57 protein-coding genes (2 of these 57 cut by a window edge) are annotated in these 57,419 nt (G+C 40.3%); 28 read left to right on the forward strand and 29 right to left on the reverse strand.

Annotation, left to right across the window (positions count from 1 at the left end):
• Positions 1–676 carry the 3' portion of a DUF3667 domain-containing protein gene (locus ACPUEN_RS10680; RefSeq protein WP_425635874.1) on the forward strand. 56 nt of this gene lie to the left of the window's left edge, so 676 of the gene's 732 nt are visible here — the last part of the coding sequence; its start codon lies off the left edge, out of view; its stop codon occupies positions 674–676.
• 67 nt (positions 677–743) lie between these two features.
• Here the strand turns inward: ACPUEN_RS10680 and ACPUEN_RS10685 are convergent, their stop codons facing one another.
• Positions 744–1,193: a KTSC domain-containing protein gene (locus ACPUEN_RS10685; protein ID WP_425635875.1), complete on the reverse strand. Its 450-nt coding sequence runs from the start codon at positions 1,191–1,193 to the stop codon at positions 744–746.
• A 204-nt stretch (positions 1,194–1,397) separates the two neighbouring features.
• Between ACPUEN_RS10685 and ACPUEN_RS10690 the strand changes: the two genes are divergently transcribed.
• The 3 genes from ACPUEN_RS10690 to ACPUEN_RS10700 all read left to right on the forward strand — a co-directional run bounded on the left by ACPUEN_RS10690 (position 1,398) and on the right by ACPUEN_RS10700 (position 4,776).
• On the forward strand, positions 1,398–2,312 hold the full coding sequence (locus tag ACPUEN_RS10690) for a toll/interleukin-1 receptor domain-containing protein (RefSeq protein ID WP_425635876.1): 915 nt from the start codon (positions 1,398–1,400) through the stop codon (positions 2,310–2,312).
• A gap of 182 nt (positions 2,313–2,494) precedes the next feature.
• Complete coding sequence (locus ACPUEN_RS10695; protein WP_425635877.1) at positions 2,495–3,427, forward strand: ornithine cyclodeaminase family protein; 933 nt, start codon at positions 2,495–2,497, stop codon at positions 3,425–3,427.
• A 167-nt stretch (positions 3,428–3,594) separates the two neighbouring features.
• Positions 3,595–4,776, forward strand: a complete 1,182-nt coding sequence (locus tag ACPUEN_RS10700) for a hypothetical protein (RefSeq protein WP_425635878.1) — start codon at positions 3,595–3,597, stop codon at positions 4,774–4,776.
• 82 nt (positions 4,777–4,858) lie between these two features.
• Here ACPUEN_RS10700 and ACPUEN_RS10705 read toward each other — a convergent pair whose 3' ends face one another.
• Both ACPUEN_RS10705 and ACPUEN_RS10710 read right to left on the reverse strand, forming a co-directional pair.
• Positions 4,859–5,596 carry a phytanoyl-CoA dioxygenase family protein gene (locus ACPUEN_RS10705; RefSeq protein WP_425635879.1) on the reverse strand — a complete coding sequence of 246 codons (738 nt, stop codon included), beginning with the start codon at positions 5,594–5,596 and terminating at the stop codon, positions 4,859–4,861.
• 115 nt (positions 5,597–5,711) lie between these two features.
• Positions 5,712–7,544 (reverse strand): rhamnogalacturonan lyase, encoded by a 1,833-nt coding sequence (locus ACPUEN_RS10710; RefSeq protein WP_425635880.1) that lies wholly within the window; start codon positions 7,542–7,544, stop codon positions 5,712–5,714.
• Positions 7,545–7,924: 380 nt separating this feature from the next.
• Between ACPUEN_RS10710 and ACPUEN_RS10715 the strand changes: the two genes are divergently transcribed.
• From ACPUEN_RS10715 to ACPUEN_RS10740, 6 genes are all read left to right on the forward strand, one after another.
• On the forward strand, positions 7,925–9,598 hold the full coding sequence (locus ACPUEN_RS10715) for an N-acyl-D-amino-acid deacylase family protein (protein ID WP_425635881.1): 1,674 nt from the start codon (positions 7,925–7,927) through the stop codon (positions 9,596–9,598).
• Positions 9,599–9,753: 155 nt separating this feature from the next.
• On the forward strand, positions 9,754–10,644 hold the full coding sequence (locus tag ACPUEN_RS10720; RefSeq protein WP_425635882.1) for an alpha/beta hydrolase: 891 nt from the start codon (positions 9,754–9,756) through the stop codon (positions 10,642–10,644).
• A 194-nt stretch (positions 10,645–10,838) separates the two neighbouring features.
• Positions 10,839–11,330, forward strand: a complete 492-nt coding sequence (locus ACPUEN_RS10725) for an RNA polymerase sigma factor (RefSeq protein WP_111610808.1) — start codon at positions 10,839–10,841, stop codon at positions 11,328–11,330.
• Positions 11,314–11,970, forward strand: coding sequence for a hypothetical protein (locus ACPUEN_RS10730; RefSeq protein WP_425635883.1), 657 nt, complete (start codon positions 11,314–11,316; stop codon positions 11,968–11,970). The genes ACPUEN_RS10725 and ACPUEN_RS10730 overlap by 17 nt, the downstream gene beginning before the upstream one ends.
• Positions 11,971–12,069: 99 nt before the next feature.
• Positions 12,070–12,522, forward strand: coding sequence for a hypothetical protein (locus ACPUEN_RS10735; RefSeq protein WP_425635884.1), 453 nt, complete (start codon positions 12,070–12,072; stop codon positions 12,520–12,522).
• Positions 12,523–12,772: 250 nt separating this feature from the next.
• Positions 12,773–13,081: a hypothetical protein gene (locus ACPUEN_RS10740; protein WP_111610805.1), complete on the forward strand. Its 309-nt coding sequence runs from the start codon at positions 12,773–12,775 to the stop codon at positions 13,079–13,081.
• A gap of 11 nt (positions 13,082–13,092) precedes the next feature.
• On the opposite strand, the gene ACPUEN_RS10745 is transcribed toward ACPUEN_RS10740, so the two are convergent.
• The 3 genes from ACPUEN_RS10745 to ACPUEN_RS10755 all read right to left on the reverse strand — a co-directional run bounded on the left by ACPUEN_RS10745 (position 13,093) and on the right by ACPUEN_RS10755 (position 15,066).
• Positions 13,093–13,320, reverse strand: coding sequence for a hypothetical protein (locus ACPUEN_RS10745; protein ID WP_425635885.1), 228 nt, complete (start codon positions 13,318–13,320; stop codon positions 13,093–13,095).
• Between the two features lie 72 nt (positions 13,321–13,392).
• The gene (locus ACPUEN_RS10750) at positions 13,393–13,722 is read right to left on the reverse strand and encodes a hypothetical protein (RefSeq protein ID WP_111610803.1); all 330 of its coding nucleotides are present in this window, start codon (positions 13,720–13,722) and stop codon (positions 13,393–13,395) included.
• 339 nt (positions 13,723–14,061) lie between these two features.
• A complete protein-coding gene (locus tag ACPUEN_RS10755) occupies positions 14,062–15,066 on the reverse strand; it encodes a hypothetical protein (RefSeq protein ID WP_425635886.1) in 1,005 nt (334 codons plus the stop codon).
• 121 nt (positions 15,067–15,187) lie between these two features.
• Between ACPUEN_RS10755 and ACPUEN_RS10760 the strand changes: the two genes are divergently transcribed.
• The 3 genes from ACPUEN_RS10760 (at position 15,188) to ACPUEN_RS10770 (ending at position 18,913) form a co-directional block, all read left to right on the forward strand.
• Positions 15,188–17,182 (forward strand): tetratricopeptide repeat-containing sensor histidine kinase, encoded by a 1,995-nt coding sequence (locus ACPUEN_RS10760; protein WP_425635887.1) that lies wholly within the window; start codon positions 15,188–15,190, stop codon positions 17,180–17,182.
• A gap of 88 nt (positions 17,183–17,270) precedes the next feature.
• Complete coding sequence (locus tag ACPUEN_RS10765) at positions 17,271–17,897, forward strand: response regulator (RefSeq protein WP_425635888.1); 627 nt, start codon at positions 17,271–17,273, stop codon at positions 17,895–17,897.
• Positions 17,898–17,944: 47 nt separating this feature from the next.
• Positions 17,945–18,913, forward strand: a complete 969-nt coding sequence (locus ACPUEN_RS10770) for a DUF1593 domain-containing protein (RefSeq protein ID WP_425635889.1) — start codon at positions 17,945–17,947, stop codon at positions 18,911–18,913.
• An 8-nt stretch (positions 18,914–18,921) separates the two neighbouring features.
• On the opposite strand, the gene ACPUEN_RS10775 is transcribed toward ACPUEN_RS10770, so the two are convergent.
• The gene (locus ACPUEN_RS10775; protein WP_425635890.1) at positions 18,922–20,100 is read right to left on the reverse strand and encodes a dicarboxylate/amino acid:cation symporter; all 1,179 of its coding nucleotides are present in this window, start codon (positions 20,098–20,100) and stop codon (positions 18,922–18,924) included.
• A 243-nt stretch (positions 20,101–20,343) separates the two neighbouring features.
• Here ACPUEN_RS10775 and ACPUEN_RS10780 point away from each other — a divergent pair, with 243 nt between their 5' ends.
• Positions 20,344–21,642, forward strand: coding sequence for an acetylxylan esterase (locus ACPUEN_RS10780; RefSeq protein ID WP_425635891.1), 1,299 nt, complete (start codon positions 20,344–20,346; stop codon positions 21,640–21,642).
• 7 nt (positions 21,643–21,649) lie between these two features.
• Here the strand turns inward: ACPUEN_RS10780 and ACPUEN_RS10785 are convergent, their stop codons facing one another.
• The gene (locus ACPUEN_RS10785; protein WP_425635892.1) at positions 21,650–22,204 is read right to left on the reverse strand and encodes a DUF2911 domain-containing protein; all 555 of its coding nucleotides are present in this window, start codon (positions 22,202–22,204) and stop codon (positions 21,650–21,652) included.
• Positions 22,205–22,375: 171 nt separating this feature from the next.
• Positions 22,376–23,095: a class I SAM-dependent methyltransferase gene (locus ACPUEN_RS10790; protein WP_425635893.1), complete on the reverse strand. Its 720-nt coding sequence runs from the start codon at positions 23,093–23,095 to the stop codon at positions 22,376–22,378.
• A 340-nt stretch (positions 23,096–23,435) separates the two neighbouring features.
• Between ACPUEN_RS10790 and ACPUEN_RS10795 the strand changes: the two genes are divergently transcribed.
• Positions 23,436–24,116: a Tat (twin-arginine translocation) pathway signal sequence containing protein gene (locus ACPUEN_RS10795; protein WP_425635894.1), complete on the forward strand. Its 681-nt coding sequence runs from the start codon at positions 23,436–23,438 to the stop codon at positions 24,114–24,116.
• Between the two features lie 327 nt (positions 24,117–24,443).
• Positions 24,444–25,376, forward strand: a complete 933-nt coding sequence (locus ACPUEN_RS10800; RefSeq protein WP_425635895.1) for a carbon-nitrogen hydrolase family protein — start codon at positions 24,444–24,446, stop codon at positions 25,374–25,376.
• 100 nt (positions 25,377–25,476) lie between these two features.
• Here the strand turns inward: ACPUEN_RS10800 and pgi are convergent, their stop codons facing one another.
• Positions 25,477–27,123, reverse strand: a complete 1,647-nt coding sequence (gene pgi / locus ACPUEN_RS10805; RefSeq protein WP_425635896.1) for a glucose-6-phosphate isomerase — start codon at positions 27,121–27,123, stop codon at positions 25,477–25,479.
• Between the two features lie 156 nt (positions 27,124–27,279).
• Between pgi and ACPUEN_RS10810 the strand changes: the two genes are divergently transcribed.
• Positions 27,280–28,050 (forward strand): energy transducer TonB, encoded by a 771-nt coding sequence (locus ACPUEN_RS10810; protein WP_425635897.1) that lies wholly within the window; start codon positions 27,280–27,282, stop codon positions 28,048–28,050.
• 118 nt (positions 28,051–28,168) lie between these two features.
• On the opposite strand, the gene acnA is transcribed toward ACPUEN_RS10810, so the two are convergent.
• A complete protein-coding gene (gene acnA, locus ACPUEN_RS10815; protein WP_425635898.1) occupies positions 28,169–30,946 on the reverse strand; it encodes an aconitate hydratase AcnA in 2,778 nt (925 codons plus the stop codon).
• Positions 30,947–31,100: 154 nt separating this feature from the next.
• Between acnA and ACPUEN_RS10820 the strand changes: the two genes are divergently transcribed.
• Positions 31,101–32,156 carry an endonuclease/exonuclease/phosphatase family protein gene (locus ACPUEN_RS10820; RefSeq protein ID WP_425635899.1) on the forward strand — a complete coding sequence of 352 codons (1,056 nt, stop codon included), beginning with the start codon at positions 31,101–31,103 and terminating at the stop codon, positions 32,154–32,156.
• 20 nt (positions 32,157–32,176) lie between these two features.
• Here ACPUEN_RS10820 and ACPUEN_RS10825 read toward each other — a convergent pair whose 3' ends face one another.
• From ACPUEN_RS10825 to ACPUEN_RS10840, 4 genes are read right to left on the reverse strand one after another with little or no spacing between them, the layout of a single operon-like run.
• Complete coding sequence (locus ACPUEN_RS10825; RefSeq protein WP_425635900.1) at positions 32,177–33,154, reverse strand: MlaD family protein; 978 nt, start codon at positions 33,152–33,154, stop codon at positions 32,177–32,179.
• On the reverse strand, positions 33,151–33,903 hold the full coding sequence (locus tag ACPUEN_RS10830; protein WP_425635901.1) for an ABC transporter ATP-binding protein: 753 nt from the start codon (positions 33,901–33,903) through the stop codon (positions 33,151–33,153). Before ACPUEN_RS10830 ends, ACPUEN_RS10825 begins: the two co-directional genes overlap by 4 nt.
• Positions 33,904–33,906: 3 nt before the next feature.
• Positions 33,907–34,704 carry an MlaE family ABC transporter permease gene (locus ACPUEN_RS10835; protein ID WP_111610788.1) on the reverse strand — a complete coding sequence of 266 codons (798 nt, stop codon included), beginning with the start codon at positions 34,702–34,704 and terminating at the stop codon, positions 33,907–33,909.
• A 60-nt stretch (positions 34,705–34,764) separates the two neighbouring features.
• Positions 34,765–35,136, reverse strand: a complete 372-nt coding sequence (locus tag ACPUEN_RS10840; RefSeq protein WP_111610787.1) for a response regulator — start codon at positions 35,134–35,136, stop codon at positions 34,765–34,767.
• Between the two features lie 883 nt (positions 35,137–36,019).
• On the opposite strand from ACPUEN_RS10840, the gene ACPUEN_RS10845 reads away from it, so the two are divergent.
• Complete coding sequence (locus ACPUEN_RS10845; protein WP_425635902.1) at positions 36,020–36,475, forward strand: YciI family protein; 456 nt, start codon at positions 36,020–36,022, stop codon at positions 36,473–36,475.
• Here ACPUEN_RS10845 and ACPUEN_RS10850 read toward each other — a convergent pair.
• Complete coding sequence (locus ACPUEN_RS10850) at positions 36,472–37,386, reverse strand: glutaminase (protein WP_425635903.1); 915 nt, start codon at positions 37,384–37,386, stop codon at positions 36,472–36,474. The two genes, ACPUEN_RS10845 and ACPUEN_RS10850, sit on opposite strands and share 4 nt — an antisense overlap.
• Positions 37,387–37,700: 314 nt before the next feature.
• On the opposite strand from ACPUEN_RS10850, the gene ACPUEN_RS10855 reads away from it, so the two are divergent.
• The 6 genes from ACPUEN_RS10855 to typA all read left to right on the forward strand — a co-directional run bounded on the left by ACPUEN_RS10855 (position 37,701) and on the right by typA (position 42,735).
• The gene (locus ACPUEN_RS10855) at positions 37,701–38,048 is read left to right on the forward strand and encodes a PadR family transcriptional regulator (RefSeq protein ID WP_425635904.1); all 348 of its coding nucleotides are present in this window, start codon (positions 37,701–37,703) and stop codon (positions 38,046–38,048) included.
• 19 nt (positions 38,049–38,067) lie between these two features.
• Positions 38,068–38,748, forward strand: coding sequence for a hypothetical protein (locus ACPUEN_RS10860; RefSeq protein ID WP_425635905.1), 681 nt, complete (start codon positions 38,068–38,070; stop codon positions 38,746–38,748).
• On the forward strand, positions 38,745–39,404 hold the full coding sequence (locus ACPUEN_RS10865) for a hypothetical protein (protein WP_425635906.1): 660 nt from the start codon (positions 38,745–38,747) through the stop codon (positions 39,402–39,404). The genes ACPUEN_RS10860 and ACPUEN_RS10865 overlap by 4 nt, the downstream gene beginning before the upstream one ends.
• Positions 39,405–39,465: 61 nt before the next feature.
• Positions 39,466–40,083 carry a hypothetical protein gene (locus ACPUEN_RS10870; RefSeq protein WP_425635907.1) on the forward strand — a complete coding sequence of 206 codons (618 nt, stop codon included), beginning with the start codon at positions 39,466–39,468 and terminating at the stop codon, positions 40,081–40,083.
• Positions 40,080–40,778, forward strand: a complete 699-nt coding sequence (locus ACPUEN_RS10875; protein ID WP_425635908.1) for a hypothetical protein — start codon at positions 40,080–40,082, stop codon at positions 40,776–40,778. The genes ACPUEN_RS10870 and ACPUEN_RS10875 overlap by 4 nt, the downstream gene beginning before the upstream one ends.
• A gap of 151 nt (positions 40,779–40,929) precedes the next feature.
• Positions 40,930–42,735 (forward strand): translational GTPase TypA, encoded by a 1,806-nt coding sequence (gene typA, locus ACPUEN_RS10880; RefSeq protein WP_425635909.1) that lies wholly within the window; start codon positions 40,930–40,932, stop codon positions 42,733–42,735.
• Positions 42,736–42,877: 142 nt separating this feature from the next.
• On the opposite strand, the gene ACPUEN_RS10885 is transcribed toward typA, so the two are convergent.
• Positions 42,878–43,585 (reverse strand): SIMPL domain-containing protein, encoded by a 708-nt coding sequence (locus ACPUEN_RS10885; protein ID WP_425635910.1) that lies wholly within the window; start codon positions 43,583–43,585, stop codon positions 42,878–42,880.
• Positions 43,586–43,605: 20 nt separating this feature from the next.
• Positions 43,606–44,592 carry an aldo/keto reductase gene (locus tag ACPUEN_RS10890; RefSeq protein ID WP_425635911.1) on the reverse strand — a complete coding sequence of 329 codons (987 nt, stop codon included), beginning with the start codon at positions 44,590–44,592 and terminating at the stop codon, positions 43,606–43,608.
• A 166-nt stretch (positions 44,593–44,758) separates the two neighbouring features.
• On the opposite strand from ACPUEN_RS10890, the gene ACPUEN_RS10895 reads away from it, so the two are divergent.
• A complete protein-coding gene (locus tag ACPUEN_RS10895; RefSeq protein WP_425635912.1) occupies positions 44,759–45,151 on the forward strand; it encodes a Dabb family protein in 393 nt (130 codons plus the stop codon).
• Between the two features lie 60 nt (positions 45,152–45,211).
• Positions 45,212–46,531, forward strand: a complete 1,320-nt coding sequence (locus ACPUEN_RS10900) for a S41 family peptidase (RefSeq protein ID WP_425635913.1) — start codon at positions 45,212–45,214, stop codon at positions 46,529–46,531.
• 76 nt (positions 46,532–46,607) lie between these two features.
• Here ACPUEN_RS10900 and hisIE read toward each other — a convergent pair whose 3' ends face one another.
• The 6 genes from hisIE to ACPUEN_RS10930 all read right to left on the reverse strand — a co-directional run bounded on the left by hisIE (position 46,608) and on the right by ACPUEN_RS10930 (position 51,000).
• Complete coding sequence (hisIE, locus tag ACPUEN_RS10905) at positions 46,608–47,207, reverse strand: bifunctional phosphoribosyl-AMP cyclohydrolase/phosphoribosyl-ATP diphosphatase HisIE (protein WP_425640185.1); 600 nt, start codon at positions 47,205–47,207, stop codon at positions 46,608–46,610.
• A gap of 109 nt (positions 47,208–47,316) precedes the next feature.
• Complete coding sequence (hisF, locus tag ACPUEN_RS10910; protein ID WP_425635915.1) at positions 47,317–48,072, reverse strand: imidazole glycerol phosphate synthase subunit HisF; 756 nt, start codon at positions 48,070–48,072, stop codon at positions 47,317–47,319.
• 200 nt (positions 48,073–48,272) lie between these two features.
• Positions 48,273–48,989, reverse strand: coding sequence for a 1-(5-phosphoribosyl)-5-[(5-phosphoribosylamino)methylideneamino]imidazole-4-carboxamide isomerase (gene hisA, locus ACPUEN_RS10915; protein WP_425635917.1), 717 nt, complete (start codon positions 48,987–48,989; stop codon positions 48,273–48,275).
• Between the two features lie 146 nt (positions 48,990–49,135).
• Positions 49,136–49,732, reverse strand: coding sequence for an imidazole glycerol phosphate synthase subunit HisH (hisH, locus tag ACPUEN_RS10920; RefSeq protein WP_425635918.1), 597 nt, complete (start codon positions 49,730–49,732; stop codon positions 49,136–49,138).
• A 70-nt stretch (positions 49,733–49,802) separates the two neighbouring features.
• Positions 49,803–50,141, reverse strand: coding sequence for a hypothetical protein (locus ACPUEN_RS10925; protein ID WP_425635919.1), 339 nt, complete (start codon positions 50,139–50,141; stop codon positions 49,803–49,805).
• A gap of 73 nt (positions 50,142–50,214) precedes the next feature.
• Positions 50,215–51,000, reverse strand: a complete 786-nt coding sequence (locus ACPUEN_RS10930) for a phenylalanine 4-monooxygenase (RefSeq protein WP_425635920.1) — start codon at positions 50,998–51,000, stop codon at positions 50,215–50,217.
• Between the two features lie 438 nt (positions 51,001–51,438).
• Here ACPUEN_RS10930 and ACPUEN_RS10935 point away from each other — a divergent pair, with 438 nt between their 5' ends.
• The gene (locus tag ACPUEN_RS10935; protein WP_425635921.1) at positions 51,439–52,167 is read left to right on the forward strand and encodes a lysophospholipid acyltransferase family protein; all 729 of its coding nucleotides are present in this window, start codon (positions 51,439–51,441) and stop codon (positions 52,165–52,167) included.
• Here ACPUEN_RS10935 and ACPUEN_RS10940 read toward each other — a convergent pair.
• From ACPUEN_RS10940 to ACPUEN_RS10960, 5 genes are all read right to left on the reverse strand, one after another.
• Positions 52,154–52,810, reverse strand: a complete 657-nt coding sequence (locus ACPUEN_RS10940; RefSeq protein WP_425635922.1) for a hypothetical protein — start codon at positions 52,808–52,810, stop codon at positions 52,154–52,156. The two genes, ACPUEN_RS10935 and ACPUEN_RS10940, sit on opposite strands and share 14 nt — an antisense overlap.
• 9 nt (positions 52,811–52,819) lie before the next feature.
• Positions 52,820–54,187, reverse strand: a complete 1,368-nt coding sequence (locus ACPUEN_RS10945; RefSeq protein WP_425635923.1) for a pyridoxal-phosphate dependent enzyme — start codon at positions 54,185–54,187, stop codon at positions 52,820–52,822.
• 162 nt (positions 54,188–54,349) lie between these two features.
• On the reverse strand, positions 54,350–55,990 hold the full coding sequence (locus ACPUEN_RS10950) for a putative ABC exporter domain-containing protein (protein WP_425635924.1): 1,641 nt from the start codon (positions 55,988–55,990) through the stop codon (positions 54,350–54,352).
• Positions 55,983–56,699 carry an ABC transporter ATP-binding protein gene (locus ACPUEN_RS10955; RefSeq protein ID WP_425635925.1) on the reverse strand — a complete coding sequence of 239 codons (717 nt, stop codon included), beginning with the start codon at positions 56,697–56,699 and terminating at the stop codon, positions 55,983–55,985. The genes ACPUEN_RS10950 and ACPUEN_RS10955 overlap by 8 nt, the downstream gene beginning before the upstream one ends.
• Before the next feature lie 63 nt (positions 56,700–56,762).
• Positions 56,763–57,419: the 3' portion of an aspartate carbamoyltransferase catalytic subunit gene (locus ACPUEN_RS10960; protein WP_111610764.1), read on the reverse strand. Its footprint extends 270 nt past the window's final position; 657 of the gene's 927 nt are visible here — the last part of the coding sequence; the start codon falls outside the window, past its right edge; its stop codon occupies positions 56,763–56,765.

Here is a 57,419-nt window from a genome sequence, read left to right on the forward strand (position 1 = left end):
CAGCTATTGTTTTAACTGCGGTTCTCCAGTAACGCTAAAAAGGATCGATAGAAAATATGTTTTCAATGAGATCGGAAGTGTCCTTAACTTTGACAAGGGTATTTTATATACTATAAAAGAACTGCTTCTCAGGCCTGGAAAAACCGTACAGGAATTTATTGTTGAAGATCGAAATCGGATCGTAAAACCCATCGTTTTCATAATAGTCTGTTCTCTGATCTACACTCTTTCCCAACAGCTGTTTGAATTTGAGGATGGCTACGTTAATTATTCCACAGGAGACACCACTACCACCTCCTTGATTTTCGAGTGGGTTTCTGGCAACTATGGCTACGCCAATATCCTGATGGCACTATTTATAGGCTTTTGGATAAAGGTTTTCTTTAGAAAATACAGCTACAACTTTTTCGAAATACTCATCCTACTATGCTTCACCATGGGAATGGGAATGCTGTTTTTCGCAGTTTTTGGAGCTATCGAAAGTCTGATAAATGTGAAAATATTGGATAAAGGAGCCTTATTGAGTTTCTTTTACATTTCCTGGGCGATAGGGCAATTCTTTAATAAAAAGAAGTTATTCAACTATGTAAAAGCGTTTTTAGCCTACCTAATTGGGTTTGTCACATTCACACTAATCGTAATTCTCATCGGGTTCTTGATTGATTATTTGAAGTAAAAACCAACAATCCTTCGACTTCGCTCAGGGTGACAAACACAGTAATTTCAACTGACAACTCCTAAACCTACTCCTGCTCCGAGCTCTTCTTAGACTTTCTGTAGGTATAATTCGGATAGATAGCACGCTTGGCAAAGCGGTTGATTTTGTCGCTATTGATCATTTTTTGAAAAACTTGTGGCGTCACACCAAAGTATTCGTAGGTATTTCCATCCACAAACGTGATTTCCAATACCATACCCTTGTGATGATAATCAGCAATTCCGGCAACATTGATCATCTCTGTGTAAGCTTCTTGGTTAGCTGTATGGGTCTCTGGAGCAATACTCACCAAAAAATGATACCCATCAATAATCCTTCTACTTTGTAGCTCCGCCTCCACTTTCATCGCATCGCCATCTTGGAATTTGTCGGGATGCCACTCCTTCACCAAGTTGCGGTAAGTCTTCTTAAGAGTTGCCAAATCGATTTCTTTTTCTACTCCAAAGAGCTTCTTGTATTCGTTGATGCGTTTCATTCGTGTTTTTTCTTTGCGGCCGCAAAAGTAGGTTTTTATTTGACGGTAATTGCTACTTAGTCTTGCCTTTATATAGCAACTCCATTTTTACTACGCTAAACTTTGAATCGCACAACCCTAAAAAACTCAAACCTTAAATTCCTATATTTATTCAAATGCTCGCAAAGGCGAATAACAGATTATCAGACTTTTAACTAACAGACCATGAAAGATTTTTTCATAAGCTATACTGCCAATGATGTGCAATGGGCTACTTGGATCAGCAAAATCCTGGAAGAGGCTGGTTACACGACGGTTTTACAGGCAAAGGATTTTCGACCTGGTTCTAATTTCGGTTTTGAAATGCTCCATGCTGCGGAGTCTGATAAAATTATCGCTATTTTCTCACAGGATTATTTTGCTTCAATTTATACCATGCCTGAATGGGCAGCAGCTTTTCAAGCCGATCCAACAGGAGCAAAACGGATGATCATCCCGTTCAAGGTAAAACCATGTACTCCACCGAAAATGCTGAAATCACTTGTTTATGCAGATTTGGTAGGAAAGGATCAGGAAACTGCCAAGCAGTTGATCTTGGATGCTGTGGCCAAAGAAACCCCCTTTGATTTGAGTAAAGCCGAGTTTCCAGGAGCTGAAGCTAGTGCAAAGGAAACCCCTGCTCCCATTTCAAATAAAGCAGCCGCTGAAAGTTTGCTGGAAGTACTGGATACAGCTTGGACTACATTTCAGGCGCAGGTAAAACTTCGGAACAAACTGGCCCAAAAAGTCAAAGACCGAATTCCAGATACCAAGCGCCTACAATACGAGGAATTCTTTCATGAATATTTTGATCAGATGACGGCAAACGAACTGATCCTTCATCGTACGATTCGCGCCTATACGGCTAATGTTTTGGCAGAATACAACCAATCAGCCTTGGATCTACTCAAGCAAAACCGAGCGCTTCTTTCTGATATCCCTAGACTCAAAGAACTGAAAGCCCACTTAGAATTATGGCTGGCCAAGTTCAAAGGCATCTTTGAAAGCACTCCTTCCAGCTGCTTGGTCTACGTGGGCGTTGAAGAGAAAAAAGGCTTTCCTGTGGGGATAGAAGGAGAATTGAGAGAGTATTTAAGGTGAGATTTTGAGGCAGGAAACCTACTCCATCTCAATTTATTCAGAACGATCTTAGAACTGGGTATATCTGCGGTATAATGCTAGAAAGTTTACACTTGAATTCATTTTTGCTAAAAATGCAAATTGAAGGATGTTTTTGAAGAATTTCTCGAACTTCACCCCTTTGACCAATTCAAGAAATAGATATGCTACTTATACCTGACGAGAAAATCACTGAACTTCTAGATTACGAAAAACTGATAGAGGCACTTCGGGATATTTTCCAGTCAGATTATACTATGCCAGTACGGCATCACCATTTTTACCATACTCCAGAAGGAATTGAGAACACCTTGATTCTTATGCCTGTTTGGAACTCCGAATACCTGGGCATGAAACAAGTCACCGTCGTACCTGCGAATGCCACCCAAAATATGCCTTCCATTTTTGCTCAATACATTTTGAGTGATTCCAAAACAGGTAAACCTCTGGCTATAATGAATGCCACTGAACTCACAGCCAGAAGAACGGCATGTACTTCCGCGCTTGCTTCCGCTTATTTATCAAGAGAAGATGCAGAAAATCTATTAATTGTGGGGGGAGGATCTGTGGCAAAACACTTAGTTCAGGCGCATAGAACCATCAGGAACTTAAAAAATGTAAATGTCTGGATGAGAAATCCAGCCAAAATGGGAGAATTCGTAGCTGACCTGAAGTCCCAAGGGATTTTGGCAGAAGGAGTAACAAACTTAGAAGAAGCCTCTCGCAGGGCTGATATAATTTCTTGTGCCACTCTTTCAAAAACTGCCATTATAAAAGGCGAATGGATAAAACAAGGAACTCACTTGGACTTGATAGGATCACATAAACCAACCACCCGTGAAACTGATGATGATTCCATTCGCAAGAGTTCCATTTTCGTGGATTCACGAGCAGGCGCACTCCATGAAACCGGTGAACTTGCATTGCCTATCGCAGATGGGATTATCACCGAATCAGATATCAAAGCTGATATTGTAGAATTAGTGAAAGGCAATCACGAAGGAAGAAGCTCTCGAGAAGAGATCACACTTTTCAAGTCTGCTGGTTTGGCAATCGAAGATCTCGCCGCAGCGCTATTGGTTTTCAAAAGCTTCTAAGAATTACTTTTCAGAGGTCTGATTTTCAATGGAAACCCATCTTCCAGCGGCTTTTCAACCCTAGATTTTGGCCTAAGACTCAAGGCTTCTAAATTGGCTTAGAATTCGCTAGGAGAAATTTGCTAAAATCTATAGCTAGCCTTATCTATTCCATTCTTGAGAAAAACATGAAAACGCCTTTATTTCTCTTCCTATTTCTGGTTACAGCTGCCTATTCGCAAGCTCAGACGGAAATAACTGAACAAATCAAAACGGATCGTGACAATCAACTGAAGGAGCTCAATGAAAAGCTGAAAAAAAACGAGGAGATTGTCAACGGACTCACTGAAAAGCTCGCAGCTACTGACAACAAAACAGCTTCGGATAAGGAAAAAATTGAGGATATGGAAAAACTCCAAATCGCCCTTGATTCACGTTTGAAAATCTTGGAGGAAGCTCCTAAAACAAAGATAAATCTTAACGGACAGCTTGCTTTCACAGAATTGCTGAGCATCCAACGGGACATTCAGCCCCTTGAGTTATTTCTCTCCTCTCAGTCCTTTTTTGATCAGTTGGGAAGCATTGGCAAAATCCAACAATACAAGTCCTTTACGACTTGGAAAACTGACTTTGATAAATGGTATGAGAAAGATGGTAAGTCAGATGCGATGTCTGGATTACTCCAAAATTCTCTTTCCTTGATTTCTACTGCATCTTCAGCAGTTCCGCTTTATGGCACCATGGTAAATACTGCCATTTCTGGTGTTACCAGCCTGATTGGAACACTAGGAAAAAAAGAAAAGGATCTATATGACAAGACTCCTGAGATGCTTAGAATACTGACTATCTCTAGTCAATTTGAACAGCAAAAATCAATCATAGATCACGAATGGAATCTGATTAATCAAGAACTAGAGCAACTTCAGATGGAAAATGCGCTTTTGCTAAATGAGCAAATGAGCTACTTCGCTATTGATAAACAGCGTTTTGAAAGCAGGTATTTAAAAGCCACACTTGATTCTGAACGAGAGCAGTTCAAGAATGAATGCCGAAAATCAATTTCTGATAAAATCATGTACTTGGATAAATCTCCTGACACTAGAGGTAAATGGCTCGGTCAGGTAGAAACTTACATGTATAAGGTCCAATCTTTACGACTTAGATTTGGGCAGCTCACCACTAGAATGCTGGCTAATATTGATCAATACGACACTCTTTTGAAGAATTACTCGGACACTACCAAGTTCCCAGTAGAATTTACATCTAAAATAATGGCGATGAATAGTCCCCTAAATAACCTCAGAAATAAATTCTACTCCAGCTTCAATCCTGCCAAATACGTAGAAGACTCTGCTGTGATGTATATATAGCGGCAATAGTTTGTCACCTGTTTATGGTTGAGCAATTGACTTAAAAATGACTGGGTTTACTTCCCATAAATCTCACTCATCCTTAAACATCCAAAGTCCACCTTCCCTTTTCACCAATCCTCTTCAGAGTATCCTCAGTGATGTATTTCTTTTGGTCGATCTGCTGAGGCTGCTCTCTGCTACAGAAATAGCTGTGAATGCTCCTTCGTACGTTTTCAGTTTCATTCATGGTGCCTCCATGCCAGACATGCGAGTTGAAGATAAAAACTGAGCCTGCTGGCGCTATAATCCGGATTTCATCGGGATGTTTGTCAAGAGGATCTGCCATCACCTCATCAGGAAGAGAACTTAACTTGTGGGACTTTGGAACGATCCGCGTAGAACCATTGTGCTCGGTAAAGTCGTCAAATAGCCAAATGCTATTACAGACTTTGTACGCTCCATTGACAACCGTGTTTTTCCAATCTACATGAAGTTTCTGAAGCCCCATACCAGGTTTTGCAGCCCGATAATTAAGTGAGGATAACTTGTATTGCTGTCCTAAAACTGCCTCTATACCAGCCAGCACTCGAGGATGCGTATAAAAAATATCGAAGACAGGCCCCTTATTAACCAAATCGGCTAAGCGGTCCGCTCCTTCTTCTTTTGGGTGCCTGATATATTTGGACTCAGCTAATTCCGCTCCAGCATTTTCTCCCTCGGTCTGCATTAAATCTGCTATTCTATCATTGACTTGTTTGACCTCTTCGTCGGTCAGAAGCTGACCCAAATTAAGGTAGCCATAAGTTTCCAAAAATTCGATTTCCTGTGCCGTGAGCATAGCTGGATATTTTTTTTCTAAACTAAGAATTGGCAATCAAATCATTCCATTTTGATTGAAAAATAATGTCAGAATTGTGACAATCTTCCTTCAGTATCGATCCCTCAACAACAGCTTATCTCGTTACATTTTTCATTCCAGTCCCAAGGTAAAAACTTGGGTGAGGAGGCTGGTTGTAGCCCACATTTTGCCAAGCAATACTTAAACGATATTGAGAATCTTGCATGAGCGTAGGCATTCTAAAAGTTGTTGGAATGGTGGTTGAATAAATGCGAAGTTCAGAATTGTCTTCACTTCGTAAAATCAGTTCTTCGCGCCAGTCACCTAGAATATCACCGGATAAAGCTGGGGTAGCCTTTGTGCCATTATTTGAAGTTGCTCCTTCAGCTTCGAAAATCAGACCTTTCCCATATTTGGTAATTCTATTTCGGTCCAAGATTTCGCGAGACAAATCACCGTCCCACCATATCAGGAAGTTTTTCTCCCTAGGGGCTTCACCAATTACATTCCCTTTGATATCATATAAATTGGGGTCTCCCGACCACCACATCTGTGCTCCAACTCGGGAGGAATCAATATTGGCAGCTACTCCTCTACCCACATCTATATCCGGGGCTGCTTCAAAAAGGGCGTCACCATGTCGAGCATTGAAAAGTACCACTCCAGGTCCCTTGGTCCCATCTTCTATTTCATGAATTCCAAAAACCTCCAAATCAGGTGTGGAAGGATCCAAATCACTAACATGAAGGGCATCGCCGTGCCTGAACCCAGTCGTGTACAAACCTTCTCCGGTATCATCCACGACCATAGCTCCATACACTATTTCATCTTTCCCATCAAAATCTACATCACCTACAGAGAGTCCATGGTTACCCATGCCTGAATACGGATTCTCCCCATCTTTTGAGTCAAATACCCAACGGGCTTGAAGTTGATCATTTCTGAAATCAAAGGCAGCTAACACTGTCCGACCATAATATCCTCTTCCCATGACCAAGCTTGGGTGAATACCGTCCAAATAGGCAATACATGCCGTGAAGCGATCCGCTCGATTACCGGTATTGTCATTTCCACCATTCCCACCTATACCTCCCCAGCCAGCTAAATTCCCTCTACCTGGAATATAATCTATGGTGTGTAAGACTTTGCCTGTGCTTCCTTCGAAAACGCTTAGGTATTCCGGTCCGCTCAATATTTTTCCAAAAGTGGCGGACTTTTCATCCAAATCCCTAAAGTCTTTTGAAGGATCTCCGATTACGCTCCCGAACGCATCGGTGGTGCCATCGGCAGTTTTGCAGGCAAATTCTGCTTTACCATCTCCATCCAAGTCAAAAACCATAAACTGAGTGTAGTGAGCTCCTTCTCGGATGTTCTTACCCAAGTTAATTTCCCAAAGAAACGTACCATCTAATTTATATGCTTGAAAAATAGGTGGATCTGTGATTCCCTTTTGGGAATTATCACGACTCCGCCCGACCTGATGCACTATAATTTCATACTCACCGTCACCATCCAAATCGCCCACCGAAAGATCATTTGGCACATACCCTTCAGGATTCTTCATAGGAATAGAAAAGTAGGGTTTGGCCGGCGCTAAGGCAGCAATTGTAAAACTTCCTTTTTCAATAGAATCCTGCTTACCTTTCACTGACTTCACATACCAAGTATGCTCTTGATTTGGATCAAAGGACTCATCCTGAAACCAAGTCACTTTCTCGATAGGCGCTTCATTGATTTTCAAAACTTCGCCTTTGCCATTTTTTCGATAAAGGTTAAAGGCAATATCATCAGGGTCGTCATTAAACAATCTCCAACTAACAAACACTTTTTTTTCCGCTGTTTTTATGGCTACCAAACCACGATCTAGCTTTTCCATTTGGCGTTGAGCACTCAGGAAGGTTGGGATTATGGATAAAATCAGGACGAAAATAAAGAGTCTATTTCTCATGAGATTTGCATTAAAGGAAGACTTTCAGATGTACGATTTATACCCAAAATCAATGTTATCTCCCTAAACAAATCTATTAAAGAAAGTGAAAGGACCTCAACCGTTTAAAAAAAGCAATCCCATTCCTTTTATCCGAACCCAACTTAAGGGTATCGCATTTCGGATAAAATACCTCAAGAGGTTTAGACATTGATTCTTCCCTGATCGATAACTTCATTGGTTTGAAAACCCCAATTTTGAAAAGCGAGTAGAATACAATCCTTGAAAACATAGTAACTTCAGAAAATAAAAAAGTTAAAATCCCATTATTAATTCGTGCCGCATAACAATGAAGCCCAATATGGATCTTACTATACCTTTCTAAAAATAAAATCAACTCCATGAAAGCACTCCTTTTTTTTCTCACAATTACCAGTGTGTTTTTCAGCTGTTCAAATCCCGAATCCTACGATATCCTAATCAAAAATGGTCAAATCATCGATGGATCTGGAAACCCTGGCTATGTTGGAGATATAGGCATTCGGGCAGATACAATTGCTGCCATCGGTAATCTTCAAGATGCTATTGGCACATCAGAAATAGATGCGACCGGTTTGGTGGTAGCTCCAGGCTTTATCAATATGTTGAGCTGGGCAACGGAGTCCCTAATCGAAGATGGAAAGTCCCAAAGTGATATCCGGCAAGGCGTGACTTTGGAAGTATTTGGTGAAGGCTGGTCCATGGGCCCACTCACTGATGAGATGAAAGTGGATGAGGAAAAATCGCAGGGAGACATTAAATTCCCAATCAGCTGGACGACTCTCGGTGAATACCTTGATTTTCTTGTGGATAAAGGAGTCTCCACCAATGTGGCTTCCTTCATTGGCGCCACCACCGTTAGAATCCATGAGCTAGGATACGAAGACCGAGCTCCAACAGCGGAAGAATTGGAGTCTATGAAATCCCTGGTTAAGCAGGCTATGGAAGAAGGTGCATTGGGCGTAGGATCTTCCTTAATCTATGCTCCCGCCTTTTACGCCAGTACGGAAGAACTCATAGAACTCTGTAAAGTAGCTGCAGCTTATGATGGCATGTATATTTCACATATGAGAAGTGAAGGAGGAAGGCTATTAGAAAGCTTGGACGAACTGATCCGAATTGCTGATGAAGCAAAAATTCGGGCAGAAGTTTATCATTTGAAGGAAAGTGGACAAGCTAATTGGGGAAAATACGATGCGGTGGTTGCCAAAATAGATTCGGCAAGAGCGGCCGGATTAGAGATTACGACAGACATGTATAACTACGTAGCCGGAGCTACGGGTTTAGATGCTGCGATGCCTCCATGGGTACAAGAAGGTGGATATAACAAATGGGCTGAGCGCTTGCAGGATCCTGTAATTCGTAAACAAGTACTTCAGGAGATGAAGACTCCTACCGATGAGTGGGAAAGTCTGATGCAAGCGGTCGAAGGTCCAGACAAAATGATACTAGTTGGTTTTAAAAACGACAGCTTGAAATATCTTACTGGCAAGACGCTGGCAGAAGTGGCAGAGCTGAGACAGCTTTCTCCCGAAGAAACTGCTATGGATTTGGTGGTTCAGGATGGCAGTAGAGTTGGAACCATATATTTTCTGATGTCTGAAGAAAATGTAAAAAAACAGCTGGCGCTTCCCTACATGAGTTTTGGATCAGATGCTGGCTCCTACTCCATAGAAGGAGTATTTCTCAAGTCAAGCTACCATCCTAGAGCTTTTGGGAATTTTGCCAGAGTGCTCGGCAAATATGTTCGTGAGGAAAAGGTAATCTCTTTGGAACAAGCTATTTACAAAATGACAACTTTGCCAGCCACAAACCTGAAAATCAAAAAGCGTGGTACTTTAAAAGAAGGGTATTTTGCTGATCTGGCAATTTTTGATCCTACTCAAATTCAAGATCATGCTACCTTTGAAGAGCCTATGCAGTACGCGACTGGAATGGTTCACGTTCTTGTAAACGGAACACCCGTTCTCCAAAATGGAGAACATACAGGAGCATTTCCAGGACAAGTAGTAAAAGGTCCAGGGTTTAAAGAATAGCCCTTTCTAAACATTCATTTTGTATTACCTAATTACAAACCCAACAGAATAGATATCCGTGAGTTATTAGTAACTGAATTTGAATCACTGGTTTTGATAGACTCCATAAGAAACCTGACCCCAAACTTGTTTGCTCCAATGTTACCTCAGTGCCAATGAAAATTAAACTTTTATATCTCGTCGGGTTAATACTTTTGCTTGTAGGGGTTTTCATCGGAACCAAGAAAATATCAGATGGTATTCATGAGAAAAAACGTCAAGAAGCGATCAGACAGTTAAAGTCAACAGCCTCTCCCAATGTGGAAATTCTCTATGACAGTATCCCAGTGGCTTACCTAAATGAGAAAAGGACAATTGCCATTTATTTGCCTGAAAACTATAAATTAGATAGCGCCAGCTATTCGGTCATTTACTTTTTAGATGGACAAAGCCTATTTGACCAAAAAATCCAGGAAGGTACAGAGTGGGAGCTTGATGAAGTCATCGATAGCTTGGGGAAGCTTGGCGGTGAGCAGTCGATTGTAGTAGGTCTATATAATTCCAAAAATAGAACAGAGGAATACAAACCCCTACCCGAAATGGGCTGGTTCGCAGATAAGAGCTATAGCGGGGATAAGCATGCCGCATGGATAGTTGAAACTGTCAAGCCTTGGGTAGATACAAGATACAGAACGAAGAAAGAAGCTAGCGCTACGATCATTGGGGGAGCATCTCTTGGGGGATTGATGTCTTATTATATGCTGATGAAGTACCCGGAAGTTTTTGGAGGAGCTATTGTGTTCTCCCCATCATTTTGGATCAACGATGAGGTATATAAATGGCATGAAACCAATGAGCAAGTATTCAATCAAAAAATCTACTTCAATGGGGGCAACCTAGAGCGGGCTATGTTGCAAAATGTGGAAAAAATGCAGAATATTCTCCTTAACCACGGAGTACCCAAAGAGAATATAAAGGTGGATGTGGAAGACGGATTTGGTCATTCCAATTCGGTTTGGAAAAATGGTTTTAAAAAAGCGTATCCCTGGGTTTTGGGGCGAGAGTAAAAAGGCAACTGGCACAAAAATATTTTTTATTCAATAAATTGAATTCTTTAGAGTATCCACCTTAGTTAGTATTTGTAGAAAAGAAGACAAGCTGAGTCCGTCAACCTGGACTTTCATCTGCAATTTTCTTTTTAATAAAAGTTTAAGTTGAGTGTAATAATTTTTGATTGAAGCCACTAACCAAATAAAACGATTTGAGTCAGGACTTTTACAATACTTCTATAACACCCTTTTCGGGAATAATCATTAAGCTTTGCCGGGCCTATACAAGTTCGCAGGAGGATTTCGAAGATTATTATCAAGAGGTCTGCTTACAGATTTGGAGAAGTAAGGATAATTTCAGAGCTGAATCAGAATGGAGTACTTGGGTCTACCGGATTTCTCTAAACGTCTGCCTGACCTTACTAAAGAAAAAGAAAAACAACACGCAGCATTTCGTGTCAGATTCCATGCCTTATCTGGATACAGTTGACAATCATGCATTTTCAGACGAATCATTGAATCTCCTATACGATGCTATTCGACAACTTTCAGAAATAGATAGAGCGATCATCATGCTTTATTTAGAGGAAAAATCATACAAGGAAATCGCTGACATCATTGGCACAAATTATAATAACATTGGAGTCCGTGTTCAAAGAATTAAATCAAGACTAAAGAAATTATTAGATGGAAAGATCAATTGAAAACATATGGAAAGAGGGTTTTCTGAAAAGTGACGCATTAATTGCGCCTAAAATCAATGACCTCTACGCTCAAAAATCCATTCATATCATCGATAAGTTCACTAGAATGTTCCGGATAAACCTGAAGGCAATTGTTGTGTTTTCATTTGTCTTTCTGTTAATATCCTACCTAGTTGGTATCCCAATCATGGGCATTATATTTTTCGTAACGCTGATGGTATTGGTGGCCATCAACAGAAGTCTATTGAAGAGTCTAGAGACAATCGATAAAGGTGAAAACAGCTACGAATACCTTAAAAAATTTAATCACTGGATAAATAAACAGGTTGAAATCAACAAGCGAATAGCGATGTTCTTATATCCAATTTCTTTCATGTCCATTATTTTGGGTTTATGGTTTAAGGATGCAGAAGGAATGTTCCTTGGAGAAAGACTGGTAAATAAGATCATGATACAGTTTCCTGAAATAGATTTACTATTCGGAATCCCAACCCTAGGGATTGCGATTGTACTTTTGATTTTAGGATTGTTAGCATTTTTTTCGGGTAGAATCTATATGTGGGATTTAAATCTTGTCTATGGAAGAGTCTTCAATAAAATGAAAGAATTAATGAGCGACCTGGAAACATTGAACAACTAACACTTAAAAATCAAATAGTTACATCCTAGTTTTAAAAAAATATCTTTCCTATGTAATATTTACTGATTTCTGCCACTAATCAAGAAAACAATAAATAGTATGAAAATTCAAGAAGCTTACGACATTGTTGAACGTTTACAAAACAAGAGTTCATCGAAGTCCCAAATCAAAATCTACACGAGTTTCCTTCAAATCCTCGAGAAGCTAAAAGGAAGAGATTTTTCGACAGAAGAGATTCAAGCCATTGAAACTAAGTTGGATAATTTGACTTTGACTTCACCCCTTGCTGATAACAAAAAACACTTCGGCAAAATCATCAAAGATTTTAAAGAATACTTGAAGGAAAACCATTCTCTCATCACGGCAGGATATTATTCATCTTTAGGCGTATCCATGGGAGGCGCATTTGGAGTGGTGTTAGGAGTTCTTTTTGGCGAGCGCTTTGAAAGATCCTCAGGGATTGCGCTGGGCGTGAGTATCGGGATGCTAATAGGTCTATTTATTGGCCGCCATATGGACTCTGTAGCAGTAGCTGAAGGTAAAGTTCTTTAAATAAAAGTGTCTTGGGATAGTAGAGTTAAGGTTTTAAGCTGATTAAAATATTCGCTGTTTATCTCCTCAATTCTACATTCCAACAAAGTAATTCCGCTCATGGAGGTCTCCTTGGCATGCTTTATCTGAACCCTAAAGGGCATATATAGGTTTGATAACTGATAGGCATATCTACATTGATATCAGGTTTAGTTAAACCATTTATTCAGTTATCACCTTAACTTTCCTATAAAGTATTTCACCTTACGATTTGAGAAAACTATTCATACCAACTATTGCTACTTTGATATTCATAGGCGGACTTATTTCGCTTCTGCTTCCCTTCGTACCCTTGGGTTGGTTGCTCATAGCACTTTCTTCCTTGCTTTTGGCACCTTATTTTAAGCTGATGCGGAAGTTCATTGGATGGCTTGCTAAAATTGACAAAACGGGATTCGTAGAAAAAGCTGGACTAAAAGCTTCAAAACTATACGAATGGGCAGGAGAAAATCAGAGAGCTAAAAAATTGGAAACAATCATTGATGAAAATACCAGTGATAAAAATAGGAGTGCAGATTAAGAACTACTCTCCTATTTACTATTTTTATCACGCTCCTCATTATCTACCGTTTCTTCCTGAACATCATTTTTTAGATTGTTTTTCCGTTCAATTTCATTGAATTCTTCGGACTTGGGAGGCCTCGTATCTCCAGTCTGTCCTGGAGTTTTTCGGGTAGTCCTTTTATCTACATCATGCTTCTTTTTACTCAGTAGAAATGCCGGAAATAATCCTGTTGGTTGGTTGTTAATGAAAAGCATATTTGTAGATGTTAAATGGTTAGTAGAAATGGAAAGGGATTATGCCTGAAGGAGGCGACATGGCTAAATAGCTTACATTCCTTCTATCTCTTCTATAGGTACCCGCTTAATAAAATCATCGTAATATTGATTGTCCATGTCTGAATAAGTACCATACGCATTAAGTAAAAAACCTTTTTCTTCAGCGCTATGTAATAAATATATCACAGCCATATCTGATGGGTCAGATTCTCCCTCGAACCTATATACCTTCACAATCTTTAATTGCTCGGGTTGATAGATTTTGTCAGAACCGTCAAATGAACCTCCCGCACGTTTGACAGTTAATTCTTTTCCGTAGCCTTTGGCTGGCAGCTGATTTAATACTTGTGAGTAAGTGGTCATTGATTTGGAAGTGCTCATAAAGTTTGATGTTTGGTGAAAAAACGGAATATCTATTTCAATTCTATCATACAAGACAGGTTCCATCGATGATTCTATTTCTTTAAAAGTTATAAAAATTTAAAAACCCTTTCAAAAACAATATAGGGGAAGTATTCTGGAATTTTTGAATAGCCCGGCAGGCAACCGAAGGATTAGTAGATAGCGGCTGATCTACCCCAAAATGGGGACTTTAGAGAACGTTCTTTTCAGATAAAAGAACCCTCTTCCCAATCATTGAAATTAAGTGCTGAGACAAAAAAAAGGCCTTGATCTGCACCCAATCAGATCAAGGCCTCAGTATTTCGCTTACCCTCCAGATTAATTTCCCAGGCTAGCTATAAAATTATCGACCACCATACTCAAATACTCGTTCAGTGCCGCTTGAGTTTTAGCCTTATAAGCACCTGGATCAGCTTTCACCTGATGTGATACTTCCAGCTCTTTATCATTCGTGTAGGCAACACCCGCAAATGTGGTATTAAAACTCATATCAGGTGCTACATACTCCTTAAACTTCTTTTCTTCCATCACCCCAGGGATTTCAATCTTACCTTTAGGGCTATAGGATAAAATAGTGTTGGCTCCAGAACCATTCATTCCACCTTTCCACACCACCCGGGCAGCAACTCTAGAGGTTTCAATTTTACCTCCTAAAAACCCTTCTGCTGATTTGGCTATTGCCACTTCTGGGATTTGATATTCTACCACGCCTTTCATCTTGGTAGCATCTGTTACATAAGAACTATTTCCCTCAATGGTCACAAACTGAAAGCTGATATTTGCTTCGAATACTGGAATATCTCCCAAATCTTTAGATAGAGCGGGTGTCGTATCCACGATAAAAGAGCCTTTGGTTTTCCCTTTACTATCCATTTTTTTGTAAAAAAAGTCAAACCCAGTTGGCACTGTGCTTACATAACCTAGGAGTTGAGCTTTGGAAGGATTCCCTCCTTGGGCTTTTGTCCAATTACTATAAAAATCAGTCTTTTCAGCCTCAGAAGAACTGACAATCTCGATTCCGGCATCAGTTAATTTTTTCACCACCATTGCATAAGCATTATCAGTAATTTCTTGCATGATATCTACATCAATTCCAACCATACCCACAGCCATTTCAGCTCTGGTTTTGCCACCTGAACTTGATTCGGAACTTGCAGCGATTAATTGGTAATTGATATTAAATTGATTCAGATAAATCTTCTTGGGAGCATCCTTCAATTTCTTTTCTCCATAGCTATTATCGCTAAGGTTTTTGCTAGTCACTAGCTGCCCATTTGCTATGGTGCAGACAAAAAAGGCAAAGATTAATAAAGTGTTTTTCATAGTTCAAGAATTTTATATTCTAATTGATACAAATAACTGAATTAAAAGCACTTGCTTCAATAAGGTTGATTAGGTATTTTGCCATACCTAATGGTAGGTATATAAGCTTAAACCAGCTGTCTTGAGACCACTTTGTATTTTTATTCTTTGTCTATATAGTTTTGTTTCCCACGGACAAACAGAACTGATTGACAGCCTTCAAAACATTTTAAATAATCAACCAGATGATTCGACCAAAGCTTCTGTATTAGGAGATCTCTGCTGGCATCTGAAGTATTCAGATCCGCCAAAAGCGTTGGAATATGGGTACGAGTCTATTTCCATCGCTAAGAAGAATGGGTACCAAGCCTTACAAGCGTATGCTTCTAATAATGTTGGCGTAGTTTTTTGGGCAAAATCAGATTATGATTCAGCAGCATATTACCTAGACGAAACCCGCGAATTATACACTTCATTAAATAATGAACGGGGTGTTGCAGTCACGTCAGTGAATTTAGGATTGATCCTGCAAAACAAAGGAGACTATGACGCCTCCCTGGAATATCAATTGGAGGCACTTCGAATTATCAATAGCTTGGAAGATCAGGGTATGAAAGGAAGTATACTGACCAATATTGGTAATGTGCATTTCCTAAATGAAAAGTTTGACAAAGCAAAAACCTATTATTTCGAGGCGCTTGAGTTCAAAAAATCCTTGCCAGAAGACCAATTCAGACAAAACCTTCAAAAAACCTTATTGAACATTGGAAATGTGTATGATCGCCTAGCTAATCAGGATTCCGCTATTTATTACTTTCAGGAGGCACTGCCATATGCACTTGATGCCAACGACACAAAAAGCCAAGCACTCATTTACACAGATCTAGGCCATGCATTCTCGGAAAAGGGAGATATCAATCTTGCCAACAGCTATTTTGAAAAAGCTATGGCTGTCTATTCCACTGGGAGCTATGAGAATGACTATGATTACTCTATCCTCCTTTATTCATTGGCTCAAAATGAACTCAAACGAAAAAACATCCCTGTAGCGATTAAATTCGCTGAGCAGAGTATAGAACTCTCCAAAAAATTGGACAACCTTAACCGCCTTAAGGATGGCTATGGCCTATTGGCAGAGGTTTATGAGGCGAATAATCAATTTGGAAAGGCACTGATAGCACACAAGTTTCAAAAAGTATATGCGGATAGTTTGCTGAACATTGAGACGAATAAGGAAATCGCAGAGCTGGAAACCAAATACGAAACAGAAAGGAAAGACCAGCAAATCATTTTATTAGATCAAGAAAACAGTATTCAACAAGCGACCAATCAGCGAAATAGTACCATAATTATAGCGCTGATCCTGGTGCTATTGCTGATATTACTGGTGTTTTACCTTTGGAGAAAACAAGCAAATATCAATCAGCAGAAGGTGCTGAGCGAGCAAAAATCCAGACTTCGGGAGGCTCAAATTCAAGCAGTTATCTCCAGTGAGGAAAAAGAAAGAAAGCGTTTTGCATCTGACCTTCACGACAGCATGGGGCAATTAGTGAGTGCTTTGACGATGAATATCCAAGGCTTGAAGAATACTAGTAATGACCCTCTGGTCCGAAACGAGATAGTCGATAATTCTACAGTTTTGCTAAATGACATTCAGCGTGAGATACGAAATATCGCCTTTAACCTAATGCCTCAAGTCCTTACAAATGAAGGCCTGATTCCAGCATTGCAGGAATTAATTGCCAGGATTAACAAGTCAAATCAAGTAATTGCAAAAGTTCAGGTATTTGGAATAGAGGAGCGATTAAATGAGGTTTTTGAAATCTCTCTCTACAGAATTTTGCAGGAATGGATATCGAATGTGCTGAAGTACGCCGAAGCAACGGAGCTATTGATTCAGTTTACCGCACATGAGGAAGAGGTAATTATCACGGTGGAGGATAATGGAAATGGATTTGATTTAAAAACCTTTGAAAACAGCAGGGGAAATGGCTGGAGAAATATCAATACCAGATTGAATCTCATCAAAGGATCTATGGATATCGATACCAAGCAAGGACGAAAAAACACCATGCTTACTATTACTATCGATAAGTATCTTGCTTTCAAAAGGACTGAGGCAGAGATGAATACCTAGTCGTAGGTATTGAAATAAACAGTAAACGCAGCGTACTTTGTAATAAAAAATGCTGAGTTTATTTAAAAGTAGGACTGAAAAACTGACGATGAAAAAGTACCGAATACTTTTAATAGATGATCATAAGATATTGCTTGAAGGCACCCAAAGTCTTCTGAGTGGCTTGGATGACTATGAGGTTTCGGCAACTGCCTCCAGTGGCCAAAAAGCTATTGAACTTCTAAAAACACAAGATTTCGAAATACTCGTTACGGATTATGAATTGCCCGATTTTTCAGGTTTGGAAATCATCAGAATAGCTCATTCGATTAATCCAGACATCAAAGTTATCGTACTTAGCATGCATGATGACCCTTCGGTAGTGAAGGAACTTCTAAAAGAAAACATTGATAGTTTTGTATTGAAGAATGATGCTCATTCTTCTTTAATGCAAGCTTTGGATAAAGTCACTTCCGGTAAAAAATATTTCAGTGACGAAATCTCAGAGATACTGGTCAGACAGCTTAACAACCCTCCGGAAAAAAGTGACCTTTCACCTCGGGAAACAGAAATCATTAAACTCATAGCAAGGGATTTCTCCACCAAGCAGATTGCCGAAGTACTTTTTATAAGCGAGAAAACAGTAGAAACTCACCGTAAAAATATCCTCCGAAAAATTGATTGCTCGACTTTGGTTGGCTTGGTCAATTATGCACACGCTCATAATCTAGCGTAGGTTTTTTACCCGCTTTCTTACTTGAAGTTTTAAGGATACTTTATATCATGATTTCTAAGAACGTATTTTATCTTTCACTTTTCCCTATTGATCTCCTTTTCTTTGGACTTACCTCCTGTCAGCATAAAGTACCAAAAAACAGAATAATAGTCTCTACAGATATTGGAGGAAGTGACCCAGATGATTACCAATCACTCGTTCATCTTTTCCTATATGCAGACACCTTGGAGATAGTGGGTATAGTTTCGTCTCCTCCTTATGAAGGGAGAAAAGAGCATATTTTAGAAGTAATTGATGCCTATAAAAAAGATTATCCAAAGCTCATAGCTCACTCAAAAGAGTATCCTTCTCCTAAGCAGCTTAGGTCAGTTTCAGCTCAGGGAGCGATTGAACCACAGGAAGGCCCATCACCTACTTCTGATATCTCTGAGGGTGCAAAGTTGATTGTAGAGGAGGCAAAAAAGAAAGATTCAAGACCACTTTACGTGCTTGTTTGGGGGTCATTGACAGATGTTGCTCAGGCGCTACATTTTTCTCCTGAAATCAAGGATAAAATACGGGTTTACGCGATTGGATCATGGAATACTGTGCAGGATACCAACGCAAGAAATTACATATTCGAGCAACACCCAGATTTATGGTTCATAGAAAACAATACCACATTCAGAGGAATGTATATGGGTGGATATCAAGAGGACGATTATGGGAATGAAACCTTTGTAAGTGCACATATCAAAGACCATGGTACTTTAGGAGATCTTTTTTACGGAAAGAAAAAAGACATCAAGATGGGTGACACACCTTCTGTTTTATATATGCTACATGGAGATCCTTCAGATCCGGAAAGTTCAAGCTGGGGAGGTCAGTTCATTAAAACTGAGCATGGCCCAAATTATTGGACAGACATGCCTGATCCTTCCTTGGTAGAAAACAAGCGGAATGGCGCCAAAACCGTCAATAAATGGCGAAAAGAATTTCTTACAGACTGGAAGAATAGAATGGATATTTTGAAATAGCTCAGCGATTAAGCCGCCGCATTTTCCTTCTCAGTAATCTTATCTACCACCAAGGCAATTGCTCCATCGCCAGTAACATTACACGCAGTGCCAAAGCTGTCCATTGCAATGTAAAGTGCAATCATCAAACCGATCATTTCCTCACTGAATCCAAGCATAGATTGCAGAATTGCAATTGCTGCCATAATCGCTCCGCCAGGAACTCCAGGAGCAGCAACCATGGCTATACCTAACATGAAAATAAAGCCAGCGAACATCCCAAAATCAAAAGGAACTCCCTCCAAAATCATCAAAGCCATGGCACAGGCAGTGATTTTCATGATACTTCCGGAAAGGTGTATGGTCGCGCAAAGGGGAATTACAAAACCAGCGATCTTCGGAGAAACTCCATTTTTTTCTGCTTGTTCCAGGGTGACCGGAATCGTAGCAGCAGAGGACTGCGTTCCCAAAGCCGTGAAATAAGCCGGCATCATCGTAGCCAGTAACTTGAACGGGTTTTTCTTAACGATTGCTCCTGTTATCACATATTGAAGCAAAAGCAGGAAAATATGCATAGCGAAGATTACTCCGATAATATTTAAGAATACGGATAGTATGGAATATACCTGCCCACTATAGGCCATATTGGCAAAAATACCCAGGATGAAAATAGGCAAGAGTGGAATGATTACGTTCTCGATCACCTGCATGATGATCGTTTCAAAATCCTTCACCACGTTTTTCAACGTGGAATTCTCTTGGTACGAAAGCCCCAAACCAATCACAAATGCCAGCACCAAAGCAGACATTACATCAATCACAGCGGGAATGGTAATACTGAAATAAGGCACCAAATCCTCCCCTCCATCAGACACCTCAGCCACCTCATTCACATGTGAAGCGAGAAGTGATGGAAATATAGTAGAAGAAGTGAAATAGCTCATAAAGCCTGAGAAAAGCGTAGACCCATAGGCAATAGCTGCGGTGATCAGCAGTAATCTCCCGGCTCCCTTACCCAAATCAGAAATCGCCGGCATGATCAATCCAAGAATAATCAATGGGATGGCAAAATTCAGAAATTGCCCAAAGAAGGCATTGAACGTAGCGAAAATTCGATTGATGGATTCTGGCAGATACAGACCAAAAACTATCCCTAGCACAATAGCGATGAATACTTTGAAGAGGAGATTGGAGAATATTTGCTTCATTGATGATTGGAATTCTTTAGGGAAAGGAAAACAGCCTATTTTTTTGAATCGCTAAGATATAAGAATAGGATTTTAGAATTGAACCGATTAAAATTTATTCAAAAGCCAAGATTCAAGACACATAAATGTTTAACATAATACAGTGCCAGCAAATTTTTAACCTTTTCTCTTTCAAATTGCTCAGCACCAGGACTGTCAAATCAATTTCATTTAACATATTGAGAGAACAATAATCCCCAAACCATGCTTAGAACTCCTTTGAAAAAAATATACCTAGCGTTTACAATTGTGCTATCCATCAACTTTCTAGCTATTGCTCAGGAGCCACCAAAACTAGTCGCAGGTTTCCCTGTCAATTACGACGAAGAGGCCATTCCTACTTATACTTTACCAGAGTTGCTCTCCCTAGAGAATGGTAAAAAAGTCACTAATTCAGAGACTTGGATGAATGAACGAAGACCGGAGCTTTTGAATTTCATTGCAGAACTTCAGTATGGAAAAACCCCTCCAGCTCCAAAATCAATAGACTATGAAGTTTTTGATAAGGAAAGCGAGGCATTAAACGGCAAGGCAATTCGCCGGCAGGTCAGAATATATTTAACAGAAAACAGCAAAGACCATCCCATGGATTTGCTCATTTATTTACCCAAGAATTCTACCGAAAAAACACCCGTTTTCTTCACCATTTCTTTCACCGCCAATAATCTTTCCGTCGACGATCCAGGAATACGAGTTGGTGAAATCTGGAACAGAGAAGGCAAAAAAGTCAAGGCTGATCAACCAACTGCTTTTCGGGCTACCAACGTGGAGCAATTCATTGATGCTGGATACGGTTTCGCTACCGTTTACTATGGTGACATAGATCCAGATTTCAAAGGTGGTTTTGAGCATGGAATACGCAAGGAATTCCTGGAATCTGGTGAAACCAAGCCACAGGCCGATGAGTGGGGCACAATCTCGGCTTGGTCATGGGGACTAAGTAGAGCCATGGACTATTTTGAAAAAGACGAGCAGATTGATGCCAGTAGAATTGCGCTTATGGGAGTTTCCCGCTTAGGTAAAACCGTGCTTTGGACGGGAATTAGAGATACTAGATATAAAATGATAATAGCAAGTTGCTCAGGAGAAGGTGGGGCTGCTATTGCCAGAAGAGATTACGGCGAAAACATTAAGCACATGTCTGATTCCTCCAGGTATGGCTATCAGTTTTCACCAAATTATCATGCCTATTCCACCCATGTGAATGATTTCCCTTTTGATGCTCATGCACTTGTAGCGATGATCGCCCCAAGGCCTTTATTGCTGCAAACAGGAAATACTGATTATTGGTCTGACCCAAAAGGTGAGTTTATTGCTGCTCAGGAAGCCACTGAAGTCTATGAACTTTTTGGTGAAAAGGGTCCAAAAAACAATGAAATGCCTGCTGCGGGAGACACTTCATTGCTGGAAAATAAACTTGGGTACTACATGCATGATGGTGGGCATGGGACTATTCCCTCCGACTATCCTGTCTTCATCCAGTTTATGAAGAAGTTTTTATGAGTTAGGATCAGTAAGAAACAGGGATTTCTACCAAAGTCTGATCCCAGCCCAATCGCATTACTGCTGTATTATTTCCTAAGTCTTCAAATCGAATCGAAAATGCCTCCACAGTTTTCGGGAGCGACTGAGATGCTACTGTGAAACGGGTCACATCTTTGCTTTCATCATACTTAAATGCTCCCCAGTAATCCAGATCAGAACTGATAATGATAGTCCATTCTGTTTCTCCTGGAATTGCAAATAGAGAATAAGTACCTGCTTTGAGCGCTTTGCCACCTATTGTCAAGTTTTTGAATGCCTTGAATTCTACCGCTTCATTAGCTCCCACTCTCCACACTTTCCCAAATGGAACAATTCCTCCAAAAACCACTCGATCAGACTTGTTTGGTCTGCTGTAGTATACTTTGGCTATTGCTTCTTCTCCCGCTTTACGATCATGCGCAAAATTATCCGGTAAGTAAGCGACATCCATTGGGCTTTTATCCGTGCCTCGGAAATCCTGAGAATGGACTAGGGCGGAAAAACTACCTAAAAGAATTAGAAAGGAAACAAGGAATTTCATAGAGATATAGTATTGTTAGTAGTGAAGCAAATTAGTCAAATTAAACTGAAGCAATTCCGCCATTCCTGTAGATTCTCAAGGCAAATACTAGGAAAAGTGACCTTAGCTTTTACCTGAGTAAATTCAATCCTTGACTCAAATTTTCTCTCTACAAGAGATTGGCAGGTGTACTTAATCAGCCTTTTCAAAGATCAAATAATGCTGAATTGGTAAAAAATTACCGTTTTCCACTAATTCGAATCCGTTGGCTTTAAGCTCCTTTTTGGCCTGCTTTTCAGTCATTTTATGAAGTGGCTTAATTGCAATACTAGGATCCTCGCCTTTATATTCAAGCAATAAAATCTTACCGTCTGGTTTGAGAGCCTTGTAAATAGCACTTAGCATTTCCTGCGGATAAGCCAGCTCATGATATACATCGACCATGATTACCAGATCGATCTCGCCTTCAGGCAAGTTGGGTGACTTTTCCGTTCCCAGCACCGGAATTACGTTTGCCATACCAAGTTCTCTACTTCGGGTTTTGATATAAGTGACGGCATCCTCCTGAATATCTATGGCATAAACCTTCCCTTCTGACACCAAGGGAGCCATTCGAAAGGTATAATAGCCAGAACCTGCTCCTATATCTGCAATGACACTATTCGCATCAATAGGAAGATTCTTCAAAGCCATGGAAATACCTTCTTCCCGTTCCCGCTCAGCTCTTTCCAGCCAGGCTTTCCCAGCAAAACCCATCACCTGGGAAATCTCTCTTCCTAAATAGACTTTACCAGTACCATCCCGGCTTGCATCTTTGAAAGTGTATGTGGCATTGCTTGTAGTCTGAGCCTGACAGGAAACGTTGGTGCAAAAAATGGTAATGAGTAGAAAATGGAAAATTGATTTGTTCATATGTGCTTGATTATATCTTACCTAACTGATTACCTAATCGCTTGTTTCAATTTGAAATGCACTTATTCCTTTTAATTGAACAAACGAAAGGCTTTAAGCTAAAAATAGAATAGTATTATTATAAGAATTTACAATTCATCATAAAACAGGTAATTATTCTAAATAGATTTTCAATTAATCGAAAAGTCCACTTTAGGCCTAGCACAAACTAACTTGACATTAACTGTCTATAATTCAGATATATAATTGTATTAACCAGTTATAAGAGTTATATTCATTAACCAATTTTTTAATCACCGATAGTTCAACTAAGCACTTATCCAACTTAAATTATTTTTATATGAAAGATCAAAATAGTAATTCTCGAAGAAATTTTATCGGAAAAATTGCACTTGGCTCAACTATAGGAGGCCTTGCTGGATTAGCGAATCCCGCCGTGGGAAACACAACAAAAGACAGTGAAATTTCACTGCACGAAGCAGATGAATGGTTCAAAAACATCAAAGGCACTCATCGAGTAGTGTATGATGGCTCCACTCCACATGATGGCTTTGCGATTATTTGGAATTGGGTATTTTACCTTACTAACAATCAAACTGATAGCCCGGATTCTGATATCACTGCAATGACCGTTCTTCGACATAGCGGAGTTGGTTTTGCTCTAGAAGATTGGGTTTGGGCAAAATACAAGCTTGGAGAAGCATTGGATGTAAAAGACCCAGCTACGGGTAATCCTTCCTTGAGAAACCCATATTATGATCCAAAACCGGGAGATTTTCCAATGCCACAGATTCAAGGAATAAAAGATCTTATAGGTAGAGGCGCTATGTTCTGTGTTTGCGATCTAGCCTTGCAAGTAAATAGTGCAGGAATTGCTGCGAAAATGAATATGAAAACAGAGGATGTTTATGCCGATATGGTCAAGGGTGTACTGCCAGGAGTCAACCGAGTACCTTCAGGAGTTTGGGCTTTAGGAAGAGCTCAGGAACATGGATGTGCCTATATTTTCGCAGGTGGTTAGGAGAATATCAAGAGGGTTTTATCTATCATACAAAATCACGGTTTTCCTAAGGATCGTGATTTTGATTTTTATATCTGACCTAGTCTACAGCCTTAAATACCTGAACTTGATACAACTAAATAAATTAGGATAATTGACAAGGCTTACTTTTTCAAAGGGTTTATTTATACAATTATCTACCAAGACGAAAGCTTATTCTAATCCAAAGCTCAATCCACTAAACTAGAAATACGAGGACACTTACAAAAGGCTAGGTGGTTTTCAATTAATCTACAGATAAACTAGGCTTGAGGTTTTAGCAATCGTAATTGCTATTTTAGTAAAACTATGACTAATAATAAAATCGTTAAAGTTGGCGTGGTGCAAGCCACTCCTGCCCTATTTGACCTTGAGAAGTCAGTAGATTTGGTTATTTCTTGGATTGAAAAAGGTGCAAATGATGGTTGCCAATTGCTGCTGTTTCCAGAGTCATTCATCCCCTGCTATCCCAGAGGACTGGATTTTGATGCGATCATCGGAAGACGCACGGACAAGAGTAGAAACCAATGGTTAGATTATTGGAATAATAGCGTAGAGGTCTCTTCCGAAAGCATAAGAAAGATCAGTGAAGCAATCCACAAGGCTAATCTTTTTGTCGGCTTAGGCATAACAGAAAAAGAAAGCATTGGCGGATCACTTTTTTGCTCTTTGCTGTATTTTGACAACCTCGGCAAACTGATGGGCAAGCACAGGAAATTAAAGCCTACAGGGCTGGAACGCTACATATGGGCGGAAAGTGATGGAAGTACATTAGTAAGTTTTGATACTCAACTAGGGAAAATTGGTGGGCTAATATGCTGGGAAAACTACATGCCCCTTGCTCGAATGGCCATGTATAATCAAGGAGTGGAAATTTACCTGGCGCCCACAGCAGATTCCCGGGAATCCTGGCAAAATTCCATGCAGCACATCGCATTAGAAGGACGCTGCTTTGTTTTGGCAGCTAACCAATTTGTTCGTAAGTCAGATTATCCAAAGAAATATCAAGATGATTTAAAAGATGAACCAGAAATCATGAGCTCAGGTGGAAGTGTGATTATTTCACCTATGGGTGAGATCCTGGCTGGACCACTTTGGAATGAAGAAGGGCTGCTGATTGCCGAGTTGGATTTTTCAGTTTTGGCAAAAAGCAAATTAGACTTTGACGTAGTCGGACATTATTCGAGAAAGGATGTGTTTAACTTCGAGGTCAATAAGCAGCCTGATATGCTAAAAACATAGTATCTCAACTACAAAAAGTAAATCCCGACTCTTTTATAGAGTCGGGATTTTGTTTTCATTCCTCAACCTCGGTCTGATAGACACAGGCCATGGAGAATTATTACTTTCTCATTTTCTTGTAAGCATTGATCAAGCCATTGGTGGAGTCATCGTGTGCGGTAACTTCCTCGTCTCCTTTGAGCTCTGGAAGAATGCCAGATGCCAGCACTTTGCCTAGCTCGACTCCCCACTGGTCAAAGCTGAAAATATCCCAAATCACACCCTGCACAAAAATTTTGTGCTCGTACATGGCAATCAAAGCCCCTAGTGTAAACGGTGTAATCTCCTTCACCAAAATAGAGTTGGTAGGACGATTTCCTTCAAAAACCCTATGAGGAGCAATTTTTTCGATTTCCTCTGCTGATTTACCAGCGGCTTTCATTTCTGCTTTCACATCTTCCAGAGACTTACCGTTCATTAGGGCTTCTGTCTGCGCAAAGAAGTTAGAAAGCAACTTCTGATGATGATCTCCTATAGGATTATGAGAAATCGCCGGAGCGATAAAATCACAAGGAATCAAATGCGTACCCTGATGAATCAACTGATAAAAAGCATGCTGACCGTTCGTGCCTGGCTCTCCCCAGATAATCGGTCCTGTGGTATAATTCACCTTTTCACCGGAACGGCTTACGTATTTGCCATTACTTTCCATATTTCCCTGCTGGAAATATGCAGCAAAACGGTGCATATACTGATCGTATGGCAGGATCGCCTCAGAACTTGCACCTAGGAAATTGGTATTCCAAATACCTATCACCGCGAGAACAACCGGGATATTTCGATCAAACTGAGATTGGCGGAAATGCTTATCCATAGCATGTGCACCTTCCAAAAGCCTTTCAAAGTTATCAAAACCCACGGTGCAAGCAATCGGCAAACCGATCGCAGACCAAAGGGAATATCTTCCTCCTACCCAATCCCAAAACTCAAACATATTGGCGGTATCAATTCCAAATGCCTCCACTGACTTAGCATTGGTGGAAAGTGCTACGAAATGCTTTGCCACTGCAGCTTCATCCTTTGCATGTTCCAAAAACCAATTACGTGCAGTATGCGCGTTGGTCATAGTTTCCTGTGTGGTGAACGTCTTGGATGCAATAAAGAAAAGTGTGGTTTCCGGATCTACTTTCTTCAGCGTTTCCGCGATATGAGTTCCATCCACATTAGAAACGAAGTAACATTCTATGTCCGGGTTTTTGAACGGCTTCAACGCCTCTGTCACCATCACTGGCCCAAGGTCAGAACCTCCAATCCCGATATTCACCAGTGATTTGATCGGCTTGCCAGTATAGCCTAGCCATTGCTTATTCTGGATCTTGTCAGCAAAAGCCTTCATCTTTTTCAAGACAGCTGAGACATCTTCCATGATATTATGACCATCCAGCACTACGGCCTCATCAGCTGGATTTCTTAATGCTGTGTGCAATACAGCTCTGCCTTCAGTGACATTTATCGGCTTTCCTGTGAACATGTCTTCGATTGCCACGTCCAGTTTGCATTCAACAGCTAGGTCAAACAGAGCCTTCATGATATCCTGATTCAGCCTATTTTTAGAAAAATCGACCAAAATATCTCCCATAGTTAAACTCATGCTATCAAAGCGACCCTGCTCCTCAAACTGAGATAAAATAGTCATGTTTTTATGATCTTCGGCAAGCTGCTGCAGCCTTGCCCATGCAAGCGTTTTGGTAGGATTAATTGCGTTCATCGGTTCTTAGTTTAAAAGGAATGAGTCACAAAAATAAGGTTTATCTTCCGGGATAAAAGGGATTTGGATTAAAGTGGATCATAGCCTTTTGATCAATAGGCTTTTCAATTTCAGATTTGTTTGACTATAATTAAACTTCACTATTAGTCAACCAGAATGAAAAACAAACTGCTCTTCAAATTGTCTTTAGTACTGATTGTTTTTTGTGGTCTTGCACTTAATCAATCCAAAGCTCAAGGAAGAGTAATCATCAAGTTGGATGGCGGCTTGAAGCCAGTTACTAATGACAGCTTTGGTACTCATAAATACAATCAAATTATAACGACCGACCAAGACAGTTCATCCATTTCCAAAATATACGACCTCAAAAACCGACTGATAAGTCAAACCAAAGAGAAATACAATGAGGAATTAGGCTACAATGAGGCTATCATTTCCATGTATGACACACTCCAAAATCTGATTTCCAGTGAGCTTAAAAATATGGATAATGGAAGTTTTGTTAGAATATTTTTAGAGGATGAAAAAGTAATATCCCGATTGGCATATTTTGCAGGCCAAGATTTCAAATTTTATCTCGGGGAGTCAGAAACACCTACTGTGGAGAGTGAAAAAAATCCCATGGAAATTCAGACTAATTATGAAATGAGTGATTACCATAGGTTTCTAGCTCAAAACTTAAGATATCCGCAACAAGCAAGAGATCGAAGAGAAATGGGTACGGTAATACTTCAGCTCGTTATCAATGAAGCTGGAGAGGTCGCGGAGATTTCCTGTCTTAATGAAGATGATCTTTATAAACCATTGATTAAAGAAGCCATCCGTGTTGTCGAAGCTTACAACCCAAGTTATATAGCCCCAGTTGATATGTATGGAAACAAAACTACCTCCACGGTGAGATTGCCCGTTCGATTTAAAATCAACTAAATACAAAAACCCGCCATTTCAGGCGGGTTATGCTTTCATAAAAAGATAAAATTACATAAGGGAGGTTCAACTCTTGCTACAGCCAGCATCGGTCAACGGACATCTGACACCAAGCTTCTTAATCCTTCAAGAAGTCTCTCAGCACATAATTCAAGATCCCTCCATGCTTGTAGTAAGCAATCTCTACTTCTGAATCTAATCTAGATAGCACTTCGATTTTCTTCTCCTGCGAATCTGATTTGACTATCACTTGAAACTTTTGAGTTGGAGTTAATCCTGATTCAATTCCAAGAATACTGAACTCCTCTTTGCCTGTTAAGCCTAAGCTCTCGGCATTTTCTCCCGGCAAGAATTGAAGTGGTAATACGCCCATTCCTACCAAGTTACTCCGGTGGATACGCTCATAACTTTCAGCGATCACTGCTTTTACCCCCAACAAAGTGGTTCCCTTAGCTGCCCAGTCACGGGAAGATCCTGAACCATATTCTTTTCCTGCCAAGACAACTAAGGGAATTGATGCTGCTTGATATTTTTCGGATGCTTCGAATACACTCATTTCTTCCCCGGAAGGAACATAAGTAGTAAATCCACCTTCTTGAGTACTCAATTGATTTTTGATCCGCACATTGGCAAAAGTACCACGAACCATTACCTCATCATTTCCTCTTCTCGAACCGTAAGAGTTGAAATCAGGTCGCTCCACTCCGCGACCATTCAGGTATTTACCTGCTGGGGTGTCTGGTCTAAATGATCCTGCTGGAGAAATATGGTCTGTCGTAATCGAATCACCCAATTTCAATAAAACACGTGCATTTACTATATCTTTTGCTTCCGGCACATCAACTGAAATTCCTTTGAAGAACGGAGCCTCTTTGATGTAAGTACTGGTATCATCCCAAGGATAGATTTCTCCCTCGCCTGCTTGTAGCTCTTTCCAAATATCATTTCCCTCGAAGATCTCACCGTAGCTTTTTTCATAATCATCCGGAGTAAGGACTTTTCTAGCTACCTCGGCTATTTCCTCATTTGTAGGCCAGATATCCTTCATGTAAACTGGTTCCAAATTTGGATCATAGCCAATTGGTTCGTTATATAAATCCACGTCCACTCGTCCAGCGATGGCATAGACCACCACCAGCATAGGAGACATGAGGTAATTCATTTTCACTTGCGGGTGTACTCTCGCCTCAAAGTTTCTATTCCCAGAAAGCACAGAAGCTACCACCATGTCATTATCTTCTACTGCCTGCGCAATATGTCTAGGAAGTGGACCTGAATTCCCAATACAAGATGTACAGCCGTAACCCACCGTATGGAATTTCAATGCTTCCAAATCTTCCAGCAATTCAGCTTTTTCTAAGTAATCTGTCACCACTTTTGAACCTGGAGCCAAGGAGGTTTTCACCCATGGCTTCACGTCCACGCCCAATTCCCTAGCTTTTCTGGCAACCAAACCTGCTCCTAACATCACAGAAGGATTCGAGGTATTGGTACAGGAAGTAATAGCCGCGATAACAATGGAGCCATCGTACAGTTCGAACTTGTCATTGTGAAGCTTGACAGAAACTGATTTCAAGCCGTTCTTGATTTTCGTTTTAATCTCTGTTTCAGCCGGTGCTTTTGCATCTGACTGATCTTCTGTCTGCCCTCCTCCTTCTTCTACGAAACGGGCAACTTCTTCTCTTTTATCAATAGGGATGTAGGTTCGACCGTGTACGGAATGTAGCAATTCTTCAAATTTTGGCTTAAAGTCCCTTACCAAAATCTTGTCCTGAGGACGTTTTGGGCCAGAAACTGTAGACTCCACTGTTCCCAAATCCAACTCTACCACAGAACTATATTGGATCAAATCCTCATCTTTTCTCCAAAGTAAATTTGACTTGCAATACTCTTCAACCAGTTTGATCTGATCCTTTGACCGGTTGGTTTTTCCCATATAATCTAGTGTGCGATCATCAATCGGGAAATACGAAACTGTACAGCCAAACTCAGGGGACATATTTGAGATCGTAGCGCGATCAGGGACTGAAAGGTGATCCAAACCGGGGCCAAAGACCTCAACAAATTTCCCAACTACCCCATGCTTTCTCAGCAATTCGGTTATGGTCAGCACCATATCTGTGGCGGTTGTACCTGCTGGTAATTTGCCTGTGAGCTTCAACCCTACCACTTCTGGCATAATGAAGTAAATTGGCTGACCGAGGATTGCTGCTTCCGCTTCTATTCCTCCTACTCCCCAACCGACTACGCCGATACCATTCACCATCGGTGTATGAGAATCTGTACCAACTAGCGTATCTGGAAAAACCATCCCATCCCGCTCAATTACTCCCTGAGCCAGATATTCAAGATTTACCTGATGGCAAATCCCCATCCCCGGAGGAACTACTGAGAAATTATTAAAGGTCTTCTGAGCCCATTTTAGGAATTTGTAGCGCTCCGAATTTCGCTCGTACTCCTTTTCTACATTTTTCTGATAACTATAATTTGTACCAAAGTAATCCACCTGCACAGAGTGATCAATCACCAGATCCACTGGAATCAAAGGATTAATTGTGCTTGCGTCTTTGCCTTTTCGCTGCGCCTCAGATCTCAATGAAGCGATATCTACTACAGCAGGTACTCCTGTAAAATCCTGCATCAGCACTCTGGCTGGTTTGTAGGGAATATCCTTATCCGAGGGTTTTGGTGACCAATTGATCAGCGTATCCAGATGCTCCTTTGTAATCGCGAAGTCATCAAAATTCCGTAACGCATTTTCCAAGAGTATTCGAATAGAAAAAGGTAAATGCTTTACTGGGTGACCACTTGCTTCAAGTTTCTCCAAACTCCAATAAGTATGGTCACCAGTTGAAGTTTTTAGCGTGGTTTTAATTTGGTACGGGTCTTGGCTCATGATAAAAAAGGATTTAAGTGAAAAAAGGATCCAATGTAATAACTCAAATTAGCATGTTTGGATTCCATTGAGACTAACTTTAAGTCCCAAATTCCTGCCAAAACAACACTTAATTTTACCATATTAAATTTAACTTAAGATAATTAAACTGTTCATGGGGCTATTCATACTTCGATTATTCACCGCATTTTTTATTCTAGCTACATTTTTTCCTTTGGTCAAATTAGACTTTTGGTGGATAAGGGTATTTGATTACCCCAGACTTCAAAAATTTGTTTTCACCTTGATTTTAATTATTTGTTGGACCTTCACTTTGACCGTAGAATCAACTCCAGAGCCCTTCTATTGGATTTTCGCACTAACGGTTACTTCAGCATATCTTCTTAGCAAAGTATGGCCATTCACTCCATTGGGCAAGAAAATGATAGAAACCGTCCCTTATTCAGAAGAGGCAGGAATAAATATACTAGTAGGTAATGTCTATCAATACAATAAGGAATATAGCAAAGCTGTAAGCTTGGTTCGTGAGGTAAATCCGGATTTGATATTCTTTGTAGAAACAGATAAAGCCTGGGAAAATGGTCTTTCAGAAATAGAAAAAAACTATCCCGCTCAAGTCAAAATCCCCTTAGACAATACTTATGGGTTACTACTCTATACCCGAATGGAAATCGTACGGCAGGTAATAAATTACCTGATTGATGAAGAAATCCCTTCGTTGGAATTGGATATCAAGCTCCGAAATGGGGAAATAATTACCATATATGCGATTCATCCCACACCTCCCGTACCAGGCGAAAATGAAAAAAGTACCGAGCGAGATGCTGAAATATTGATGGTAGGAAAAAAATCCAAAGAAAACCCGAAGCCTTCTTTAGTCATCGGAGATTTGAATGATGTGGCGTGGAGCTATACTACGGAGCTATTTTTGAAGAACTCAGAGATGGCTGATCCTCGCCGAGGAAGAGGCTTATTCAATACCTTTCATGCAAAAGTGCCTTTGTTCCGTTGGCCTTTGGACCATATCTTTTTAAGCAAACACTTCGGTTTGGCTAGCTTGAAAGTTCAAAAAGGAATCGGCTCAGACCATTTCCCAATAAGCTTAAAAGCTGTTTTAACTCTGTCAAATGATACAGAAACGATGAAAGCAAATGGTACCGAAAAAGAAGAAGCCCGCGAAAAAATTTCCCGCGGGCTTGAGGACGATTAACTACAACTTTTCTTTTTCTCTTAGTTGTTCTCTTTTTCTTCAGCTTTTTGCTTACGCTTAAAGCCTTTATTGAATGGCCAAGTATATTCCAGTGCTTCCATTCCACGATTCAGATTGTAAGTGGCTGAATCTGTATTCTCCAGCGTGCTTTTCAAGGTTTCGGCAAATTCAGGATCGTTCAACAACATTCCAAAAGAATTATTAGGATCATTAAACTTATCAGTTATTGCACTCAGTTTCTGAGTCATTTCCTCTGAATTAGCAGCAGTTTGTTTGAAACTTTCCATAGTTTGCTTCAGCTCATTAGCCATGGTCGTATCCGTAACTAGATCGTTGAAAAGATTGCCTTCTTGATTCAACTTTTTAGTGAAGCTCTGTAGCTCAGCAATCATGCGATTACTGTTGATTGAAGCTTGGTCAAGGTTTTTGACTATTGCTCTAAAGCTTTCAGCCAATAGAGAATCTGTCAACGCGGCGCCAACCATTCCTTCTCCTTCAGCCAGTTTACTTGTAAGATTCTTGAGATTCCCTGTAATTTCTACCAAATTCTCATTGTTCACCTGAAGTGTTTCCATCATCTGATCGGTATCCAGTGGCATTACTGACTCCAGTCTGTCTCCGTCTTCTACTGGCGGCGCCAAAGTGGTTCCCCCGTAGATCACAATGATTTTGTTACCGATCAGACCATCAGAACTGATTGTAGCCTTAGAGTCTTTCCTGATGAATTCGACTACTTCTTCCTCCACGTTCATCTCTATTTCCACTTGGGAATCTCCATAGAAATTAATTTTTCGGACAGTACCGATTTTAACACCAGAAAACCAAATATTATTACCGGCTTGCAAACCTCCGATATCATCGAATACCGCTTTAAGCTGAATTGCTTTTACAAATTTTTTCTGCTGGCCTCCCAACGTGAGAATACCTGCTACCAGGATTGCTATGCCTAAAAAGACAAATATCCCTACTATAACTGACCTCTTATTTTCCCCTCTCATGAGTTGATGAAATTATAATCGTAAAATGATTTTATGCGTTTGTCCTCGGCGTGAGGAAATACTTCTTCAAATGTCCCAACAGCATCAAACTGTCCATCCAACAAAACTGCCTGACGATCCCCAGTCACTTTGGCACAGGTCAAATCGTGCGTAATCACAATTGACGACGTGTTGTACTCTTCACGTACCTGCACTATCAGATTATTGATATCCATGCAAGTGATGGGATCAAGACCTGCAGTAGGCTCATCGTAAAGCATTATTTCCGGTTCCAGAATTAACGTCCGAGCTACACCGATTCTTTTCTTCTGACCGCCGGAAAGTTCGGATGGCATTTGATTGATTGATTGCGGTAAGCCCACACTATCGAGAAGCCCTTCGATTTTCTTATCTTTTTCCTTTCTTGACAGGTTTTTGATATTTCTGACTAAAGGAAACTCCAAGTTTTCCTTCACCGTCATACTGTCGTAGAGTGCTGAATTCTGAAAAGAAAAGCCGATTTTCAATCTTAACTTGTTCAATTCTTTCACTCCTAGGTTTGCCACATCCTTTCCCAGAACTTTCATAGCTCCTGAATCCTGCTTCAAAAGACCTACCATAATTTTAATCAAGACAGATTTTCCTGAACCTGATTTTCCCAAAACTACAAGGTTTTCCCCTTTTAACAGATCCAAATCTACTCCCTTCAGTACATCCAGGTCACCGAATGACTTCATCAAATTGCGCGCTTCTATTACTTTCTCTTCCATGGCTTACATCATTCGAATTGCATTCACAATCTGAAGAACCAGTAGCTCTTCAATAAATATCAGGAACATCGCCATGACCACCGCAGCATTTGCTGCACGGCCAACGCCCTCTGTTCCTTTGGAAGAATTATATCCTTTATAACATCCTACTATTCCTATAGTGAAGCCAAAGAGCAATGCCTTCAATACGGATGAAATGATATCCAGAAAACTGATTGCATCAAAAACCTGAATGAAAAAGGTGAGCATACTCACATTTTCGTTGGCATTCACACTTAGAAAAGACCCCATCAGGGCTACAAAATCTGTAAACATTACCAGCACAGGGATCATAAAGGTGGTAGCTAATACGCGAGTTACCACCAAAAACTTGAAAGGGTTGGTAGCCGAAACTTCCATCGCGTCAATCTGCTCGGTTACCTTCATAGAACCGATCTCTGCTCCGATGCTGGAACCGACTTTACCCGCAGCGATTAATGCCGTCACCAATGGACCCATCGCGCGAACTACTGCAATTGAAATCAAAGAAGGCAGCCAAGAGGTTGCACCAAATTCTGACAAGGAAGGTCGGGATTGATTTGTAAACACAATACCTACGATGAATCCAGTCAACGCAATCAAAGGCAATGATTCTACACCAATACGATAGCACTGGTGCACCACCTCTTTAAATTCATAAGGAGGTATAAAAACTTCCTTGAAAAACCTACGCACAAAGTTCCAAGCGTCCGCCAGTCCGGTAAAAAACTTATCTATTTTCTTTGAAAGCAGGGGCTTTCTATCTTCTGCTTTTTCAGTCATACATTCTTTCTGATGGCTCGAAATTAATTAAATTATTGATAAGGATAGTTCTAAAATAGTTCAAAGTCCAAGGATTGCTCTCAAGTCAGATTCGCTTAAGGGCTTTTCGAAAATTTCGCTAATTCGTATATCCGAAGTCGCCCGCTGATATTGCTCCGAGTCCACTGAGCCTGATTGTAAAATCACACGCGAATCAGGACTAAATTTAGAAGCCTCTTCCACGAATTCCCATCCACTCATTTCAGGTAAATTCAAATCCGACAAAATTAAATCCACAGATTCAGACTTCAGATATTCTAAGGCTTTATCAGGCATATCAAAATAAACAATTTCAATTCCTGGATTAATTTTGATCAGTCTTTTCTCAAGTAAAATTTTCTGAATCCTATCGTCATCAAGCAAAAGTATTTTATAGATCGCTGTTGATTGCATACAAAATTGAAATGGTTAGGGAGATGGATTAATAAAGCGAAAATTAAAAAAATCTGAATTAAAACTCATTAGTTGTCTCAACACGAATAAAACAAATACAGTTCGGACTAATGCTCACAACAACATTACTAATGGTATTTATTAAAATTAGGTAGTTTTTAATTTCTCCAACACTTCTTAGCTCTGCAAACCATTGATGCGGGATTTTTAGCCTAATCTAATCTTTTTAGCCCAAGCAAATTACGTTAGCCCTAAACCACCTTTAATCCACATACAATCAATTACTTAAACCATTTAACACTAAGTAAAGATTACTAAGCAAGTAGATGTTTTTTTGGAACTAGAAAGTTGCTGTAAGAAAAAGAGCTTTTGCCTTACAGTATAATATTCTGTATTTGGGACAGCGCTTTTCTACTTCAAAGCAGGCTTAAATCCTAGCTAGTTGGTTAAGATTTGAGACACAGTTATTGTGAAATCTGTGATAATAAAAAGACGAAATACCCTGATCTTCCCCTTCAAGTTATCTGTCAAATTGCTTCTATTTTCAAATATTCAAAAGTCAAAAAGAAAAGCTTTAGACCTCATTGAAAACCTGAAAATGAGTGAAGAACTCTGCATCAAACCATTAACTTTTGCTTGTTAAAGATTTATTTTCCCCTTTTGATTCTAGAAAAAATTAAGCTGAATCAACAGTAAGAACCATACTCAATCCGCCCCTATCTAATCCCAATTTGGGCAAAGTGGAGCGAGAAATATTTACATTTTTGACTTGCCCAACCAGTCTACCAAATCATATTCAATTAGGAATAAATTACTACATTCGATCAAATTCTTGGCTTCACTTTCCTCCACAAAAGCAACGTATTTAAAAACTTAATTCCCTATGAAAAAGCTTCTATTTATATTAATTATTTCACTTTACGGAACCTCCTATTCACTTGCTCAAACCGCCAAATATGACGAAGCTCTTGCTACCGAAGTTGGTGCCGATGAATATGGAATGAAGAAATATGTCATCGCTTTTCTTTACCGAGGAGATAGAGTTCAGGATTATACCGAAGAGCAAAGAACAGAGATTCAAGCTGGACACATGGCCAATATCAACCGCTTGGCAAAGGAAGAGAAAATGGTGATGGCTGGTCCTTTCTTTGGAAATGAGGAACTGCGAGGTCTATTCTTTTTTGCTGTCGAGAGTTTAGAAGAAGCGCAAGAACTTACCGCATCTGACCCTGCCATTAAAGCTGGCGTGCTGAAAATGGATCTGAAAGAATGGTATGGTTCTGCTGCTTTGATGATGATGGGTGACCTACACAGCAAGGTTGCGAAGGTAGAAATCTAAAATAAGGAGAAGGCCAATTTATCCGTCAAAAGCTCTAAAGCCCGAATCGATTTGACAGAATTCCCCTTTTCATTTAACTCCGGACTCCACACGGCGATGCTAAACTTATGCGGCATAACGGCCGCTACGCCACCTCCCACCCCACTTTTACCCGGCATCCCTACTCTAAAAGCAAATTCTCCTGCTTCATCGTAAAACCCACAGGTTAGCATCACTGCATTGACGCGTCTTGCATGGCTCTCTGATAGAATCTGACGGTTGGCAAAAATGGAGTACCCATCATTTGCAAGAAAGGAAAAGGATTTTGCGAGATCTACGCAACTCATTTCCATAGCGCAGTGGGAAAAATAGACTTCCAACACTTCATCGATTGGATTGTCAAAGTTCTTGAATGATTTCAGAAAATAAGCCAAAGCTGTGTTACGCTCCCCGTGCGCCATCTCTGAATTCTTGACATCCGCATTGATTTTCACGCAGCTCTCCCCTGTCAGCTCATTGATGAAGTCGGTGATTTGATCTATTGGATTTTCGAACTTGCTGCACAGCGCATCAGTAATCACCAAAGCTCCCGCGTTGATAAATGGGTTTCTCGGGATTCCCTTCTCATATTCCAGCTGTGCAATAGAATTAAACGGATCGCCGCTTGGCTCAACATTCACCCGCGTCCATAGTTTGGAATTAAATCGATGAAAAACCATAGTAAGCGTATGCACCTTGCTGATACTTTGTATAGAAAATGGCTTCTGATGATCCCCCACGCCATACACATTGCCTTTGAGGTCCACCAACGCTATCCCAAACTGATTTGGATCTACATTGGCGATTTCAGGTATGTAGTCGGCGACTTTGCCTTTCAGATTCTCTGCTTGCACCTCTTGGTACACTTCTTCTATAAGCTGCTGGTAGTCCATTTTGGAAAAGTGTGGAAAATTGGTAGAGAAAGAAAGTTTTTTTTGAGATATCAACTATGGGATAATTTAACATCCAGAAAATGGCTGACAGTTATTTCATGTTTGAGAAGACAATAAAACAAAGATGGCGATGTCAGCCTGAGCGAAGTCGAAGGCCTTTCAACTTTAGTAAAACTTTGTCCTCGACTCCGCTCGGACTGACATGAATCCTGATAACTACTAGCCGTTCGATTGATAATAAAAAATAATACCTCAGATTCTTATGTATATAATATTTTTATATATTTGAAGAAGCTAGGTAATACAGCAATCTCATGTCGAACAACAATCTGATCAAGGGCTCTCTTCAAACCATCATCCTCAAACTTCTGGAGGAGAATGAAAAAATGTATGGCTATGAAATCACCCAGCGGGTGAAGGAACTGACAGCAGGTGAAATCAAAATCACCGAAGGAGCACTCTATCCTGCTTTGCATAAGTTAGAAGCCGAAGGATTGCTTAGCACCGAGATCCAGCAGGTGGATAACAGAATAAGGAAATACTACAGCCTCACCCAAAACGGCCAAAAAGAAGTCACCAGCAAAATGTCTGAACTACAAGGCTTCGTAGAAAATCTCCAACGAATCCTAACTCCAGACCTTAAACCAGGTTTCAACATCTGATTTTTTAACTAGAATGGAAATGAGAAAGCTATCCGAACAGGAACTTGAACAAGTAAAAAAGGCCATTTCGGCGAAGGAATTGACTTCGGCAGAAATCCTATTGGAGATCTATGATCACTACGTGAGTCATTTGGAGCATTTTGAGGAAGAGGAATTCGAAGAGGAACTGTTTGAGTTGGAAGAAAAATTCAATTACGCCTATTGCCACGCGCTTCAAGCGAAATTCATCAAGGCAACAAAAAAAGAGATCTTCAATCTTCAGTGGTCAATTTTCAAGACCTATTTCACCTGGCCTAGATTTGCTGCAACTATAGCTTTTCTTGTATTCTTACTCAGTTTTTGGGACACTATTGATAATAGATCAAAGGCAATATCACTTCTTTTGCCACTTGCCTTTACAGTTCTATTGACTGGATGGATTTACCACAAATCATACACTAAGGTCACTAAAATCAAGAAAACAATACTTAGTAACAAAAGAATCGAATCGTCTTATTTAAGTACGATCATGATACAACTCTCTTTGTTTACCTCATCTTTCAACTTGCTGATCTTGGTTCCAAAAATCCTTGACATACCCAACTTCATGGAGAGCATTTTCTTTCTTCTGGTGAGTTTCAGCTTATTTATAATCTACACGAGTTATAGCCTAACGCTTTTTGAAGCCTGGAAGATCAAATCTAAAACCGCATTGATATGAGAAAACTATCAGAAGAGGAACTCAAATGGATTCACACACGATTGAAAAGTCTTCATATCCGCTATACAGAAGTATATGAGGAAATATTTGATCACTACTGCACAACATTGGAGAATACGCCTGAATTGGAATCTCCGCGAGCTATTGCTAAGCTCAACCAATCCTTTGCTTGGTCGGTAGTAAAGAATATGGATAAGGAGTTGGAGAAAAATGTATCCAAGCAGATGAATCTTGTTCAAATTGCATATCTCAAATTCTGGAACTTTGGATCGAAAGGATTTCTTGTTGTTTTAGGTGTAGTGATTGGAGTAGTTTTGTTTTTTGCAGTCGTCCCAGAAACTGAGCTCTTAATCAGTTTACTAATCATCGTTTCTGTTGGGTTGATAATCGCAAAATATATTCTTCAAAAAAATCTTCCTTTCACGCTAAAGCACAAACCTATAGGCAGTTGGCCTGCATCGGTAGCGAAAAGAATTAGTCTTTTTGGAAACGTCTATGTATGGATATATATTATGCCCAAGATTTTTTTGGAGGATAAGACTTTAGCAAGTCCACTATTTTCAAATGCAGTCCTGATACTTACTTTATTCGGAATTCTATATGCCGCCAGCTTGGTAGCAGTCGCATTTAACTCACCTAAATCAAAACTGATATGAGAAAGTTGACTTCCTTTATCACAGCATTAGAAATGAACAATACATCCAAACTTCATTCAAATTGAAACTAACTGCCGACCAAATCGCCAAAATCGAATCATCACTATCTGATGGGAACATTTATTATGATGATATAAGGGCAGAATTAGTGGATCATATTGCGTCAAGAGTAGAAGACGCTATGGAAGCAGGAATCCCTTATGAAAGGGCTTTAATAGAAGTTAGAAAAGAGATTAACCCAGCTACTTTTCAAATGAAGCTTTTGGTAGCTTCTCACTTAGGTTTTGTTAAAACCATAGCTTCAAATATGCTGAAAGGATCAGTTGTATTGAAAGGTATTTTACTGTTTGCAGTTTGGGTACTCATCATTAATTTCTTTGAATACAGTCCTGAAGTTGCAGAAAAGCACGTAAAAACTATATCCATTAGCACTACACTAGGATTGGTATTGATGTGGTTTTGGGCAGGACTATTAAAAAACTCCCAGACGCTATCTGTAGGAAACACACTATGGCTTATGATCTGTATTTCTCAATTTGCGCTCAACCTTGATCTAATAGTTTGGCTTGGCCTATCCCCTCAAATCGGTATTTACATGATCACTTTTTTACTTTCACTTCTGTATATAGCTGGACTTTCTGAGGTAGTGTTGCAAACCAAAAAAGTTAGGACAACTTGAAACTCTCCCCTTCCCAAATCGACACCCTTAAAAAACTGATTTCTTCCAAAGGTTATCCAGAGATAGACCTGCAATATGAGATCTTAGATCATGTGGCGTGTAAGGTAGAAGTGCTTTTGGAGGAAAAGCCCGAAATGGCCCTTGATGATGCCTTTCGAAAAGTCCACAGCGAATTTGGGATCTTTGGGTTTTCTGATTTGGCAGAGTCTTATACCAAAAGCATAGAAAAACGCTATCGAAGATTCTTCTGGGAGGAATTGAGAGCCTTTTTCACAAGCTATAGAATCATTTACCCAGCAGGAATCGGTTTTATCTTGTATTGGTTGAGTTTGAACACCAGACCATTTGGTTATGAATTTAGTATTCTATTTTGGGGAGTCATGGTCTTTTTTATAGGTGCAATCTATATTTTCATTCGCTTATTTAAAATCGACAAAGGCCTGCAAAATTACCTGGTTTTCAAAAACTCTACGAATTGGCTCGTGATTCTAAATGTATCCATGCAAGTCAACATTCATGCATTACGTTATATAGAAAGTCCAATCATCCCCATTGAATTTACTTGGATAGGAATTGGAACATCAATAGGACTGGCTATGATTGTATTATCTTTCTTATCAGTTTTTCTCCTTCCAAGAGTTCTGGACAGATCCATAGCCGAAACCAAAAAGCTTCAGGCGATTTATGAATCATAATTGATTGGTAGACCCTTGCTGCCAAAAGCCTGGCCACATCAAGAACACTATTCAATTCACGGTATTTCAGACTTTTAACCTTAGATTTTATAATTCCGTAACCTTACTCCAAAATATTATTTGTACTTTTGCGCCTTCAATCAGGCAAACCATGCAGAATATTCGGAATATCGCGATTATCGCACACGTTGACCACGGCAAGACTACACTCGTGGACAAAATCATTCACGCTTCTCAGATTTTCAGAGAGAACCAGCAGTTTCAGGATCTAATCCTGGACAACAATGACCTGGAACGTGAAAGAGGAATTACCATTCTTTCAAAGAACGTTTCCGTTCGCTACAAAGACGCAAAAATCAACATTATCGACACCCCTGGTCACGCCGATTTCGGTGGTGAAGTAGAGCGAGTATTGAAAATGGCTGATGGTGTGATCCTTTTGGTGGATGCATTCGAAGGCCCTATGCCTCAGACCCGATTTGTATTGGGTAAGGCACTTGATCTTGGACTGACTCCAATCGTCGTAGTAAATAAAGTAGATAAAGAGAACTGTCGTCCTGACGAAGTTCATGAGTCAGTTTTTGAATTGATGTTCAATTTGGACGCTACCGAAGAGCAGTTGGAATTCCAGACGCTTTACGGTTCAGCTAAGCAAAACTGGATGGGTCCTGATTGGAAAAACCCTACAGATACTATTTTCCCTCTTTTGGATGCAATCTTGGAACATATTCCTGCTCCAAAAATCGACGAAGGAACGCTTCAGATGCAAATCACCTCTCTGGATTACTCCAGCTTCGTAGGTAGAATTGCTATCGGTCGTGTGAAAAGAGGCTCGATCAAAGAAGGTCAGCAAATCGCTTTGATGAAAGCTGATGGTTCTATCAAAAAAATGAAAGTAAAAGAACTTCATACATTTGAAGGTCTAGGTAAGCTAAGAGTAGAAGAAGTAGGTGCTGGTGATATCTGTGCCGTAACAGGCATCGAAGATTTCGAGATCGGCGATACTATCGCTGATGTGGAAAATCCAGAAGCTCTTGCTAGAATCTCTATCGATGAGCCTACCATGAATATGCTTTTCACCATCAACAACTCTCCTTTCTTCGGTAAAGAAGGAAAATTCGTGACTTCCCGTCACTTGAGAGATCGTTTGATGAAAGAGACTGAGAAAAACTTGGCACTACGTGTAGAGTCAACTGATTCTGAAGATAAATTCTTGGTTTACGGGCGTGGTATTCTTCACTTGTCAGTTTTGATTGAAACGATGAGAAGAGAAGGGTACGAACTTCAGGTAGGTCAGCCTCAGGTAATTTTCAAAGAAATCGACGGTGTAAAATGCGAGCCTATCGAGACCTTGGTAGTAGATGTACCTCAGGAAACTGCGGGTAAAGTGATTGAATTAGCAACTCAGCGTAAAGGTGAATTGCTGATCATGGAGCCAAAGGGCGATCTTCAGCACTTGGAATTCAACATTCCTTCCAGAGGTTTGATCGGTTTGAGAAACAATATGCTTACCGCTACTCAGGGTGAAGCAATCATGAACCACAGGTTCACATCCTACGAGCCTTTCAAAGGAAATATGCCAGGCCGTACCAACGGTTCCTTGATCTCTATGGAAGGCGGTCAGTGTACTGCTTACGCAATTGACAAACTTCAGGATAGAGGTACATTCTTCGTAGATCCAGGAGACGAGCTTTACACAGGTCAGGTTATTGGTGAAAACTCCCGTGACAATGACATTGTGGTAAATGTGCAGAAAGGCAAGAAATTGACCAACATGCGTGCTTCAGGTTCTGACGACAACGTGAGAATCGTACCGGCTAAGAAGTTCTCTTTGGAAGAGTCTATGGAATACATCCAAAAAGATGAGTACCTAGAAATCACTCCTAAGTCTATCCGAATGAGAAAAATCTATTTGGACGAAGGCGAAAGAACCAGAATGGCGAAAAAAGACGCTTAATAGATTTTAGAACCAAAATTCTAGAGTCAGGATATAGAAATCCCTCATACGAAAGTTTGAGGGATTTTTTTTTATGGCGCTAGATGAATTTCTGTAGGACTATAATTTTCAGAATTGAATCTCGGGATGAATTGGAGAAGTATCATTTCATACTCCACGTTATCACGATAGTGTCCGTTAAATTGACATCCTTGATTTCAAATCCTGCTGACTGACCCTGACTACTGCCGTAGCCTACCACAGTCTCTTTTAGGGCTGTTCGATAAAATGGATTTGCCCTGGAATAATTTATTTCCTCCATCTGCCCGAGCACTTTTCCAGTATTCTGAGCAATTAGTTCGGCCTTGATAGTTGCATCCTGAATAGCATTTTTAATGAGTGCTTTTTTAAGCTCCTCCATTTTAGAATCTGACAGCCCAAAGCTAAAATCAAACTGTACGCTGGTTTCTCCCTCTGCAAAGCGGTTGATGATAGTACCTAGCTGTTCTTTGGAAAAAGGAAATTCAGCTTCAATGCGCTGAACCCCAATAAAACCATCTTTGGATCGTATATTATTATTGAAAATAAAATTTTCCCGGACATTGAAATTTGAGGTTTTGATATTTTCTTGTTCAAACCCCATGTCAGAAAGTATTAAATACAAACTATCGGTCTTCGAATTGAGCTGAGAAATTGCATTTCCAAATTTGGCAGCTTTGGTCTCGATAGTAATATTCAAAAATCCCACATCAGGTTTTTCACTTATTTCTCCAGTACCTTCTACAGAAATCGTAGTATTTTGCGCGTTGGCAACAGAGGCACAAATGAACAATAGTATCGCTATCAGGCCAGTTTGTTTAATTCCAATCATAAATTATAGTTAGTTTTTATTTACCAAAACTGATGAACCTCTTCTCTGATATACTTGTCGTAAATGGTCTTTACAGCAAGCATTTGCTCATTAGTCAAGGGTGGAAGTTGTCCAGCATTGACATTTGATTCCAGTTGTGACGATTTAGAGGCTCCAGGGATCACTACACTTACCTCATCGTACATTAGAATCCATCGCAGTGCAATCGCAGCTAAAGCTCCTTCTCCTTCAAACACGCTCCTCAACTCCTCAATCGCAGGAAATGCTTTTTCCAACGGAACTCCAGAGAAAGTTTCGCCCTTATCAAATGCTTTTCCATCCCGATTGAAATGTCGGTGATCATCTTTTGAGAAAGTTGTTTCAGGTGTTATTTTCCCTGAAAGTAACCCACTCGCCAAAGGTACCCGGACGATCAATCCTATGTTTTTGGCAAACGCAAGCCTAAAAAGTTCTTCGGCTGGTTTTTGCCGGAACATATTAAAAATCACCTGAACTGTAGATACCACATCATATTCCATGGCCATCTTGGCCTCCTCTACTTTCTCCACACTGACACCCATAGCTGCGATTTTCCCTTCCGCTCTCAACTTCTCAAACAACCCAAAAACCTCATCTCGCTTGTATACCGAAGTAGGCGGGCAATGCAGCTGAATCAAATCCAGGCGATTCAAACCAGTATTCCGCAAGCTATCCTCCACATGGCGACGTAGTTTTTCGACAGAATACGTTTCATTGATATGCGGTTGGATGCGCCTTCCACATTTGGTAGCCACATAGATCTTCTCTGATCTTTGTCTTACAGCCTCTCCTACCGCTGCCTCGCTGAGTCCCGCATCATACACATCCGCCGTATCGATAAAATTAATCCCCCTATCAAATGCAGCATGTAGAATATCTTCGGCTACTTTCGGATCAAAAGGAGACCCCCAGCCACCACCTACTTGCCAAGTTCCCAAACCTATCTCAGAAATTTTCCAACCGGTTTTGCCTAAAGTTCTGTAATTCATGCTGCTGATTATTAATATTAAAAAGAGGTTAATTTTGGAAATAGAAGGCTAAATACTCACCTATTATCTAAAAGTAATTTAAATATTTATCTTTAGAATCACGGTTCAAACCGATATTTGCCCGTAAGAATAAACCTTCTAAGCCTTAAGCCTAAAATCAAATCAAATGAAGACAAGACGACAATTTATTAAAACAATCGGCGTGGCAGGTGCCACCGCTGTCTTACCTATAACCACAATCGCTAAAGAAATGGCAAAACAAAAAATGATTCATCAAGTATATTTTTGGCTTCACGACACTGCCAATACACAAGAATTTCTTACTGAAGCTGTTCCTATGCTTGGTCGTTGCAAAACTGTTGGCAAATTCATCGCAGGCACACCTGCAGCCACAGAGGATAGAAACGTAGTGGACCATAGCTTTCAAGTCGCTTGCACTGCATATTTTGACAGTTTGGAAGATCAGTTGGTATACCAAACAGATCCTACACATTTAGAGTTTATAGAAAAGTATTCACATATGTGGAAAAAAGTCCAAGTTTACGATATCGCTATCTAATCTAAATCTAAAAGCACCTCTCACTCGTAGTTAATAAAGTTAACAGCTAAGCATGGCCTTATGAAAAACTCAAAATGGATTTTCGGACTAGTAATCATTCTCTTTTGGTCATGCCGTGATAAAGAGGAGATCGTTCCTGACCCTCAATCCGATCTAGTGAGAGGTGCTATTTTTGAAGCTATGCAAGAATGGTATTTCTGGAATCAGGAACTCCCGGCTGTAGTCAACACAGCTGATTATGCTTCAAATGAGGAATTACTGAATGCAATTATTTTCAAGCCACTCGATAGATTCTCCTATCTCACTACACAGGAAGCGTTTAATAATGCATTTGTAGGAAGAAATGCTGGCCATGGCTTTGGCTTTGCTTTCGATGCCACGGAGAGATTATATTTAACTTTTGTTTATGATCAAGCTCCCGCAGGTCTTGATGGCTGGCAGCGTGGCTGGGAAATTTTAGAAATTAATGGAAAACCCTTATCAGCCTACAAAACAGCCTCCGGAGGATATGATTTTCAACTTGGGCCTACCGATCCAGGGATCACAAATTCCTTCACCTTCAAATTACCGGATGGTTCTATTACCACTAGATCAAATGTAAAAGCAGAGTACCAATCCAACTCGGTATTGCATCAAGAAGTCATAGATGTCAACGGTAAAAAAGTTGGGTATTGGGTGTACCAAAGTTTTAAAGCTACAGCAGGTCAGTCTCCTACCAAAAGTCTAGAGGTAGATGAATCAATGGCATTTTTCACAGATGCAGGAATTGATGAGTTGATCATTGACTTGAGATACAATGGCGGAGGTTCGGTGGCAGTCGCAGAGCAAATCAATAATTACCTGATTCAGGCTTCCAATTCGAACAAATTAATGTACACGAATAAGCTGAATTCCTTGAAAACTAATCTTGAGAAATCTGTGAATTTCAAGAAAATCGGAAGTTTGAATTTGGACAACTTGATCTTCATTACTTCTAGAGGCTCTGCCTCAGCGTCCGAATTGGTCATTAATTCATTGAACCCGTACGTTGATATTACCTTAGTCGGAGATAACACTTTTGGTAAGCCAGTGGGTTCTTTCCCACTTTCGAGCTACTACAATACCCTCAAAGACAACAATGTAGAGCTAGTCCCTATTACATTTGCTACTGCAAATGCTGAGGGCAAAGCTGATTATTTTGATGGATTTCCTGCTGATTTTTTGGTGGGCGATTCTCCTCAATTCAACTGGGGTAATCAAGCTGATCTTCGCTTAGCTGCTGCACTGAATGTTATTGAAAATGGTGCCGTTGGAGGAAGACTTCTGAATACTTATTACAGACCAAAATGGGAAATGATTGATCAGTTTAAGGGTTTGAAGCAGGAATTCCCAGCTTACTAAATAAAAGGCCTGATCATGAACTAGCCCCCAAAGTTAGTCGTGGTTTGTGTCTCCACAAACCACTAAATATCGAATCTTACTTTTTCTGATGACGATCGATGAGGACATCCATCACTTCGTCTAATTCATAGCCTTTCGCTTCCAGCAAAACCAGGTAATGGTAAAGCAAATCCGCAGCCTCACCCATAAATAGCTCCTTGTTGTCATCTTTGGCTTCGATCACGATCTCTACAGCTTCCTCTCCCACTTTCTGAGCGACTTTATTAATGCCTTTGGCAAAAAGTGAAGCTGTGTATGAAGTATCAGTTGGATTGTTTTTTCTGTCTTTGATAATGGCTCTAAGCTGATCGATAAAACCAGTTTTGGAGGAATTTACCTCATCAAAACAAGTATCTGCTCCAGTGTGACAAACTGGACCTCGGGGATTGGCTTTCACCAATATTGAATCATTGTCACAATCAGAAGCCATACTCACCAACTCCATGAAATTCCCGGAAGTTTCTCCCTTTGTCCAAAGGCGATTTTTACTTCGGCTAAAGAAAGTTACCATTCCTGTTTCATTAGTCTTGGCAACAGCCTCCTCATTCATATAGCCTTGCATCAGCACTTTCCCGCTGATCGCATCCTGAACTATGGCCGGGATTAAGCCATCCATTTTCTTAAAATCTATATTCATATCCTTTCTAACCTTTGGGGTTTCCAAAACCCCGAAGGTTTTGACTACTTATAATTCTTTCCTTTTTATTACGCAAACCTTCGAGGTCTTATAGACCTCAAAGGTTACCTCATTTCCTAATACTCACTTTTTCATCCACTAAATATCTCTTTAACTCAGGAATTCCTATTTCTTTAAAGTGAAAAATGCTTGCTGCCAAAGCCGCGTCTGCTTTGCCAAAGGTAAACACATCCTTGAAATGTGCCATTGTCCCGGCTCCACCTGAAGCAATTACAGGAATGGAAAGTGCAGAAGATATCTCTGCAAGCAACTCATTGGAGAAGCCAGCCTTCGTACCATCGTGATCCATAGAGGTCAATAAGATCTCTCCAGCACCTCGATCGCAAACCTCTTGTGCCCAAGCTTGAGTCTTCAGTAAAGTAGCTTGTCTGCCACCGTGCGTATGTACAAAGTCAATCCCATCCACATTTCTTGTGTCAATTGCCACGACGATACATTGAGAGCCAAACTCAGCTGCCATTTCGTTAATGATTTGAGGGTTTTTCACAGCGGAAGAATTAATGGAAATCTTGTCAGCTCCTGCGTTCAAGAGCACTTTCACATCTTCAATAGTAGAAATTCCGCCGCCTACTGTAAAAGGAATATTGATTGCTTTAGCAACTTTAGTCACGAGTTCGGCTAAGGTTTTACGCTTATCTACGGTTGCAGTGATATCCAAAAACACTAATTCGTCAGCTCCTTCGTCAGAGTAGATCTTCGCTAACTCCACCGGATCACCCGCATCACGAAGCTCTACAAAGTTCACTCCTTTGACTGTTCTGCCTTCTTTGATGTCCAGGCAGGGGATTATTCTCTTTGTTAACATATTGTAGTTCTCAATACTTCACTATTCATTATTCGGCGTTCTTCATTCATTATTTGAAATTACGATTTACGACCTCAATCGTAGCATTAACTTTCTTCCCTATCTATAACCATTCAAAAAACTATACTTTAGAAAAAGAGGATTGAAGTTCAGTTTAATCTCGTAAATCCAAACTCGTAATTCGTAAATACACTAGTAAATCAAACAAAAGCTGCCAATTCCTCCAATGTCACTCTTCCCTCGTAATACGCTTTTCCAACAATCGTCCCATATACACCTATTTTCTCCAGTTCTTCTAAATCTTTCACAGACGAAACACCGCCACTTGCGATTAATTTCACACCTGGAATCTCTTTCAAAATATCTATATATAAATCAACTGAAGGCCCCTGAAGCAAACCATCTTTCGCTACATCGGTACAGATCACATAGCTAATACCCTTTGCCACATAGTCTTTGATAAAAGGAATCAAATCCACTGAAGTAGTCTCTTCCCAACCCCCAACAGCTATTTTTCTATCCTTTGCGTCAGCTCCTAAGATGATTTTTTCAGATCCGTAAGTTTTGATCCAAGCCTGAAATAGCTCAGGATTCTTTACGGCAATACTTCCACCTGTCACTTGCCTGGCGCCTAACTCAAAAGCCCTTTCTATTTCCTCATCAGCTTGGATTCCTCCACCAAAGTCAACCTCCAAACTCGTACCTGAGCTGATTCGCTGAAGTACATCCGCATTTACGATTTTCTTGGCTTTGGCTCCATCCAAATCTACCAGATGCAGTCGTTGGATCCCTGCACCTTCAAAGCGCTTGGCCATTTCCAGCGGGTCATCGTGGTATTCTTTTTTACTGCTGTAATCGCCCTGACTAAGTCGGACACATTTTCCTCCGATGAGGTCGATTGCTGGGATTATTTGCATTTGGATTGAAAGATTGGAAAATTCTAAAATTGAAAGATTATATTATTAGTAGGGCTTCGACTTCGCTCAGCCTGACATTTATCGAACGTTTGAAAAGGGCATAGCGCTTGTCACACTGAGCGAAGTCGAAGTGTCATTACAATATTTTAAAGAGAAATAAAATTCTCCAACAACTTCTCTCCTACCAAACCACTTTTCTCCGGGTGGGCTTGGATGGCATAGTAGTTATCCCGATGGAGAATGCCTGAGAAGTCATGGATGTAATGCGTCTGGGCGATGGTAAACTCACTCACCTCCGCATAAAAGCTATGCACGTAATACACAAAAGGGTTGGCTGGTAAATCTATCAACAATGGATTGTCGGCCAGATTCTCCAATTCATTCCAGCCCACATGTGGCACCTTGAATTCCTGGGAATTCTCCGGCACAAAGCGCTTTACTTTTACAGGAAAGATCCCCAAGCATTCCGTATCATTTTCCTCAGAATGCTCACAAAGCAACTGCAAACCCAGACAAACACCTAGAAAAGGCTGTTTCAGGTCTTTGATCAAGGTATCAAGCTTTCGCCCCTTCAAGTACCGCATTGCTGTACTTGCTTCTCCTTGCCCTGGAAAAATTACTTTGTCTGCTGTTCGGATTACTTCTGGATCATCCGTCAATTCAGCGTTTGCACCTAGCCTCTCCAAAGCATAGAGCACCGACTGCACATTGCCTGAGTTATATTTTATTACTGCTATTTTCATTTTTAAGATTCAAGATGCTAGACACAAGACAAAAGATTCAAGACTATGATCCTCTTTGATCTTATCTTAGTCAAATAGCATATTTATCAATTATATCTTTACTCAATCTCATCAATTTCGATCGATACAGTTCATTCAATTCAATTATCTCTTTTTCGTATTTGATGAGTATATCAATTTTATATTTCAACCTATCTGACCCCAGAGGATAATCATCTAGCTGGTTGTCGTCTTCAATAAATTCCTGTGAATTAAAATTCAAAGGTTCAATATCAATTATCCATCTGAAAATTTTAGCCATAATGTGAATTCCCAAAGGGAAAGCGATTTCGTTGCTTAAAATTCTTCTTGAATTACTCACCAAATCTCCAATCAATTTCTTCTTCCGTTCTAATTCGTACTCAGTCATTATTCGATTTTCCAGATATTCAAAAATAAAGCTAGACCTAAGACTGCAACATCTTATGTCTAGCGTCTAATGTCTATTGTCTTTTCTCTAAAAGCATCTCCTCCAGCACTTCTTCTATCTCTGGAAGGGACTCGTAAAGTTGCTCGTAACTCTCAATCACAAAGTATTTATCCTGAAAGCGATCTTTCCAGTATTCCTGATTCATAATCTTCCGCACATCATATTCCAGATGCGCTGGTTCATTTGAAAGGCTGAATTTAGTCTCTCCAGCCGAACTTAGGATACCTGCACCGTATATTTTTAACTCACCATCCTCACGGATCAGACCAAACTCTATCGTAAACCAATAAATTCTACTCAGTAACTGAATCGCCCAAGGGTTATCTATGTGCTTCAACGCTATCCCAGAGAGGTTTTCCAGAAAGTCTACATAGGGCTGATTTGTCAGTAAGGGCATATGCGCAAAAGCATCATGAAACATATCGGGCTCTTCCAAATAATCGAGCTGCTCCATGGTGCGAAGCCATGTAGAAGAGGGAAACCTCCTGTTATTCAGCAAGCCAAAAAATAGATCATCATCGATTAGACCTGGTACCACTTGCACTTCCCAACCCGTATTATTAGCCAAAATCTGATTCAACTCCTCAAAATTGGCGATTTTATGGGCGCTAAAATCAACCATCTCAACTCCTTCTAGGTACGCTTTGGAAGCCGCTTTAGGGAGATTTGGCATCTGTCTCTCGAAAAGAATTTTCCATACTTTAAAGTCCTCAGGCGTGTAGGTGTCGTACTCCTGCTTAAGGTTTTGAAGTCTAGGGTCACTGAAGACCCAGTTTTTTTGTTTGATGTTAGTGTTCATGGTATTTGGGTATATTCTATAGTTACTTATTCGGTTGTCCTGCTTCTCCAGAAGCAGGACGATAATCATATATTCAGATGCTGCTTCTGGAGAAGCAGCATAACTGGCCTAAAACCAAAAAAAGGCCCATTCCACTAGGAATAGGCCTCTATTTATTTTTACCAAAAATTCATAGTCATCCTATTCCTTCATTGAAGATGGTAGTGAGAATGATGAATGAAAGTTCTTGGAGTTGGATTCACTTGAAATTATTGTATTGAAATACTTCTTTAAATTTCACTCTGCTAAGATAGGCAATGTATGATCAAAAACAATTTCCTGTAAAATCTATCTATCTTTTCGAAGCTTCTAAAAAAAACAGAGCCCCCGAACGCTCGGAGGCTCCTGCAAGCAAAGAGTGAAGATTAAATTTATACTCAAAATTACCATTTTCTCTGTATGATAAAAATCATCCGCATACTATTTACTGCCTATTCTATCCTACTATTCTTTACTCTTCTAATCATCCTCGGAGCCTTTATCGTACTCCCTTTAAGCATTAGTCCAGCCGGTGGTAATGTATCCTTTCTGTTTATTCGTATTTGGGCGAGAATTTGGTCTTTCGGCTCTGGAATTCGCTTCGAGTTCCACGACAGGGACCTGATTGATCGCAATCGGCCTTACATCTATATTTTCAACCATACTTCCTTTTTAGATGCTGCCATCATTCCGCTTGCTATACCCCAGCAAGTTCGGGCTTTGGGAAAGAAAGAATTATCCAAAATTCCATTTTTTGGATGGGTAGTGGGCAAAGTAGCCATCTGGGTAGATAGAACAGATTCTGAATCAAGAAGAAAGAGTGTTGATCAGTTGGTGACTTTTCTTAAGCAAGGAATTTCCGCGGTGGTTGCTCCTGAGGGAACAAGAAATGCCAGTGATGCCGTACTTTTGCCATTCAAATCGGGGGCTTTTCGGCTTTCAGAAGAAACAGGGATTCCTATCCTGCCAATTGCTGTAATCGGAGCAAATAAGGTCATGAAAAAAGGATCACTTTTAATCAGCCCCGGCAAAGTGAAAATCTACTTTTCTAAGCCAATTTATCCGATGGAGATTTCTGAAACTTCAGTAAACGAGCTTTCGGAAAAGTGCCGCGCCAGGTTAAAAGCGATGATTCTCACAAATGAATAATCGGGTCCTTCGGCTCCTCCTCAATAGCATCAATAGTCAATTCTTCGAAAAGAATATAAACTGACAAATAGCTCATAGGAATGGTAACAAATAGCCCAACGATAAAAAAAAGAAATCCAGCAATATTGAGGGCCAGAAGAACTAAAAGGAAAAGGAAAAACTTAAGCCAATTTGTTTGAATCAGTTTACGACTGAGCTCCATTGAGGTCCAAAAATCAAAACCTCCGAAAATCACAAACAAGAGACAGAATAAATAACCTACAAGAAGGTAAACCCCAGGAACTATAAGGAGTACTATACCCCCAACGATTAAAATAGAACTGATCAAATTGGTAATAACCAGATCCCACCAATACTTAAACCCATCGAAAAAATTCTGGAAATCAAGATACTCTTTTTGGCTTTGTCGATTAGCAACCAAGTAAAAGCCACAGACTAGCGGCGGAGCCAAGAAGATGCTGTAGAGGAAGGTATAGTCTTTTAGGTATACCGCAAATCCAGCCTGAATAGCACCTACCAAAAACATAAAGCCAATATGGAATAAAGCCCGGGATTTGAACATCTCCCAGGCCTTTTCAATTATGTCTCCAATATTAAAATCTACTCCCGAATCTATGATCCGCTGAATTTTAGCTTGATTCATTTATCGTATTTACTTCGTGAAAGCCTCTAAAATATCATGCTTAGTGATGATATGAATCTGGTTTTGAGTATCTCTTACGAGCACTGCTTTTTCCTTTTCCACCATTGAAGAAAGTACATCCAACGTGCTGTCTAGTGCTACAAAATGCATGGAGTCCTCCATCACATCAGCGACATTCGCATCTTTCAAAGCGGGATTATCGATGATTCTAGCAAGCAGTTTATTGTCTGTCAAGCTCCCTACTACTTCGTCATTTTCCATTACTGGAATCTGCGAAACACTGGTTTTATTCATCAGGCCTATCGCACTTTTCACTGAATCAGTTTTTAGCGTAGAAACCAAAGAATAGGCTCCATTTCGCTGCGCAATGATATCCCGGGCAGTTGAGAACGTCTTATCTTCCAAAAAGCCATGGTTTCTCATCCATTCGTCATTATAGACTTTTCCTAGGTAGCGAGTTCCGTGATCCGGCAAAATAATCACCATCTGATCACCTTCCTTCAAGTTATCTTTTGCCCACTCCAATGCTCCATGAACAGCTGATCCACAGGACCAACCCACAAACAAGCCTTCTTCTCTAGCCAATCTCCGTGTCATCACAGCGGAATCCTTGTCCGTCACTTTCACAAAGTGATCGATCATATCAAAGTTCACATTCTTTGGAAGTATGTCTTCGCCAATTCCTTCAGTCAGATACGGATAAACTTCCTTCTCGTCAAAAATTCCAGTCTCTTTATATTTCTTAAAAACCGAACCATAGGTATCAATTCCAACAGTCACCACATTTGGATTTTGCTCTTTCAGATACTGAGCGGTTCCACACATAGAACCGCCAGTTCCTACTCCAGCAGCATAATGAGTGATTTTTCCATCAGTGTCATTCCAGATTTCAGGTCCAGTAGTCTCATAGTGAGCGGCTGTATTGGATAGGTTATCGTATTGATTGGGGTAGAAGGAATTCGGAATATCTTGATTCAATTTCCTAGCGATAGAGTAATAGGATCTTGGATCTTCTGGGGAAACGTTTGTAGGACAAACGATCACTTCTGCGCCAACGGCTTTAAGAATATCGATTTTTTCCTTTGACTGCTTATCTGCCATGGTGAAAATACATTTGTATCCTTTAGCGACAGCGGCCAGTGCCAATCCCATCCCGGTATTCCCTGAAGTACCTTCGATAATCGTCCCGCCAGGCTTGAGCAAACCGGCCTTTTCGGCATCTTCTACCATTTTGATCGCCATACGATCCTTCATGGAGTTGCCTGGATTGAAGTATTCTACCTTCACGAGGACTTCTCCTTTGATGTGTTGTGCAAGCTTGTTTAAACGGATCATCGGAGTATTCCCGATGGTATCAATGATTGAGTTGTAGATCATAGTCGGTTACATTTGGTCCTATTCTGTAACCAAAAATAAAGGAATTTTCTGGGGGATGCGATTATAGGAAAATTAAAACAGAATAAAATTCTGCCTTGTCAAACCAGTTATGAAAAAGAGAATTAATTTTCTGCAACTGAAAAACTGAATAGTGAGACTTGTTTATACCTCCTTAAACTCCAATCGCTTCATCACATCCAGCGTCACATGCATCAAAATAGCAGCTACGAAAAACATTCCAAACGTCCCGCCGAAAAGTGCCCAGACGAATTGCTTGGAAATAATAAAGGCTACTATACTGAAAACTAGAGCTGGTATTAATCCGAATACCAAAATGCCACCGATCATAAAGGGTTTGATCAACTTCCGATCCCAGCCTTCATCCAAAGCGATCTGGGGAATGATATTGATCCCAAATCCAACCAGGTAAAGCTCTAGGGTAGCAAATAAAAACAAAGGGATAATAAACCAATTTAATCCCGCTATCAGGACGGAAGGGATAATCAATGCCAAACAAAACAAGGTGATCTGCAAAATATCCAATTTGATCATATTCCAAAACTTCGAAGTCCAAGTAGCCGGAATCAGGATGAAAAATGGCTTTTTCAAGTCTCCTACATTTGCGCGGCCTATGCCAGCAAAGAAGTAGATAAACAGCAAAATAAGGAGATAGCCATAGAACACATAGTGTGAAAACCATTCAAAAAGAGACAAGCAAGCCAGTACTATTCCTATTCCCACCATGATCAGGGAATACAATCCAAAAAGCGGATGGAAATCCTGTCTGGAACTGTGTACGTAATTTCTCCAATAAAATGCTTTTGCACCGGATCCAAAGTCCGGCAACGCAAGCTTTTTCTTGGTGTTCAAACTGTATGAACTTTCTCCAACTTCCTTCTTTCCTTTTACTTTCTCCAGCTTCTCCTCGTTGGATTTGGTAGCCTCCAAGACATCTTCGTAGTAATATCCCGAAAATCTAATCACCAATTTTAAAATCACGAAATAGGAAATCCCATAAAGCAGGATAAAGCCAATGGAAATAATTGCATTTCCATGCACCAAGTAACTTGCAATGCCTCTACTCCAGCCGACTATTGGAAAGAAATCAAACCATGGAGAGGTGACCCAGGCGAACATTCCCATCCAGAATTTCTCTGCCATCAAGCCTGGAATTACAATCATGCTGGACAGTAAAACTGCTAAGACTATTACACCTGTACGGATATATTCCATCACATCGTACTTGGAGTTCAGGGTATAGACCAGGAATTTGATAGGAGATACGATGAAGAAAAATAAACCAGCAGCTAAAACCAGAAAGGTAAAATTCGCTACTGTCATCTCAAACGTGTCAATAGCTTGGCTCGAAGCATACCCCACAAAGATGATAGCTCCACCTAAAGAGGGTAAAATAGACCTTGCCATGTAGTAAATCAGGATATTCTCTGGCTTGACCGGCGCAGTAAAAAGCAAGTTTACATCAGCCATTTTGAAGAAGCTGACATTATTTTTTGTGGCTCTGAATAGCTGATAAATCAAAATAACCAAAGCCAATATCGTCACGCCGCCAATGATATTCTGCAGTGCGAAATTTACCTCCGGGATGCCATTGAGATCCAATTCAGGCATTTCCTGGGTGGAGGCATCATCGTCCCTGTTTTTTAAGCGCAGCCAATACATAAAGAATATGTAACCAGCTATACCTGCATATGGTAAGAGTCGGAGCGGATTTTTAAGAATAAGTTTGATATTATTGATCAGAATGAGGATATCCTTTCTGAACAACAGCCGGATTTCATTCATCTTTGGTCATTTCTAAAAACAGATCTTCCAGCGTGGTTCCCTCACCTTGGAGTGATTGTATCTTCAAGTTTGCCACTGTGTCATTTCCGACAATATTCCCATCTTTCAGAATCATCACCCGATCCGCAATAGCCTCAACACTGTCAATCAAGTGCGTACTGACCAGAATAGTCTTACCAGCTTCCTTCAATTCTCTAAAAACTTTCTTGGTATTTTTAATCGCCTTAGGATCTAATCCAATCATCGGCTCATCAAAAAATAGCACTTGCGGATCTGGAAGTAATGCACAACAAATCGATACTTTTTGCCGCATTCCTTTAGACAAATCGCGTCCAAGTTTATCTTTTTTATCCGCCAACTCAAAAAGTTCCAAGTATTCACCCGCTTTTCCTCGCCACTCTTTCACCCCATAGGCTTGCGCTACAAATTGCATGTGTTCTTGGACGGTGAGCAAATCATAGACATAAGGAGTCTCCGGGATATAACTAAAAAGACGCTTGGCCTCCACGCTTAAATGATCATATCCACCCAGTGTGATTTCTCCGGAAGTTTTGCGAAGCAAGCCAACAATGCACTTCATAGTCGTACTTTTTCCAGCTCCATTTGGTCCGAGTAACCCGACTACTTCTCCTCCTTGGAGTTCAAATGTGATATCATTGACAGCATTCTGCTTGCCGTAGGTTTTCACCAGATTGGTTACACTTAGCATAAAAGTAATTTTGAGATTTAACGCGAAGCAATTTGAAATCTCAAATTTGAAATTTCAAATTGATCAGCCTTTTGTTCCTGCCAATAAATACAAAACTGCCATTCTAACGGCAACTCCGTTCTGAACTTGCTCCAGAATAATCGAATGCTCAGAGTCTGCTACATCTGAACTTAGCTCCACTCCACGGTTTATTGGACCAGGATGCATGATCACGATCTCCTTGTCCAGCTGGCTCAACAACTTTTTATTGATGCCATAGTAAAGGGAATATTCACGCAAACTTGGAAAATACTTGATTTGTTGTCTTTCGAGCTGGATTCTAAGCACATTTGCCACATCGCACCATTGAAGCGCTTTTTTCACGTCCAATTCTACTTTCACGCCTAGACTGGCAATGTATTTTGGAAGCAAGGTAATCGGCCCACAAACCATCACTTCAGCACCGAGTTTTTGCAGACAAAAGATATTGGAGAGTGCTACTCTAGAGTGTAGGATATCTCCGATGATCGCCACTTTTTTTCCTGCCACATCTCCAAGTTTTTCTTTGATGGAAAAAGAGTCAAGCAAGGCCTGTGTCGGATGCTCATGTGTTCCGTCTCCGGCGTTAATGATGTTTGCATTGACGTTTCTAGAAAGAAAATGTGGAGCGCCAGGACTGGAATGCCTCATAACCACCATATCCACTTTCATAGAAAGTATATTATTGACTGTATCGACTAG

Source organism: Algoriphagus yeomjeoni (assembly GCF_049821175.1).
Classification (GTDB): Bacteria; Bacteroidota; Bacteroidia; order Cytophagales; family Cyclobacteriaceae; genus Algoriphagus; species Algoriphagus yeomjeoni_A.

What these genes read in the sequence shown, in the direction of transcription:
- ACPUEN_RS10685 (WP_425635875.1), bottom strand. Translation starts at nt 1,193, where the DNA reads ATGAAACGCATCAACGAATACAAGAAGCTCTTTGGAGTAGAAAAAGAA.
- ACPUEN_RS10690 (WP_425635876.1), top strand. Translation starts at nt 1,398, where the DNA reads ATGAAAGATTTTTTCATAAGCTATACTGCCAATGATGTGCAATGGGCT.
- ACPUEN_RS10695 (WP_425635877.1), top strand. Translation starts at nt 2,495, where the DNA reads ATGCTACTTATACCTGACGAGAAAATCACTGAACTTCTAGATTACGAA.
- ACPUEN_RS10700 (WP_425635878.1), top strand. Translation starts at nt 3,595, where the DNA reads ATGAAAACGCCTTTATTTCTCTTCCTATTTCTGGTTACAGCTGCCTAT.
- ACPUEN_RS10705 (WP_425635879.1), bottom strand. Translation starts at nt 5,596, where the DNA reads ATGCTCACGGCACAGGAAATCGAATTTTTGGAAACTTATGGCTACCTT.
- ACPUEN_RS10710 (WP_425635880.1), bottom strand. Translation starts at nt 7,544, where the DNA reads ATGAGAAATAGACTCTTTATTTTCGTCCTGATTTTATCCATAATCCCA.
- ACPUEN_RS10715 (WP_425635881.1), top strand. Translation starts at nt 7,925, where the DNA reads ATGAAAGCACTCCTTTTTTTTCTCACAATTACCAGTGTGTTTTTCAGC.
- ACPUEN_RS10720 (WP_425635882.1), top strand. Translation starts at nt 9,754, where the DNA reads ATGAAAATTAAACTTTTATATCTCGTCGGGTTAATACTTTTGCTTGTA.
- ACPUEN_RS10730 (WP_425635883.1), top strand. Translation starts at nt 11,314, where the DNA reads ATGGAAAGATCAATTGAAAACATATGGAAAGAGGGTTTTCTGAAAAGT.
- ACPUEN_RS10735 (WP_425635884.1), top strand. Translation starts at nt 12,070, where the DNA reads ATGAAAATTCAAGAAGCTTACGACATTGTTGAACGTTTACAAAACAAG.
- ACPUEN_RS10745 (WP_425635885.1), bottom strand. Translation starts at nt 13,320, where the DNA reads ATGCTTTTCATTAACAACCAACCAACAGGATTATTTCCGGCATTTCTA.
- ACPUEN_RS10750 (WP_111610803.1), bottom strand. Translation starts at nt 13,722, where the DNA reads ATGAGCACTTCCAAATCAATGACCACTTACTCACAAGTATTAAATCAG.
- ACPUEN_RS10755 (WP_425635886.1), bottom strand. Translation starts at nt 15,066, where the DNA reads ATGAAAAACACTTTATTAATCTTTGCCTTTTTTGTCTGCACCATAGCA.
- ACPUEN_RS10765 (WP_425635888.1), top strand. Translation starts at nt 17,271, where the DNA reads ATGAAAAAGTACCGAATACTTTTAATAGATGATCATAAGATATTGCTT.
- ACPUEN_RS10770 (WP_425635889.1), top strand. Translation starts at nt 17,945, where the DNA reads ATGATTTCTAAGAACGTATTTTATCTTTCACTTTTCCCTATTGATCTC.
- ACPUEN_RS10775 (WP_425635890.1), bottom strand. Translation starts at nt 20,100, where the DNA reads ATGAAGCAAATATTCTCCAATCTCCTCTTCAAAGTATTCATCGCTATT.
- ACPUEN_RS10780 (WP_425635891.1), top strand. Translation starts at nt 20,344, where the DNA reads ATGCTTAGAACTCCTTTGAAAAAAATATACCTAGCGTTTACAATTGTG.
- ACPUEN_RS10785 (WP_425635892.1), bottom strand. Translation starts at nt 22,204, where the DNA reads ATGAAATTCCTTGTTTCCTTTCTAATTCTTTTAGGTAGTTTTTCCGCC.
- ACPUEN_RS10790 (WP_425635893.1), bottom strand. Translation starts at nt 23,095, where the DNA reads ATGAACAAATCAATTTTCCATTTTCTACTCATTACCATTTTTTGCACC.
- ACPUEN_RS10795 (WP_425635894.1), top strand. Translation starts at nt 23,436, where the DNA reads ATGAAAGATCAAAATAGTAATTCTCGAAGAAATTTTATCGGAAAAATT.
- ACPUEN_RS10800 (WP_425635895.1), top strand. Translation starts at nt 24,444, where the DNA reads ATGACTAATAATAAAATCGTTAAAGTTGGCGTGGTGCAAGCCACTCCT.
- pgi (WP_425635896.1), bottom strand. Translation starts at nt 27,123, where the DNA reads ATGAACGCAATTAATCCTACCAAAACGCTTGCATGGGCAAGGCTGCAG.
- ACPUEN_RS10810 (WP_425635897.1), top strand. Translation starts at nt 27,280, where the DNA reads ATGAAAAACAAACTGCTCTTCAAATTGTCTTTAGTACTGATTGTTTTT.
- acnA (WP_425635898.1), bottom strand. Translation starts at nt 30,946, where the DNA reads ATGAGCCAAGACCCGTACCAAATTAAAACCACGCTAAAAACTTCAACT.
- ACPUEN_RS10820 (WP_425635899.1), top strand. Translation starts at nt 31,101, where the DNA reads ATGGGGCTATTCATACTTCGATTATTCACCGCATTTTTTATTCTAGCT.
- ACPUEN_RS10825 (WP_425635900.1), bottom strand. Translation starts at nt 33,154, where the DNA reads ATGAGAGGGGAAAATAAGAGGTCAGTTATAGTAGGGATATTTGTCTTT.
- ACPUEN_RS10830 (WP_425635901.1), bottom strand. Translation starts at nt 33,903, where the DNA reads ATGGAAGAGAAAGTAATAGAAGCGCGCAATTTGATGAAGTCATTCGGT.
- ACPUEN_RS10835 (WP_111610788.1), bottom strand. Translation starts at nt 34,704, where the DNA reads ATGACTGAAAAAGCAGAAGATAGAAAGCCCCTGCTTTCAAAGAAAATA.
- ACPUEN_RS10840 (WP_111610787.1), bottom strand. Translation starts at nt 35,136, where the DNA reads ATGCAATCAACAGCGATCTATAAAATACTTTTGCTTGATGACGATAGG.
- ACPUEN_RS10845 (WP_425635902.1), top strand. Translation starts at nt 36,020, where the DNA reads ATGAAAAAGCTTCTATTTATATTAATTATTTCACTTTACGGAACCTCC.
- ACPUEN_RS10850 (WP_425635903.1), bottom strand. Translation starts at nt 37,386, where the DNA reads ATGGACTACCAGCAGCTTATAGAAGAAGTGTACCAAGAGGTGCAAGCA.
- ACPUEN_RS10855 (WP_425635904.1), top strand. Translation starts at nt 37,701, where the DNA reads ATGTCGAACAACAATCTGATCAAGGGCTCTCTTCAAACCATCATCCTC.
- ACPUEN_RS10860 (WP_425635905.1), top strand. Translation starts at nt 38,068, where the DNA reads ATGAGAAAGCTATCCGAACAGGAACTTGAACAAGTAAAAAAGGCCATT.
- ACPUEN_RS10865 (WP_425635906.1), top strand. Translation starts at nt 38,745, where the DNA reads ATGAGAAAACTATCAGAAGAGGAACTCAAATGGATTCACACACGATTG.
- typA (WP_425635909.1), top strand. Translation starts at nt 40,930, where the DNA reads ATGCAGAATATTCGGAATATCGCGATTATCGCACACGTTGACCACGGC.
- ACPUEN_RS10885 (WP_425635910.1), bottom strand. Translation starts at nt 43,585, where the DNA reads ATGATTGGAATTAAACAAACTGGCCTGATAGCGATACTATTGTTCATT.
- ACPUEN_RS10890 (WP_425635911.1), bottom strand. Translation starts at nt 44,592, where the DNA reads ATGAATTACAGAACTTTAGGCAAAACCGGTTGGAAAATTTCTGAGATA.
- ACPUEN_RS10895 (WP_425635912.1), top strand. Translation starts at nt 44,759, where the DNA reads ATGAAGACAAGACGACAATTTATTAAAACAATCGGCGTGGCAGGTGCC.
- ACPUEN_RS10900 (WP_425635913.1), top strand. Translation starts at nt 45,212, where the DNA reads ATGAAAAACTCAAAATGGATTTTCGGACTAGTAATCATTCTCTTTTGG.
- hisIE (WP_425640185.1), bottom strand. Translation starts at nt 47,207, where the DNA reads ATGAATATAGATTTTAAGAAAATGGATGGCTTAATCCCGGCCATAGTT.
- hisF (WP_425635915.1), bottom strand. Translation starts at nt 48,072, where the DNA reads ATGTTAACAAAGAGAATAATCCCCTGCCTGGACATCAAAGAAGGCAGA.
- hisA (WP_425635917.1), bottom strand. Translation starts at nt 48,989, where the DNA reads ATGCAAATAATCCCAGCAATCGACCTCATCGGAGGAAAATGTGTCCGA.
- hisH (WP_425635918.1), bottom strand. Translation starts at nt 49,732, where the DNA reads ATGAAAATAGCAGTAATAAAATATAACTCAGGCAATGTGCAGTCGGTG.
- ACPUEN_RS10925 (WP_425635919.1), bottom strand. Translation starts at nt 50,141, where the DNA reads ATGACTGAGTACGAATTAGAACGGAAGAAGAAATTGATTGGAGATTTG.
- ACPUEN_RS10930 (WP_425635920.1), bottom strand. Translation starts at nt 51,000, where the DNA reads ATGAACACTAACATCAAACAAAAAAACTGGGTCTTCAGTGACCCTAGA.
- ACPUEN_RS10935 (WP_425635921.1), top strand. Translation starts at nt 51,439, where the DNA reads ATGATAAAAATCATCCGCATACTATTTACTGCCTATTCTATCCTACTA.
- ACPUEN_RS10940 (WP_425635922.1), bottom strand. Translation starts at nt 52,810, where the DNA reads ATGAATCAAGCTAAAATTCAGCGGATCATAGATTCGGGAGTAGATTTT.
- ACPUEN_RS10945 (WP_425635923.1), bottom strand. Translation starts at nt 54,187, where the DNA reads ATGATCTACAACTCAATCATTGATACCATCGGGAATACTCCGATGATC.
- ACPUEN_RS10950 (WP_425635924.1), bottom strand. Translation starts at nt 55,990, where the DNA reads ATGAATGAAATCCGGCTGTTGTTCAGAAAGGATATCCTCATTCTGATC.
- ACPUEN_RS10955 (WP_425635925.1), bottom strand. Translation starts at nt 56,699, where the DNA reads ATGCTAAGTGTAACCAATCTGGTGAAAACCTACGGCAAGCAGAATGCT.